58 protein-coding genes (1 of these 58 only partly in view) are annotated in these 55,346 nt (G+C 67.8%); 40 read left to right on the top strand and 18 right to left on the bottom strand.

The window, feature by feature from the left end; all coding sequences use genetic code 11:
• Window positions 1–143 precede the first annotated feature (143 nt).
• Together ABZ880_RS38925 and ABZ880_RS38920 are read right to left on the bottom strand one after the other, a co-directional pair.
• Complete coding sequence (locus ABZ880_RS38925) at window positions 144–1,112, bottom strand: TAXI family TRAP transporter solute-binding subunit (protein WP_361273358.1); 969 nt, start codon at window positions 1,110–1,112, stop codon at window positions 144–146.
• Window positions 1,113–1,523: 411 nt separating this feature from the next.
• Complete coding sequence (locus ABZ880_RS38920) at window positions 1,524–2,219, bottom strand: TetR/AcrR family transcriptional regulator (protein WP_361273355.1); 696 nt, start codon at window positions 2,217–2,219, stop codon at window positions 1,524–1,526.
• Window positions 2,220–2,327: 108 nt separating this feature from the next.
• On the opposite strand from ABZ880_RS38920, the gene ABZ880_RS38915 reads away from it, so the two are divergent.
• Window positions 2,328–3,815 carry an FAD-dependent monooxygenase gene (locus ABZ880_RS38915; RefSeq protein WP_361273353.1) on the top strand — a complete coding sequence of 496 codons (1,488 nt, stop codon included), beginning with the start codon at window positions 2,328–2,330 and terminating at the stop codon, window positions 3,813–3,815.
• On the opposite strand, the gene ABZ880_RS38910 is transcribed toward ABZ880_RS38915, so the two are convergent.
• Window positions 3,812–4,276: a MarR family transcriptional regulator gene (locus ABZ880_RS38910; RefSeq protein ID WP_361273352.1), complete on the bottom strand. Its 465-nt coding sequence runs from the start codon at window positions 4,274–4,276 to the stop codon at window positions 3,812–3,814. The two genes, ABZ880_RS38915 and ABZ880_RS38910, sit on opposite strands and share 4 nt — an antisense overlap.
• 99 nt (window positions 4,277–4,375) lie before the next feature.
• Between ABZ880_RS38910 and ABZ880_RS38905 the strand changes: the two genes are divergently transcribed.
• The 8 genes from ABZ880_RS38905 (at window position 4,376) to ABZ880_RS38870 (ending at window position 11,295) form a co-directional block, all read left to right on the top strand.
• The gene (locus ABZ880_RS38905) at window positions 4,376–5,353 is read left to right on the top strand and encodes a TAXI family TRAP transporter solute-binding subunit (protein ID WP_361273349.1); all 978 of its coding nucleotides are present in this window, start codon (window positions 4,376–4,378) and stop codon (window positions 5,351–5,353) included.
• A gap of 68 nt (window positions 5,354–5,421) precedes the next feature.
• Window positions 5,422–6,168: a dienelactone hydrolase family protein gene (locus ABZ880_RS38900; RefSeq protein ID WP_361273347.1), complete on the top strand. Its 747-nt coding sequence runs from the start codon at window positions 5,422–5,424 to the stop codon at window positions 6,166–6,168.
• Between the two features lie 30 nt (window positions 6,169–6,198).
• Window positions 6,199–7,191 (top strand): hypothetical protein, encoded by a 993-nt coding sequence (locus ABZ880_RS38895; RefSeq protein ID WP_361273345.1) that lies wholly within the window; start codon window positions 6,199–6,201, stop codon window positions 7,189–7,191.
• A 13-nt stretch (window positions 7,192–7,204) separates the two neighbouring features.
• Complete coding sequence (locus ABZ880_RS38890; RefSeq protein WP_361273342.1) at window positions 7,205–7,819, top strand: alcohol dehydrogenase catalytic domain-containing protein; 615 nt, start codon at window positions 7,205–7,207, stop codon at window positions 7,817–7,819.
• On the top strand, window positions 7,807–8,304 hold the full coding sequence (locus ABZ880_RS38885) for a zinc-binding dehydrogenase (protein ID WP_361273340.1): 498 nt from the start codon (window positions 7,807–7,809) through the stop codon (window positions 8,302–8,304). Before ABZ880_RS38890 ends, ABZ880_RS38885 begins: the two co-directional genes overlap by 13 nt.
• Entirely contained in the window at window positions 8,301–9,878 is a 1,578-nt protein-coding gene (locus tag ABZ880_RS38880; protein WP_361273337.1) for a bifunctional 3-(3-hydroxy-phenyl)propionate/3-hydroxycinnamic acid hydroxylase, read from the top strand. The genes ABZ880_RS38885 and ABZ880_RS38880 overlap by 4 nt, the downstream gene beginning before the upstream one ends.
• A 98-nt stretch (window positions 9,879–9,976) precedes the next feature.
• The gene (locus ABZ880_RS38875; RefSeq protein ID WP_361273334.1) at window positions 9,977–10,471 is read left to right on the top strand and encodes a VOC family protein; all 495 of its coding nucleotides are present in this window, start codon (window positions 9,977–9,979) and stop codon (window positions 10,469–10,471) included.
• Between the two features lie 20 nt (window positions 10,472–10,491).
• A complete protein-coding gene (locus ABZ880_RS38870; RefSeq protein ID WP_361273332.1) occupies window positions 10,492–11,295 on the top strand; it encodes an IclR family transcriptional regulator in 804 nt (267 codons plus the stop codon).
• Window positions 11,296–11,465: 170 nt separating this feature from the next.
• Here the strand turns inward: ABZ880_RS38870 and ABZ880_RS38865 are convergent, their stop codons facing one another.
• The gene (locus ABZ880_RS38865; RefSeq protein ID WP_361273330.1) at window positions 11,466–12,212 is read right to left on the bottom strand and encodes an FCD domain-containing protein; all 747 of its coding nucleotides are present in this window, start codon (window positions 12,210–12,212) and stop codon (window positions 11,466–11,468) included.
• Between the two features lie 145 nt (window positions 12,213–12,357).
• Between ABZ880_RS38865 and ABZ880_RS38860 the strand changes: the two genes are divergently transcribed.
• From ABZ880_RS38860 to ABZ880_RS38810, 11 genes are all read left to right on the top strand, one after another.
• Window positions 12,358–12,906, top strand: coding sequence for a flavin reductase family protein (locus ABZ880_RS38860; RefSeq protein ID WP_361273327.1), 549 nt, complete (start codon window positions 12,358–12,360; stop codon window positions 12,904–12,906).
• A gap of 60 nt (window positions 12,907–12,966) precedes the next feature.
• On the top strand, window positions 12,967–14,139 hold the full coding sequence (locus ABZ880_RS38855) for an acyl-CoA dehydrogenase family protein (protein WP_361273324.1): 1,173 nt from the start codon (window positions 12,967–12,969) through the stop codon (window positions 14,137–14,139).
• Window positions 14,140–14,180: 41 nt separating this feature from the next.
• The gene (locus tag ABZ880_RS38850) at window positions 14,181–15,026 is read left to right on the top strand and encodes a fumarylacetoacetate hydrolase family protein (RefSeq protein ID WP_361273321.1); all 846 of its coding nucleotides are present in this window, start codon (window positions 14,181–14,183) and stop codon (window positions 15,024–15,026) included.
• Window positions 15,027–15,068: 42 nt separating this feature from the next.
• Entirely contained in the window at window positions 15,069–15,989 is a 921-nt protein-coding gene (locus tag ABZ880_RS38845; RefSeq protein WP_360923635.1) for a VOC family protein, read from the top strand.
• Between the two features lie 76 nt (window positions 15,990–16,065).
• Entirely contained in the window at window positions 16,066–16,440 is a 375-nt protein-coding gene (locus tag ABZ880_RS38840; RefSeq protein ID WP_360923638.1) for an antibiotic biosynthesis monooxygenase family protein, read from the top strand.
• A complete protein-coding gene (locus tag ABZ880_RS38835; protein ID WP_361273319.1) occupies window positions 16,437–16,832 on the top strand; it encodes an antibiotic biosynthesis monooxygenase family protein in 396 nt (131 codons plus the stop codon). The genes ABZ880_RS38840 and ABZ880_RS38835 overlap by 4 nt, the downstream gene beginning before the upstream one ends.
• Before the next feature lie 75 nt (window positions 16,833–16,907).
• A complete protein-coding gene (locus ABZ880_RS38830; protein WP_361273316.1) occupies window positions 16,908–17,105 on the top strand; it encodes a hypothetical protein in 198 nt (65 codons plus the stop codon).
• Window positions 17,106–17,159: 54 nt separating this feature from the next.
• Complete coding sequence (locus ABZ880_RS38825; RefSeq protein WP_361273314.1) at window positions 17,160–17,906, top strand: hypothetical protein; 747 nt, start codon at window positions 17,160–17,162, stop codon at window positions 17,904–17,906.
• The gene (locus tag ABZ880_RS38820; protein ID WP_361273312.1) at window positions 17,903–18,445 is read left to right on the top strand and encodes a hypothetical protein; all 543 of its coding nucleotides are present in this window, start codon (window positions 17,903–17,905) and stop codon (window positions 18,443–18,445) included. The genes ABZ880_RS38825 and ABZ880_RS38820 overlap by 4 nt, the downstream gene beginning before the upstream one ends.
• Window positions 18,446–18,534: 89 nt before the next feature.
• On the top strand, window positions 18,535–19,629 hold the full coding sequence (locus tag ABZ880_RS38815; RefSeq protein ID WP_361273310.1) for a cupin domain-containing protein: 1,095 nt from the start codon (window positions 18,535–18,537) through the stop codon (window positions 19,627–19,629).
• A gap of 22 nt (window positions 19,630–19,651) precedes the next feature.
• Window positions 19,652–20,557 carry a fumarylacetoacetate hydrolase family protein gene (locus ABZ880_RS38810; protein WP_361273307.1) on the top strand — a complete coding sequence of 302 codons (906 nt, stop codon included), beginning with the start codon at window positions 19,652–19,654 and terminating at the stop codon, window positions 20,555–20,557.
• A 218-nt stretch (window positions 20,558–20,775) separates the two neighbouring features.
• Here the strand turns inward: ABZ880_RS38810 and ABZ880_RS38805 are convergent, their stop codons facing one another.
• A complete protein-coding gene (locus tag ABZ880_RS38805) occupies window positions 20,776–21,918 on the bottom strand; it encodes an NAD(P)/FAD-dependent oxidoreductase (protein WP_361273305.1) in 1,143 nt (380 codons plus the stop codon).
• A 144-nt stretch (window positions 21,919–22,062) separates the two neighbouring features.
• On the opposite strand from ABZ880_RS38805, the gene ABZ880_RS38800 reads away from it, so the two are divergent.
• Both ABZ880_RS38800 and ABZ880_RS38795 read left to right on the top strand, forming a co-directional pair.
• Window positions 22,063–22,218, top strand: a complete 156-nt coding sequence (locus tag ABZ880_RS38800) for a hypothetical protein (protein WP_361273302.1) — start codon at window positions 22,063–22,065, stop codon at window positions 22,216–22,218.
• Between the two features lie 198 nt (window positions 22,219–22,416).
• Entirely contained in the window at window positions 22,417–22,770 is a 354-nt protein-coding gene (locus ABZ880_RS38795) for a DoxX family protein (RefSeq protein WP_360923661.1), read from the top strand.
• 82 nt (window positions 22,771–22,852) lie between these two features.
• Here the strand turns inward: ABZ880_RS38795 and ABZ880_RS38790 are convergent, their stop codons facing one another.
• Genes ABZ880_RS38790 through ABZ880_RS38780 form a run of 3 tightly spaced genes read right to left on the bottom strand, consistent with a single transcriptional unit; the run spans window position 22,853 to window position 23,876 of the window.
• Complete coding sequence (locus ABZ880_RS38790) at window positions 22,853–23,269, bottom strand: hypothetical protein (protein WP_361273300.1); 417 nt, start codon at window positions 23,267–23,269, stop codon at window positions 22,853–22,855.
• A gap of 36 nt (window positions 23,270–23,305) precedes the next feature.
• The gene (locus ABZ880_RS38785; RefSeq protein WP_361273297.1) at window positions 23,306–23,629 is read right to left on the bottom strand and encodes an LD-carboxypeptidase; all 324 of its coding nucleotides are present in this window, start codon (window positions 23,627–23,629) and stop codon (window positions 23,306–23,308) included.
• Window positions 23,595–23,876 (bottom strand): LD-carboxypeptidase, encoded by a 282-nt coding sequence (locus tag ABZ880_RS38780; protein ID WP_361273295.1) that lies wholly within the window; start codon window positions 23,874–23,876, stop codon window positions 23,595–23,597. Before ABZ880_RS38780 ends, ABZ880_RS38785 begins: the two co-directional genes overlap by 35 nt.
• A 249-nt stretch (window positions 23,877–24,125) precedes the next feature.
• Here ABZ880_RS38780 and ABZ880_RS38775 point away from each other — a divergent pair, with 249 nt between their 5' ends.
• Genes ABZ880_RS38775 through ABZ880_RS38735 form a run of 9 tightly spaced genes read left to right on the top strand, consistent with a single transcriptional unit; the run spans window position 24,126 to window position 31,592 of the window.
• Entirely contained in the window at window positions 24,126–24,995 is an 870-nt protein-coding gene (locus tag ABZ880_RS38775) for a hypothetical protein (RefSeq protein WP_361273292.1), read from the top strand.
• Window positions 24,995–26,020, top strand: a complete 1,026-nt coding sequence (locus tag ABZ880_RS38770; RefSeq protein WP_361273290.1) for an NAD(P)/FAD-dependent oxidoreductase — start codon at window positions 24,995–24,997, stop codon at window positions 26,018–26,020. The genes ABZ880_RS38775 and ABZ880_RS38770 overlap by 1 nt, the downstream gene beginning before the upstream one ends.
• Window positions 26,021–26,037: 17 nt before the next feature.
• The gene (locus ABZ880_RS38765) at window positions 26,038–26,367 is read left to right on the top strand and encodes a ferredoxin family protein (protein WP_360923673.1); all 330 of its coding nucleotides are present in this window, start codon (window positions 26,038–26,040) and stop codon (window positions 26,365–26,367) included.
• Window positions 26,368–26,369: 2 nt separating this feature from the next.
• On the top strand, window positions 26,370–27,551 hold the full coding sequence (locus tag ABZ880_RS38760; RefSeq protein WP_361273288.1) for an FAD-dependent monooxygenase: 1,182 nt from the start codon (window positions 26,370–26,372) through the stop codon (window positions 27,549–27,551).
• A gap of 20 nt (window positions 27,552–27,571) precedes the next feature.
• Entirely contained in the window at window positions 27,572–28,267 is a 696-nt protein-coding gene (locus ABZ880_RS38755) for a class II aldolase/adducin family protein (protein ID WP_361273286.1), read from the top strand.
• The gene (locus ABZ880_RS38750; protein ID WP_361273284.1) at window positions 28,264–29,349 is read left to right on the top strand and encodes a cupin domain-containing protein; all 1,086 of its coding nucleotides are present in this window, start codon (window positions 28,264–28,266) and stop codon (window positions 29,347–29,349) included. The genes ABZ880_RS38755 and ABZ880_RS38750 overlap by 4 nt, the downstream gene beginning before the upstream one ends.
• Window positions 29,346–30,182: a fumarylacetoacetate hydrolase family protein gene (locus ABZ880_RS38745; protein WP_361273281.1), complete on the top strand. Its 837-nt coding sequence runs from the start codon at window positions 29,346–29,348 to the stop codon at window positions 30,180–30,182. Before ABZ880_RS38750 ends, ABZ880_RS38745 begins: the two co-directional genes overlap by 4 nt.
• Window positions 30,172–30,909: a maleylpyruvate isomerase family mycothiol-dependent enzyme gene (locus ABZ880_RS38740; protein ID WP_361273278.1), complete on the top strand. Its 738-nt coding sequence runs from the start codon at window positions 30,172–30,174 to the stop codon at window positions 30,907–30,909. The genes ABZ880_RS38745 and ABZ880_RS38740 overlap by 11 nt, the downstream gene beginning before the upstream one ends.
• A 32-nt stretch (window positions 30,910–30,941) precedes the next feature.
• Complete coding sequence (locus tag ABZ880_RS38735) at window positions 30,942–31,592, top strand: MBL fold metallo-hydrolase (RefSeq protein ID WP_361273276.1); 651 nt, start codon at window positions 30,942–30,944, stop codon at window positions 31,590–31,592.
• 797 nt (window positions 31,593–32,389) lie between these two features.
• Here ABZ880_RS38735 and ABZ880_RS38730 read toward each other — a convergent pair.
• Complete coding sequence (locus ABZ880_RS38730) at window positions 32,390–33,178, bottom strand: IclR family transcriptional regulator (RefSeq protein WP_361273274.1); 789 nt, start codon at window positions 33,176–33,178, stop codon at window positions 32,390–32,392.
• Between the two features lie 128 nt (window positions 33,179–33,306).
• Between ABZ880_RS38730 and ABZ880_RS38725 the strand changes: the two genes are divergently transcribed.
• The 3 genes from ABZ880_RS38725 (at window position 33,307) to ABZ880_RS38715 (ending at window position 36,181) form a co-directional block, all read left to right on the top strand.
• Window positions 33,307–33,579, top strand: a complete 273-nt coding sequence (locus ABZ880_RS38725) for a nickel-binding protein (protein WP_361273272.1) — start codon at window positions 33,307–33,309, stop codon at window positions 33,577–33,579.
• Between the two features lie 648 nt (window positions 33,580–34,227).
• Window positions 34,228–34,836, top strand: coding sequence for a TetR family transcriptional regulator (locus tag ABZ880_RS38720; protein WP_361273270.1), 609 nt, complete (start codon window positions 34,228–34,230; stop codon window positions 34,834–34,836).
• 82 nt (window positions 34,837–34,918) lie between these two features.
• Complete coding sequence (locus ABZ880_RS38715; protein WP_361273269.1) at window positions 34,919–36,181, top strand: amidohydrolase family protein; 1,263 nt, start codon at window positions 34,919–34,921, stop codon at window positions 36,179–36,181.
• Window positions 36,182–36,253: 72 nt separating this feature from the next.
• Here the strand turns inward: ABZ880_RS38715 and ABZ880_RS38710 are convergent, their stop codons facing one another.
• The gene (locus ABZ880_RS38710) at window positions 36,254–37,873 is read right to left on the bottom strand and encodes an MFS transporter (protein WP_361273267.1); all 1,620 of its coding nucleotides are present in this window, start codon (window positions 37,871–37,873) and stop codon (window positions 36,254–36,256) included.
• Window positions 37,874–37,947: 74 nt separating this feature from the next.
• On the opposite strand from ABZ880_RS38710, the gene ABZ880_RS38705 reads away from it, so the two are divergent.
• Window positions 37,948–38,418: a MarR family transcriptional regulator gene (locus tag ABZ880_RS38705; RefSeq protein ID WP_361273264.1), complete on the top strand. Its 471-nt coding sequence runs from the start codon at window positions 37,948–37,950 to the stop codon at window positions 38,416–38,418.
• Window positions 38,419–38,713: 295 nt separating this feature from the next.
• Here the strand turns inward: ABZ880_RS38705 and ABZ880_RS38700 are convergent, their stop codons facing one another.
• Both ABZ880_RS38700 and ABZ880_RS38695 read right to left on the bottom strand, forming a co-directional pair.
• Entirely contained in the window at window positions 38,714–39,667 is a 954-nt protein-coding gene (locus ABZ880_RS38700) for an amidohydrolase family protein (RefSeq protein WP_361273262.1), read from the bottom strand.
• A 309-nt stretch (window positions 39,668–39,976) separates the two neighbouring features.
• Window positions 39,977–41,575 carry a bifunctional 3-(3-hydroxy-phenyl)propionate/3-hydroxycinnamic acid hydroxylase gene (locus tag ABZ880_RS38695; protein ID WP_361273260.1) on the bottom strand — a complete coding sequence of 533 codons (1,599 nt, stop codon included), beginning with the start codon at window positions 41,573–41,575 and terminating at the stop codon, window positions 39,977–39,979.
• On the opposite strand from ABZ880_RS38695, the gene ABZ880_RS38690 reads away from it, so the two are divergent.
• From ABZ880_RS38690 to ABZ880_RS38680, 3 genes are all read left to right on the top strand, one after another.
• Window positions 41,574–43,271 carry an amidohydrolase family protein gene (locus ABZ880_RS38690; RefSeq protein WP_361273257.1) on the top strand — a complete coding sequence of 566 codons (1,698 nt, stop codon included), beginning with the start codon at window positions 41,574–41,576 and terminating at the stop codon, window positions 43,269–43,271. The two genes, ABZ880_RS38695 and ABZ880_RS38690, sit on opposite strands and share 2 nt — an antisense overlap.
• Window positions 43,272–43,362: 91 nt before the next feature.
• Window positions 43,363–44,229, top strand: coding sequence for an enoyl-CoA hydratase/isomerase family protein (locus tag ABZ880_RS38685; RefSeq protein ID WP_361273255.1), 867 nt, complete (start codon window positions 43,363–43,365; stop codon window positions 44,227–44,229).
• Window positions 44,226–44,642 carry a VOC family protein gene (locus ABZ880_RS38680; RefSeq protein WP_361273252.1) on the top strand — a complete coding sequence of 139 codons (417 nt, stop codon included), beginning with the start codon at window positions 44,226–44,228 and terminating at the stop codon, window positions 44,640–44,642. Before ABZ880_RS38685 ends, ABZ880_RS38680 begins: the two co-directional genes overlap by 4 nt.
• A 624-nt stretch (window positions 44,643–45,266) precedes the next feature.
• Here ABZ880_RS38680 and ABZ880_RS38675 read toward each other — a convergent pair.
• The 3 genes from ABZ880_RS38675 to ABZ880_RS38665 all read right to left on the bottom strand — a co-directional run bounded on the left by ABZ880_RS38675 (window position 45,267) and on the right by ABZ880_RS38665 (window position 50,326).
• Window positions 45,267–48,848 carry an ATP-binding cassette domain-containing protein gene (locus tag ABZ880_RS38675; RefSeq protein WP_361273249.1) on the bottom strand — a complete coding sequence of 1,194 codons (3,582 nt, stop codon included), beginning with the start codon at window positions 48,846–48,848 and terminating at the stop codon, window positions 45,267–45,269.
• 116 nt (window positions 48,849–48,964) lie between these two features.
• The gene (locus ABZ880_RS38670; RefSeq protein ID WP_361273246.1) at window positions 48,965–50,182 is read right to left on the bottom strand and encodes an ABC transporter substrate-binding protein; all 1,218 of its coding nucleotides are present in this window, start codon (window positions 50,180–50,182) and stop codon (window positions 48,965–48,967) included.
• Between the two features lie 12 nt (window positions 50,183–50,194).
• Window positions 50,195–50,326, bottom strand: a complete 132-nt coding sequence (locus tag ABZ880_RS38665; RefSeq protein WP_361273244.1) for a hypothetical protein — start codon at window positions 50,324–50,326, stop codon at window positions 50,195–50,197.
• 1,288 nt (window positions 50,327–51,614) lie between these two features.
• On the opposite strand from ABZ880_RS38665, the gene ABZ880_RS38660 reads away from it, so the two are divergent.
• Window positions 51,615–52,013: a transposase gene (locus tag ABZ880_RS38660; RefSeq protein ID WP_361273242.1), complete on the top strand. Its 399-nt coding sequence runs from the start codon at window positions 51,615–51,617 to the stop codon at window positions 52,011–52,013.
• A 39-nt stretch (window positions 52,014–52,052) separates the two neighbouring features.
• Here the strand turns inward: ABZ880_RS38660 and ABZ880_RS38655 are convergent, their stop codons facing one another.
• From ABZ880_RS38655 to ABZ880_RS38645, 3 genes are all read right to left on the bottom strand, one after another.
• Window positions 52,053–53,141: an LLM class flavin-dependent oxidoreductase gene (locus ABZ880_RS38655; protein ID WP_361273240.1), complete on the bottom strand. Its 1,089-nt coding sequence runs from the start codon at window positions 53,139–53,141 to the stop codon at window positions 52,053–52,055.
• A 181-nt stretch (window positions 53,142–53,322) separates the two neighbouring features.
• Window positions 53,323–53,775, bottom strand: a complete 453-nt coding sequence (locus ABZ880_RS38650; RefSeq protein WP_361273237.1) for a Dabb family protein — start codon at window positions 53,773–53,775, stop codon at window positions 53,323–53,325.
• Window positions 53,776–54,058: 283 nt separating this feature from the next.
• Window positions 54,059–54,622 (bottom strand): NAD(P)H-dependent oxidoreductase, encoded by a 564-nt coding sequence (locus tag ABZ880_RS38645; protein WP_361273235.1) that lies wholly within the window; start codon window positions 54,620–54,622, stop codon window positions 54,059–54,061.
• 449 nt (window positions 54,623–55,071) lie between these two features.
• Between ABZ880_RS38645 and ABZ880_RS38640 the strand changes: the two genes are divergently transcribed.
• Window positions 55,072–55,346 carry the start of a TetR/AcrR family transcriptional regulator gene (locus ABZ880_RS38640; protein ID WP_361273232.1) on the top strand. The gene runs 334 nt beyond the window's last position, so only the first 275 of its 609 coding nucleotides appear in the window; the start codon lies at window positions 55,072–55,074; its stop codon lies off the right edge, out of view.

The following is a 55,346-nucleotide window of genomic DNA, read 5'->3' as shown; positions in this document are numbered from 1 at the left end:
AGCGTCTAGTACCGCGGTACGAGAAGTCTGGCCTGAGAAACAGGACTCGAAGCCTTTGGGCCTCGGTGGCCGACACGGCATCCGTGCCGGCCCATACCTGCGGGGACGATCTGTCGGCCGGACCTTCCCGGCCGATCACCGCGTCACTTCCAGATGACCGACCCGTCGTCCTCGGGGAGTTCGCCGTCGCCCAGGTCCGCATAGGCGCGTGCGGCTGCGGGGTGCAGCGGGAGCGGGGTGCGGGCCATGTCGGCCGGGACCAGCGGGTAGCCGACGGGGGAGCGGTCGGCCGGAATGTGCTTGTACTGCCCCTCCAGCGCTGCCCGGGTGCGGACCATGCACCAGGCGACCAGATAGGCGAGGTCGTCGTCCATGTCCTCGCGGCACAGCAGCCCGAAGTCGGCGAAGTCCAGCGTGACGAGGTCCTTCTCCAGGCCCGGAAGGTAGCCGGCGGGTACGGTGGCCCGGCCCCATCCCTCGGCCTCGAACGCGTCCAGTACAGCGTCGCCCCAGGGCAGGTACTTCACCGGCCGGACCCGGTCGATGCTCTGCCAGTGGGGGGTCATGATGGCCTCGTGGATCAGGACGTCGGCCTTGCCGGCCGCGAACCGGGCGATCGGCGGGAACGGACGTTCGTCGTAGAAGAACGAGAACCGGTCGGGGTCGAGTCCGGCCAGGCGGAGTCCTTTGTGAGCGGCGAAGCCGATCAGGTTCACCCCGTCGTCCTGGGAGGTCGCGATCGTCAGAGGGCGGTCGACGGACGCCAGGTCGGCCACGGTGGACACGGGGAGTTCGGCGTCCACCGCGACCACGAGCCTGTCACGCTGTGGGAGGACACCCAGAGCGGCCAGGCCCTTGAGCTCGCCGGCCTGCTGCATCATGCTCAACGCCGCAGTCGGCGTGACGATCGTGATGTCACACTCCTTGGCGCGCAACGCCGCGATCTGGTCGGACCCGCCCCGGCCGTTCCAAATGCCGAATCGCGAGCCTTCCGGTGATCGGTCGCCCAGTTCCTGGGAAAGCCAGCCGCAGATCCGGTGGAAGTTCGCCTGCCCCCAATCCGCGCGGAACTGGACGGTGACCGGACGGTTCAGGCGCGGACTGTCACTCATGCTGCTACTCCCTTGCGGACTATGATGTGTCGTAATACGGAACACTGTCCCGCAGTCTGCTACTCGCGGAGGTTCGTTGGCAAGACTGGACACATTGGTCGGCGCACCGTATCCGTACAGGGGACCGGCGAGATCAAGGCGTGTCCGTGCTGCCCGGCTCGGGTTCACCGGGGCGGGCGACTTCTACTGAGATTCCACGCGTGATGGCGCCGTCGGCATCCGCTGGACCTGCGACTCTCGCCGGCCGGGGTGCGACATCACGCAAAGATCATCAGTAGTTTGGTAACCGCCGAGAACCGCATCTGGTGATGGATCGATGCTCCGGGCACCTGGACCGACGACGGCTCGAGCTGTAACCCGCCCAACTCCGGGGATGGATCGCAAGGCGCGCCCGGTGCAGCCGTTGAGTCGCTAGGCGAGCCGGGCGGCGATGCCGTCCAGGAGTATTTCCAGGCCTGCGTCGAAGATGGTCGCCGGGTCGGGATATGTCGTTTCGGCCATGATCTTCGCCAGTGCCGGGTACTGACCGGTCTCCACCATCCGCGCCAGGTACGGGCCGCGTGTCCGCCGCCACTCGTCCTCGGTCATCCCGGTCGCGCGCTCGGCGCTCAGTTCGGCCAACGCCGTGCGCAGCGCGCCGATCACGTAGGAGTTCAGCGCGCCAAACGCGACCATGATGGTGTCGACGTCGCGGTCACCGAACGCACCGAACGCGACCTCCAGATACCGCAACGCATTCGGGCCGAGGTGGGGTCGCCCGCCGAGGAGTTCGCCGAACCACTCGTGCTGCAGCGCGCAGCGCCAGGTCTCGTGCGCGATCTCGCGCAGGTCGGAACGCCAGTCGCTGGTCGGCTCAGGGAGCCGGACCTCACCGTAGACGGCGTCGACCATGAGGTCGAACAGGTCCTCCTTGGTGTCGATGTAGCCGTACAGCCGCATCGGCCCGGCGCCGAGCACGGCCGCCACTTTCCGCAGCGAGACCGCCGCAAGGCCGTCCGCGTCCGCCAGTTCGATGGCTGCTGCGACGATCCGTTCCCGGCTCAGCGGTACGGGCGCCGGGCGGCTGGCTGGTTCGGGCCGGTCCCACACCGGTTGTGGCTCATTCATCGGCAGTCACGCTACCCCACTCCAATCGGTATGCCGTATCGTTCAATACGGCGTATCGAATAATACGGTGTATCGAAGGAGGAAGGAATGACCGAGGAATCGACCGGCGTGCTGGTGGTCGGCGGGGGCCTCGTCGGGTTGTCCACGGCGCTGTTCCTGGCGTGGCATGACGTGCCGGTGACGCTCGTGGAGCGACATCCGGGCAGCTCCCCGCATCCCCGGGCGCTCGGGTACACGATGCGGACGGCCGAGCTGTACCGGTCCGTGGGGGTGCGATGGCCGGAGATCCCGGCCTTTCGCGACGGCTTCCGCCGGGTCCGCGTGACCAGCCTGGCCGGTGAACGGCTGGAGGAGCTGCCGTGGGAGTCCGGCAATGCACCGGAGGCCGAGTACTCGCCAGCCGACAAGATCGGCCTGCCGCAGGACAAGCTGGAGCCGCTTCTGCGTGCGCGGGCCGAAGAACTCGGCGCGGACATCCGGTTCGGCACCAACTTGGTGTCCTTCGAACAGGACGAGACCGGGGTGACGGGTCTGATCCGCGACGTCGTCGATGGCGGCGAACGGTCGGTCCGAGCGAAGTACCTCGTGGCCGCGGACGGTCACCGCAGCCCGATCCGGGAAAGTTTCGGGATCACCCGCAGCGGCCGCGGTTATCTGGGCACCACACGCAGCGTTCTGTTCGACGCCCGGCTGGAGCATCTGCGGGACGGGTACGTCCAGTTCGTCATCGACCAGCCGGATCTCCAGGCTTTTCTGCTGTCCTACGGGGACGACCGCTGGGTACTGATGCTCCAGTCCGAGGATGAGCCGACGGAGCCCGAGTGGCGGCGGTTGATCACCAGCGCGATCGGAGTCTCCGATGTGGACTACGAGCTGATCACCACCGGGCGGTGGGAGTTGCGGGCGGCGATCGCCGAATCGTACTCGCGCGGCCGGGTCTTCCTCGCCGGGGACGCCGCCCATACCCTGCCGCCAAGCCGCGGTGGTTACGGCGCGAACACCGGCATCCAGGATGCGCACAATCTGGCGTGGAAGCTCGCTGCGGTGCTCGCCGGCCAGGCCGGTGAGGAATTGCTCAACTCCTACGACGCGGAGCGGCGGCCCGTCGCCTGGCTGTGTCATCAACAACTCTTCGCCCGACAGGACCAGCAGCTGGTCGACATGGGGCCGCGCGAGGCCATTGAGATCATCGACGACATTGCGCTGTGCTTCGGCTATCTCTACCGATCTTCCGCCGTGCTGGGCGCCGGGCCCGACCTGCCACCCGCACGTCGCCCCGACGAATGGGCGGGCCGTCCGGGCACCCGCGCACCGCATGTCTGGCTCGACCGCGACGGCGACCGGGTGTCGACGATAGATCTCTCGGCGCGGAACTGGGTGCTGCTCACCGCAGGCGGTGACTGGCACGTCGATCCGATCCCCGGCCTCGCGCTGGATCAGGAGCGCGCGGACGAGGCCGCTCTCGCGTTCGACCTCAAACCTGGCGGGGGAGTGCTGATCCGACCCGACGGCTACGTAGCCTGGCGGTCACAGGAAGCCCCGGCCGACCCCAGGGCCGCCGTCAGCGATGCCCTCGCCGACCTGCTCAGCCGTTAAGTAGTCGGCGCGATGGTGCGCGCAAGTTCCCACAGATCGGGCAGCGCGGCGCTGATGCGCTGTCCGGCCTGGGGAGACAGGCGGAGCAAGGCATCTGCGATCGCCTTGTCGAGACTGTCGTCGATGTCGCTACCGGCCGCGATCGTCTTCTCCGTTGGGTGGAGTTCGGCGAAGCGTCGGTCACGCGTGCTGGGGCGTCGGTCGATGAACCCGTCCCGGATGAGCTGGGTGACGATCGTGCTCACGTTGTTGGGCTGCATGGCCAGTGTGTCGGCGACTTCGCGGACGCTGACGCCGGGTCGGCTCCCGACCAGCTGCAGCACTTCCTGGGCGAGGGGTCGGACCCTCTGGCCCGCCGGGGAGGTCTGGCGCTGTCGTAGCGCCCGGTGGAGTGTCCGGACCAGACGAACAAGGTCGCCGGGCAGCTGCTCGGATTCTCGCTCCGTCACGTCCTCAGTCACCGGTGCTCCCCGCACGTCTCTCCGCACTTGAATACCCACCCCAACCTAAGATTCCATTTAGCAGGATGGCAGTCCTAAATTATGGGACAGGAAGTCATTATGTGCCCGTTCAATGTGCCGCCCGCCCGGCTCGCGGAGCCGAAGATCGACCGCTCGCTGACCCTGCATCTGCGAGGCGACTGGGGCAGTGCGAACCTGCATCGGATCTGCGGCTGGATCACCCAGGAACTCGTGGGCCGTTGCGGCCCCCACACCCGGATCGCCACCTGGAACAGCAGGGGTCCCGTCGATGCCGTGCGGGCGGTGGGCCGTGGCGAGGTCCACGTGGCCCTGACGACGCCGGCCGCCTTCACGGTCGCCGCGCTCGAAGGGAGCGGCGTGTATGTGGACGAGTCGTACCCGGACCTTCGTGCCCTCGCCGTGATACCACGACGGGATCGCCTGGTCGTGGCGGTGCACAGGGATCTCGGCGTCACCACCTTTGCCGAGCTGCGCGAGCGGAAGCCTGCACTGCGGCTGGCCACCGCCGTCCAGGACGGTGTCAACCACGTCGGACTTGCCGCACACGAGGTCCTGACCCGGTCGGGCGTCGACATCACCGGTTGGGGCGGCGAACTGCTCGAGGACGAGCGCCCGTCAGAGTCCCTCAACCATGTGAAGGAAGGGCGCGCGAACGCCATCGTGCATGAGGTGATCATGCTGCCGGACTGGCAGGAGATCAGCCGTCACCTGAACTTCCTGGAGGTCGAGGAGGGCGTCCTCGAAGGGCTCTACGACGACTTCGCCTGGCCGACGGCGGTCGTCGAGGGCGACTATTTTCCCGGGCGGCCTGCTTTCAGGACCCTCGATTTCTCGGATGTCTTGGTGCTCGCTCGTGCCGACCTTCCCGACGACGTCGGCTATGCAATCGCCTGGGTGCTCGGGGAGACGAGGCACCTCCTCGAAGGGCAGTACCGTCACTTGGCTTCCGAGTTCAGCCCGGGGACCTGTCCCCTCGATCCCGCGGCCATGGGTGCGACACCCATCCCTCTGCACCGGGGGGCCGCCCGCTACTACAGCGCCCTGCCCGCTTCATGACTCACGGCGTACGCATGACCACCGCACCACCAGCCACCGCACAAAAACCCAGGGAAGGGCCCGGCACCATGAACCACCAGCACGACGTGACCACCGTGACCGACAACTGGATCACTGTCACCACGGCAGACGGCCCGATGCGCGTGTACGTAGCACGGCACGACCACACCACCGACCGGGCGGTGATCGTCCTGCAGGAGGCCTTCGGCGTCAATGACCACATCCAGGACATCGCCCGCCGATACGCCTCCCGCGGTTACCTCGCTCTCGCCCCCGACCTGTTCCACCGCAACGGAGTCGGCACACTGGCCTACGAACAGCATGCCGAGGCCATGCCGCTGATCGGCGCGATCGGGCCGGACGCGATCACCACCGATGTCGACGCAGTGCTCGAACACCTTGCCGAAAAGGAGGGCGTTCCCGCCTCCCGTACCGCGGTCAACGGCTTCTGCTTCGGCGGCCGGGCCGCCTTCACCGCGGCCGTCGGCATCAGCGGACTCGGCGCCACCGTCGTCTTCTACGGCCCTGGTATCGCGGCCGGCCCGCATGCGGTTGTGGACCGGGCCAAGGAACTCGACGCACCCATGCTGCTGCACGTCGGCGCCGAGGACCCCACCATCCCCGCTGAGCAGGTCGCGGCCATCGAAGGGGCTCTCACCGCCGCGGGAGTCGACTTCGAGAGTCACATCTACACGGGCGCCGGGCACGCCTTCGCCTGCGACGCCCGCCCCCACTTGTACGTCGAGGACAGCGCACGCCGGGCCTGGCGGCGTACCCACGCGTTTCTCGACAAGCACCTGCCCGTGGCTGTCTGACCACCGCCCTACGCCGAACGAGGAAGTTTCATGGGCACTGTCACCGAAGTCATCGCGGTCGCCTGCTCCGACGAGCCGTCCCGCCTGGTCGAGCGCGACGAGCACCTCCTGCTCTCCCCTCCCCACCCCAACCCGTTTTCGGTGAAGCTGTGGCGGGACCACGAGCCACTGAGCGTGGTCCACTTCCCGCAGGAGTACGAGGCCGTGCCGTTCGCCCCGCCCCGGGGCGTCTACGAGAGCGCCCAGATCCGAGTCGAGTGGCAGACGATGGACAACCGCCAGCCCTTCTATCACCGCAACTGCGACGTCGATGAAATCTCCTACCAGATTGCCGGCGAGCGCACGCTGATGACCGAGTTCGGCGTCGTCGAGCACCGACCGGGGGAGTTCTCCCGGCTGCCGCGTGGTGTTGCCCACGACAACTACGGGCGCCGCGAGAGCCACTTGCTCTTCTACACACCCGCTCCCGTTCGTGAGGAATGTGCCCCGCTACGGCGGTCGCAAGCGGTGTTCCCCGTTTTCCCCGGCTGGGAGCCGGGCAAGGTCAACGAGGCGGTCACCCAGTGCATGGGGGCCCCAGGACACGACATCACGGTCACGCCGGTCGACGAGTTGCGGCTGCTGGAACAGGCGTACGCCGAAGAGGAGCGCCTTCTGGTTCTCACCGGCACGGACCAAATCGGCATGACCTGGCTGTACCGTTCCGCCGGCTTCCGCATGGGCACGGTCCGCCTGGTACCCGGCACTCAGCGCGTGTACCGGCGCACCCTGGATGCCGATCAGGTCCAGTACCAGATCAGCGGCCGACGCACCCTGATCAGCCAGCGCGGCATCGTCGACCTCGGACCGGGCGACTTCGTGCGCATCCCGCTCGGTGTCTCGCACGCGAGCGTATGTGCTGAGGAGAGTCGGCACATCGGCCTGTACGCGGTCCACGAACTTCCCCAGGCCGCCGAGACCACCAGGACCGCCGAGCCGTACACCCCCGAACGTCTGGCCGCGCTGCAGCCGTCAGAGTGGTAAGGAGACGCACACCATGACTGTCATGCTGGCGGCGCGCGCCCAGGAGGGCTCAGACACGCTGCAAATCAACAAGATCGTCATCCCCGAACCCGGCCCCCACGACGTCCTGGTGAAAGTGGCCTCCGCCGGCCTTGCGCCCGCCATGATGACCCTGCTCGCCCGGGGCGCCTTCAGACACCTGCCCACCACGGTCGGGCACGAGGCCGCCGGCACGATCGCCGCCGTCGGCAGCGAGGTCGATTCGGTCACCCCGGGGACGCGGGTGCGCGTGCATCCCAACCTCAACTGCCGCACCTGCGGCTACTGCCTCTCCGACCGGGACATGATGTGCCCGCAGCAGGCGATGATCGGCCACGCCGCCTTCGGCGACGCACCCATGCCGCTGTACGACAGCTACCACGACGGCGGTCTGGCCGAGTACACCCGTGTGCCGCACTGGCTGGTCGACCCGCTCCCCGACCACGTTTCCTTCGACATCGGCGCGAAGATCCACGACCTGGCCAACGCCGTACGCGCCCTGAAGCGCGCCGACCTGCCGCTGGGGGCCACCCTCGTGGTCACCGCTGCCACGGGCACGATGGGCACCGCCGTCGTCAAACTCGCCCCCATTTCGGGGTGTCCCACCTGATCCTCGTCGGGCGCAGCGCCGCACGTCTGGCAGACGTACGTGACCTCGCCCGCGATGTCATCACCGATGTCGTGGCCCTCGAAGAGCTGCCCGCGCACTGGACCGAAGAAGGCGGGCTGACCCGAGCCCTGCGCGCCCTGGCTCCCCAAGGCGCGGACGCGGTGGTCGACTTCGTCCCGGACGGGCCGGCCACCTCACAGGCACTGGCCGCCCTGACGACCGGCGGCACCCTCGTTCACATGGGGGCCAATCGCACCCCGCTGACACTTCCCATGGCCGCGGTCATGGTCAACTGCTGGCGCATCTTCGGCACCCGCGGCTGCACTCGCACGGACGCTCAGGAAGTCCTCACCCTCCTCACCCGGAACGCCCTCGAAGCGGAGGAACTCATCACCCACCGCTTCCCTCTAACCGAGGCGAACGCGGCGATCACCACCCTGCAGAGCAGGGCCGAACCCATGTGGATGGCGGTGGTCAATCCGTGACCCGCGAGCAACCTCCGGTGCTCATCGTGGGCGGCGGACCCGTCGGCCTCACCGTCGCCAACCTCCTCGCGGCGCGCGGCATACCCCTCGTCCTGGTGGAGCGCAACGCCTCCACCAGTGACGAGGCCAAAGCCATCAGCCTGGACGACGAATCCCTGCGGACCCTGCAGACGGCCGGCCTCGCGGACCAGGTGCTGGAGATCGTCGTGCCCGGCACCGGTACCCGCTACTACGACCGCCACGGCCGCCCTCTCTTCCATGCCCGTGGCCCGCAGCCGTACCGCCTCGGTTTCCCGTTCAAGAACCAGTTCGCCCAGCCCGAACTGGAGAACGTTCTCCTGGACGAGCTGAAGTCCCGTTCCGAAGCGGACGTGCGCTTCTCCACGGAACTGGTCGGCCTGGAGGAGAACTCTGCCGGCACCGGCGTGACCGCCGAGATCCGGGCATCGGGTGACACACACACCGAACTGCTCCAGGTCAGCTGGGTCCTGGCCTGCGACGGCGGGCGCTCCACCGTCAGAGAACTGCGTGGCATCGGAATGACCGGCACGAGTCACCGGAAGGTCTGGCTGGTCGCCGACACCACCGGCGATCCCCACGACGAGCGCTACGGCATGCATCATGGCACCCCCGACCGGCCGACCGTGATCGTTCCCGGCCGCGACGGCCGATGCCGCTACGAGTTCCTCCTCCATCCCGGCGAGGGCGTGAAAGGACTCCGGCCCGACTTCGAGACCCTGCGCAGGCTCGTAGCGCCCTACCGGCCCCTCACCGAGGAGCAGGTGGAGCGCTGCACGGCATACACCTTCAACGCCGTGGTCGCCGACCGGTGGCGCGACGGGCAGGTGCTGCTCCTGGGCGACGCCGCGCACATGATGCCGCCCTTCGCGGGCCAGGGCCTCAACTCCGGGATCCGAGACGCCGCGAACCTCGCCTGGAAGATCGACGAGGTGTGGCACGGCCGGGCCGGAGAGAGCCTTCTCGACACCTACGAGGCGGAACGTCTTCCCCACGCCGCGGCGATGGTCCGCTTCTCCGAACGTCTCGGTGACGTCGTCATGACCACCGACCGGCGGCGAGCTCTCGTACGCGATGTCGTCGTCCGTACGCTGCTGCGCATACCGCCCGGACGGCGCTACCTCACCGAGATGCGGTTCCGGCCCCAGGCACGGCACGAGGCCGGGCTCGTGCAGGGCGACCACATCCTGACGGGCACGCAACTGCCCCAGCCACGGGTGCTGGTGCCGCCGGGCCCGCGCCCGCAACTCCTCGACGACATCCTCGGCGACTCGTTCGCTCTGCTCGGTGTCGAGGTCCCCGCGGCTGCCTGGCGACGTTTCGACACCGCAACCTGGACGGGTATCGAGCGGATCGACGTACTTCTCGGCGACCGCCTCCCGCCCGCCGCAGGAGCACGCCGGGCTGTCGCGGACGCGGACGGCCGGCTGGAGGAGGCGCTGGCTGCCGCCCGGAACCGATTCGTCCTGGTCAAACCCGACCGGTACATCGCCGCCGTCATGGGCCCGGAGGACATCTCCTCCGTAACCGCAGCTCTGCGCTGGATGACCAGGTGACCTCATGAAAGCTGGTCATTGACCGGCATGACAACCGATCGTACGCTGCTCGCGCAAAGCAGGACCTCTGTCCTACTTAATGAGACTGGAGCTGCGGTATGGCTATCACCGGACTCGGTCACACCGGGCTATGGGTATACGACCTGCCGACAATGCGGGATTTCTACGAACGCGTCATGGGGCTGACCGTCACTGACGGGGACGAGGACCTGCAGATCGTGTTCTTCAGTGCGCGACCGGACGAGGAGCATCACGAGTTCGTGCTCCAGGCCGGGCGCACCTCGCCTGTCGGCGACAAGCAACAGCACCAGATCTCGTGGCACGTGGAGTCCGTGGAAGACCTGCGCGCCTTCCATCGGCGGTTCGCGGAGGAAGGCGTCAAGGTCCAGCAGGAGGTCACCCACGGCAACGCGCTGGGCATCTACTTCTTCGATCCCGAGGGCAACCGCAACGAGGTCTACCTCCGCATCGACCGAGACGTGCGGCAGCCCTTCCGCAAGACCATCGACTTCAGCCTCCCTTCCGAGGAGATCTATGCGGAGGCTGAGCGGCTGCTCAGCGACGGTGGCGCCGCGTACCAACCGGTCCAGTAACGGCCCCTACGATGTCCTGCATGACAGGACGAAATTCAGCGGCGGCCGCATCGGCCGGGCACTACCGGGAACGCAACTCGACCGCCGACCGGGCCCTGGGCATCCTCGGGCTCTTCTCGGAGAGCAAGCTGTCCGTCTCGGCCCAGGAGGTCGCCACCTCCCTGGGAACGGCACGCTCGACGGCGTACCGGTACCTGCAGAGCCTCGTCGGGAGCGGCTTCCTGGAGGAGGACCCGAGCGGCGGTTTCCGCCTGGGGCTGCGCGTTCTGGAGCTGGCGCGCCTGGCTCGGCGGGGGTACGGCCTGTCGGAGATCGCCCTGCCCGTGATGAGGGACCTGTGCGCCGAGGTCGGCGAAACAGTGCTGCTCACTCGCCGCGCCGGGGGAGCGGTCATATGTGTGGAGCGCTGTGAATCGGGCCATCCGGTGCGGATCTCCTACGAGCGCGGCAGCGTCCTCCCCATCAATGCCGGAGCGGCAGCCCTGTCACTGCTCGCATGGCTGCCCGATGAGGAGTGCCGAGAGCTGCTGGAGGGCCAGCGGCTCCAGCGATTCACCGCACGGACCCTGACGGACGTCGACACCTTGATGGCCCGCCTCGCGGAAATCCGGGGCGACGGGCACTGTGTCAGCCGGGGCGAACTCGACCCGGACATCCTCGGGATCGCCGCCCCTGTCCGTGACGAAGCCGGGGCTGTCGTGGCCGCACTCAGCGTGGCCGCCCTTGAACACCGGGTCCCGGACCGCCGGCTGGGCGAGGTGGTCGGAGTCGTGCGCGATGCCGCCGAGCGCATCAGCGGCCGACTGGCGGTGACCGGAGACTGAAGCAGCTTTTTCGATCTCCTTTCCACACCCACGGCCGTGTGGGATGTGGCGTCTCTCGCAAAGTCAGGACCGGTCAAAGTCTCGCTACCTGACCGATTTACCAGGACAATAGCCCTTCTATGCGAGACATGTGCGGCCAGTCGCGGTGGTCGACCGTCGGCGGCCCGGAGTCACTCCGCGTCGGCGGTCGTAGTCGTGTCGTGCTCCGCGATCAGCCGCATCAGGGCCTCCTCGTCGCGTTTGTCGAGAGTGTCGATGAGCGCGGCATGCAGCCTGCAGCGGTCGTGGACGTGTTGCGCCAGGAGTACGCCCGGCTGTGGCCGTACCGCCAGGGCGTGGCGCTCGACCAAGTCCAGGAGCGCAACGTACAGCGAGCACAGCAGGGCGTTGGGGGTGAGGTCGGCGACCCCGGCGTGCAGCCGCCAGTTGGCCCTGGTGAACGCGTTGGCGTCGCCCGCCTCGGCAGCCGTTTCCATTCGCTCGAGGTGGCGGCGCAGTTCTCTGATGTCCGCGGGCGAGGCGTGCCACAGGGCGTCCTGCCACAGCAGAGGTTCGAGTGCACTGCGGATGCGCAGCGCCTGAACCACGTCCGCCTGGGAGGCGTCGAGAGCGAGGACGGAATGGGCGAGCCTCGCCATGGGGGTCTGCTCGGCGGCGAACAGGCCGCCTCCCGGCCCGCGCTGCACGGTGACGACTCCCCGCGTCTGGAGCAGTCGCAGTGTCTCGTTGAACGTTCCGACCGACACCCCGCAGCGGGCACGGAGTTCGTCCTTCGTCCCCAGGCGCGTCCCGGGAGGCACGCGCGACGCGAACCTGGTCACGAGATCCGCCGCCGCTTCGGCGCGCGAAAGGACTCCCGCCTGCCCCCAGTCGTCGCGTCGCAGCGCCGGCTCGTCGGTGTTCTTGTCCGCTGTCATCGCCTGCTCCTCACGCCGAGCGCTCTGGCTCTGTGCCCCCACGGTCTCCCCATCCTCGCGCCAGGTGATGCCAATTCATTATGACGAATATCGCCCTATCTCTTGACGTCCCGAGAAACAGGGATGCAACATCGTCATAATCATCATGACGAATCGAGGTTCCATGATCCCCGCCCTTGGTGAGCAGGAGTTCCGTGACCTCATGGCAGGTGTCTGTGCCCCGGTCACGATCGTCACAGCCACGGCCGAGGGCCTGCCCCACGGCACGACGGTCAGTGCCTTCGCGTCCCTGTCGCTGCGGCCCCCGATGGTCACCGTTGCGCTCGACCGTGGTTCCGGAGTTCTGTCTCGCATCACCGCGACCGGACGCTTCGGCGTCAACGTCCTCGCCCGGACCCAGGACGAGCTCGCGCTGAGTTTCGCCCGCCGTGACACCGACCGGTTCGCCGGCGTCGACTGGCACTTCGATCACGGCCTGCCCCGCCTGGGCTCCGCGCCGGGGTGGCTGGCGTGCGAGGTGAGCAACGTCGTGGAGGGCGGTGACCATCTGCTGCTGCTCGGCACCGTCGTCCATGCCCGGACGACACCCGCACCCCCGCTCGTCTACGGATACCGCACCTTCGGGACCCACTCCGCCTACGCGAGTCGGCCTCGCCACAGCATCCGCGAACACGTCGCCGCCTTCGCGCGCTGACCCTCTTCCCGCTCCGGCCTGGGATTTCCACACGCCGACCGACAGAAAGAGCGCACCACCATGACGACCCATGATGACCTCGTCGCCCGTGCCGTGGCCCTGCAGCCGCTGCTGCGCGAGCACGCGGCGGTCACCGAGACCGACCGTCGGGTACCCGATGCGGTGATCGACGCGATCAGCGAAGCCGGGCTTCTCAAACTGTCGATCCCGAAGCGGTACGGCGGTCACCAGACGTCCATGCGCACCATGCTCGACGTGTCGGCCGCGCTGGCCGAGGGCGACGGCTCCACCTCCTGGGTCGCCACTCTCGTCAACGTGTGCAACTGGCTCACCAGCCTCTTCCCGTCCAAAGCGCAGGACGACGTGTTCGGCGCCAATCCGGACGCCCGGGTCACCGGAGTTCTCACCCCCACCTCGACGAGCGTCAAGGTCGAGGGCGGCTGGCAGGTGTCGGGTCGCTGGTACTACAACTCCGGTTCGTCGCACTCCGACTGGGCCGTGCTCGGCGTACCCCTCACCAACGACGAAGGTGATGTGGTCGACCAGGGGCTGGTCCTCGTACCGGGGACGGACCTCTCCCTGGAGGACACCTGGTTCGTTGCCGGCATGAAGGGCACAGCGAGCAACTGCCTCATCGCCGAGGGCATCTTCGTACCGGAGCACCGGGTCATGTCCGTGCCCGCCGCGATCGAAGGCAACTACCCGACGGAGCACACGGACGAGGTCCTCTCCCGCTCGGGATTCGTGCCCGTCCTCGCCCTGGTCCTGGCCGGTCCGCAACTGGGACTGGGGCGCGCGGCGCTGAAGTATGTGACGGAGAAGGCCTCTCGCAAGCCGATCTCCTACACCTTCTACGAGACCCAGGCCGAGTCGGTCGCCGTGCAACTGCAGATCGCCGAGGCCGCGCAGCGGATCGACACCGCCACGTTGCACGCCCACCGCGCCGCCACCGACATCGACCAGGCCGCGCAGGAGGGCACCTACCTCGACTTCACCCAGCGTGCCCGCGTCCGCGCGGACACCGGCTGGGCCATCCAGAACGTACTCGCCGCGATCGACACGCTCGTCAGCGTCCACGGCGCCGCCTCCTTCGCCGAGGTCAACCCGCTGCAGCGGATCTGGCGCGACGCCAACACCGCCGGCCGCCACGCGGTCGCCGCGCCGACCATCGCCATGGAGGTCTACGGCAAGGCCCTGCTCGGCGTCGACGAGCAGATCACCCCCCTCGTGTGACCAGGTCACGCAGGCATCCCCGTCTCCCGAAGGAGCAGCACGTGCGTACCGCCAACCTGTCCGGGCGTCTTGTCATCATCAAGGACGACGAGACCGCCGTGGACGTCGAGAAGGCCAGCAACGGCCTGTTCGGCCCCGATCCTCAGGGCGTCTATGGGCGGTGGGCCGCCTTCCGCGCCTGGGCGGCCAGCGCTTATCTGTCCGGAGGACGATCCTTCGCCGCCACAGAACTGGGCTCGCCCGCCCCGGAGCCGCGTCAATGCTTCGCGGTGGGCCTCAACTACCGTGCGCATGCAGACGAGTCCGGCTTCGCCGTTCCCGACACGCTGCCGCCCGTGTTCACCAAGTACGTCTCCAGCATCACCGGGCCGGTCACCGAGGTGCGGCTGCCCGACGGCGGTCACACGGACTGGGAGGTCGAACTCGTCGTCGTCATCGGCGAGCACGCCTACCAGGTCGACGAGGACGACGCGTGGCTGTACGTCGCCGGTCTCACCGTGGGCCAGGACATCTCCGAGCGCATCACCCAACTCACGGGTCCCGCACCCCAGTTCGGCCTCGGCAAGTCCTATCCCGGCTTCACGCCGATGGGCCCCTACCTGGTCACCCCGGACGCGTTCGCCGACTCCGACGACCTGGAGCTGGGCTGCACGATCAACGGTGAAGAAGTCCAGAAGAGCCGCACCCGCGACCTCATCTTCCCCGTACCCGCGCTGGTGTCCCGGCTCTCGGCCATCCTGCCCCTGCATCCCGGCGACGTCATCTTCACCGGCACACCCGCCGGGGTCGGCCTGGGCCGCACCCCGCAGCGCTGGCTCACCGACGGCGACGTCCTCGTCAGCCACGTCGAGGGTATCGGCGAACTGCGTCAGACCTTCCGCGCCTGAGCGCGCGCTCCCTCGCAACCCTTCCGCGTCCAGGAGTTCCGTATGGCCCTGCACCGACTCTCTTCGATAGTCATGGGAGTCCCCAACACTGCCGAAACCGCCGACTACTACACCCAATTCGGCCTCACCTACGAACTGGATGGCTCGTTCAGCACCCTCGACGGAGGCCGTCAGCTGCACATCACCCACGCGCCGACGCGCCGTCTCATCGAGATCAGCGTCGGCGTCGACACCCCCGACGACCTCGCGGCGGCCGCCGCCAGGCTCGACCGGCTCGGCGTCCACGCCGAGCGGGGGGAGGACACCCTCACTGCGTACGACAAGATCACGGGTGTCCGTGCGGTACTGCGTGTCGAGCCCCGCGTCACCCAGCCGGAGACCCCGCCCACCCCGTACAACGGTCCCGGCCGCATCGAGCGGACCGGCATGCGCGCTCCGGGAATCATGCGTGGCGCTCCGGTCCGCCCCCGCAAGCTGGGCCACGTGGTCCTGGGCACCACCGACTTCGAGGCCACGAGCGGGTTCTTCCTCGACGGTCTCGGCTTCAAGCTGTCCGACCGGATGGGCGACGTCGGTGCCTTCATGCGCTGTTCCACCGACCACCACAACGTCCTTGTCCTCGCCGCGCCGGTGGCGTTCCTGCATCACACCTCCTGGCAGGTCGACGACATCGACGAGGTCGGTCGCGGCGCCGCGGCCATGCTGGAGGACCATCCCGAACGGCATGTATGGGGGCTGGGCCGGCACCACGTCGGCTCCAACTTCTTCTGGTACCTCAAGGACCCGGCGGGCAACTTCTCCGAGTACTACTCCGACCTGGACTGCATCGTCGACGACCAGCTCTGGAAGCCCGAGGTCTTCGAGGGAGCCAAGGGCCTGTTCAACTGGGGGCCGCCCCCGCCGCCCTCCTTCATCAAGCCCGATGACCTGGCCGGACTGATGACGGGTTCACACAGCGGCTGAACCGGTAGGCCCCGCACACGTCCTGATCGCCGACCGGCGGTAAGGACGTCCCTTCACCCCCTGTAGAGGAGTTCACATGATCGAGCTGAAAGACCTCGATGCCTCGGCCCCCTTCCTGGCACAGCTCCAGGAACCGGACGACGGACAGCCCATCACCCTCATCAACGTCTTCGTCGCCCCGGAAGGACAGGTCGACGAGGTCATCGACATCTGGCGCCAGGACGCCCTCGTCATGAAGGCGCAGCCCGGCTTCGTCGACGCCCAGCTGTACCGCGGCACCGGTGACAGCCGCATTCTCACGAATGTGGCTACCTGGGAGAACCTGGCATCCCTCCAGGGCGCCTTCAGGCGTGAGGAGTTCCAGAAGACGCTCACGCTCTACCCGGACGGCTCGATCGCCCACCCGATCGTGGTGCGCAAGGTCGCAGTGCCGGGGGTGTGTGTCGCATGACCACTCACGCAGCAGGCTCGGACGACCTCACGTTCTTCGAGCTCGATCCCGGACAGGACTTCTTCACCCAGGTGGGCCTCGACACCGGTCCCTGCACCCTCCTCGACATCGTGGTGGCCCCGAAGGGGGCGCTGGACGCGGCTTTCGAACAGTGGCGACGCCACGCGGACTACATGGTGACCCAACCCGGCTTCATCCGCGCCCAGTTGCACAGGACACCGGGCGACGGGAACACGATCATCAACCTGGCCGTCTGGGAGTCCCCCGCGGCACTCCGCGCGGCCGTCTCCACCCCCGAGTTCGCGGCCATCGCGACCGAATACCCGGCAGGCACCCTCTGCACGCGGCAGCTCCTGACCGAGGCGGCGGTCGAGGGCATCTGCGTGGCATGAGCCGTGGTGGCTGTGCGGCGCCCCTGACGCACAGCCACCACGCCAGGGCGCCACGACGATCTGCGGGAGTACACCGTGCCTTCGACGGTCGATCCCCCCATCGACGCTCCTGTGTTCGCCCCTCGCGGGCGTGAGGCACGTGGGCCGAACGAATGGCAGATCGACGACGTGATCAGCCAGATGCAGATCCGGGCGTCAACGATCTACGGGCTCATCGGAGAGCTGATCCGTGAGTGCCAGATCTATATCCGTCTTGCCATTCCTCGTATCTAGTTTCACAATAGGGGTCACTGTTCCGTATCGTGCGACAATTTTGCAGGTGGTGTGGTGAGCGAGGATGTGGCCGAGCAGGACGGCCTTCAAGAGACACGGCGGATCCCGCCGCCCGACCCTGACCGCGAACCGCTCAAGGCCAACGTCTACGAACGTATGGCCAGGGCGGCCGCGCAGTTGACGCCCTTGTTCCCGTACGACCACGCCGGCGCGATCGTCCCCTGCGGGAACGTCCTGGTCGGCGGCCCCGATAATGCGTACGGGCACTTCTTCCACTGGAACGAGGTGAACGAGGTGGCCGTCACGTACGGCTCCAACGAGGCGATGCTTGCCACCGGGCAGATCATGGCGACCCAGCATCTGCACGGAGTGAACTCCTTCCTACGGGACGAGAAGAATCCCGAGGCGTTCGCCGTCCTGGTCGTCACCCAGCACCAGTCGGAGGAGGGCGACCAGTCGGAGGCACTGATCGCCCGCTGCAAGAACTGCAAGGCGGAGCTCGTCCGTCATGACTACGACGCGACGCCGTACCCCCTCCCCGGTTACGACGCGGCTCGCCACGGTGAGCCCGACGCCCCGGTGCGCCAGTTCGCCACGACATTGGGCTCCATTGAGTTCGCCGGTCGACGCAACTCCGAACAAGGGCGCACCTGTCAGTCCTGCGGGCATGTGAACGACCTGTTCCCCGCGGACATCTGGGGCTGGGCGCGGATGGTGATCCAGACCGAGGCGGTGTCCAAGGCTCACCGCGCGATGCGCCAGGCCGCCTCCGCACAGGACGAGCAGGAGACGAAGTCATGAACCGCCGTCGCATGCTGCACGCCCTCAAGGTCGCCGCCGAGCTGGGGAACTACGAGGACGCCGCCGTCCTGCCCGCCGACACCGACCCCCAGCTCTATCTGTCACGCAACTGGCTGCCGCAGCCCTTCCACCTGATCTGTGAGAAGGACGCGGTGCTCAGCCAGTTGTCCGGCGCTGCGCAGGTGCACCTGAGGGACAGTTCCGTGAACCGGTTCCGCATGGACCCGGGGGACCATGTCTACGTCCCGGCTGGCACTCCGCACCGGATCGCGCCACTCCAGGAGGGTGTCACGATCCGCTACATGCCACTCAAGGCCGGCCTGCAGGGTGCCGCATGGTTCTGCCCGGAATGCCAGAACGAACTGTGCCGCTACGAGTGGGAACACGACAACGACAAGCCGGTCGTGCGGATGTACGCCGCCGCCTGCGCCCGCTTCACTGCTGATCTGGCCGCTCGCACCTGCGGTAAGTGCGCGGCGGTCCACTCTGAGATCAACCTGGGGTCCTACGGCTGGCCGACCCCCGTCCCCGCTGCCTGACCCGTCGATTTCGACGCACGGCGGTCTCCTCGGCCGTCGCCGCACAAGCGGCAGTCCGCTCCTGCCCGCATGACACTTACGGAGAAGAAATGGCGACGCGGCGCTTTCACGCGGCTGATGACTCAGCACTGAGCGACCTGTACGGGGACCTCGCGGAAAAGGACCTTCAGCCGCTGTGGGAACTGACCGGCCTGCTCACCCATACTCCGAAGCCCAAGGCCGTGCCCTACCGTTGGCTGGGCAAAGAGCTGCGTGAGCTGGGCGAGCGGGCCGGGGATCTCGTTCCTGTGGAGGGTGGCGGCGACCGCCGGGTGCTGGCACTGGCGAATCCCGGGCTCGGCGGTGCCCCGTATGCGACCGCCACCCTGTGGGGTGCGGTGCAGTACCTCGGTCCCGGGGAGACGGCGCCCGCCCACCGCCACACCCCCGCAGCCCTGCGCTTCGTTCTGGAGGGCGAGGGTGTGTGGACGCTGGTGGACGGCGATCCGCTGCACATGGCGGCCGGAGACCTCATCCTCACGCCGAGTTGGACCTGGCACGAGCACCACAACCCCGGTGCCGACCCCATGACATGGTTCGACGCACTCGACCTGCCCCTGGTGGAGGCGCTGGATGCGGTGTTCTTCGAACCCGGACGCGAATCCGCCGCGTCCAACGACACCGTCGTCCGGTCCGCTTCCGAGAGCCGCTACGGGGGTGGCCCCGGCCTGCTCCCCGGTGGTCAGCCTTCGGAGGCACCCGCTCACTCACCGCTGTTGCGTTACCAGTGGGCCGACACCGATCGTGCCCTGAGCGGTCAGTTCACCGACCAGAGCAGTGAGGCCGCCGACACGGGCCACGCGTACGTCCGTTTCGCCGACCCGACGAACGGCCGTGACGTGATGCCGACCATGCGGTGCGAGATGCACCGGTATCTGCCTGGCCACACGGCTCCGGGCGTGCGGCGTACGGGTTCCTCACTCATCGCGGTTTTCCGTGGTGCCGGCGCCGTCATCCTCGATGGAACCGCACACCACATCACCCCTGGTGACCTGATCGCGGTCCCCTCCTGGACGTGGGTGACCTACATAGCGGAGGAGCCGCTCGACCTGTTCACGGTCAGTGACGCCCCTGTTCTGGAAGCTCTGGGCCTGCGCCGGGAGGACGGGGCTGCCGATCCCTCCCAGATCACCCCGTCCGCCTGATGCCTCACTCTGGAGAGTCTTCATGCGCATCCTGCGCTTCGACGACGACCGCCTCGGTCTCGAACGGGACGGTCGTGTCCTGGACATCACCGACCTGCTCAACTCCCGCCTCGCCCCGGCTCCGTACAGTCTCGTTCGCCGTCTGATCACGGAGTTCGCCGTCGTCCGTCCGCTGCTGGAGGAACTCTCCGCCAAGGCCGGGCCGTCGGCGGGACTGCCGCTGGACGAGGTACGGCTGCGGTTGCCGGTACCGGATCCCACGAAGATCGTGGCCGCGCCGGTCAACTACCGTGACCATCAAGCGGAGATGAACGAGGACTACCACATCGACGCGCTCGGGTTCTTCCTCAAGTCCCCGTCCTCGCTCCTCGATCCAGGCGGCAGCGTCCGGCTTCCGTACTCCGACCGGCGCTTCGACCACGAGGCCGAGTTCGCTCTGGTCGTCGGCCGCCGTGCCAGTCATGTCACCCCAGAGCAGGCCCTGGACCACGTCTTCGGCTACACCGGCCTGATGGACATCACCATGCGTGGCGGCGAGGACCGGTCCACACGCAAGTCCTTCGACACCTTCACGCCGATGGGCCCCTGGCTCGTCACCCCGGACGAACTCGGCTCACCGGACGACGTCGGTCTGGAGCTGACCGTCAACGGCGCACTGCGGCAGAAGGCCAACACGCGTGACCTCATCTGGTCGGCCGCCAGCTTCCTCTCGTACGCCTCGACGGTCACGGTGCTCGAACCCGGCGACGTCGTCACCACTGGCACCCCTGCCGGTGTCGCCCCGATCCAGGACGGCGACACCGTGGAGCTGATCGTGGACCGCATCGGCCGACTTACCGTCGATGTCACGGCCGAGAGCGCCGTGCCCTGCCCGACCGGGGGAGCGAACCGAGGACCGGTGCCCCCGCCGGCTCCGACGAGGCACTGACTCGGCCTGAGCAGCCGCCCGTTCCGGCTCCGGCGCCGTATCCAGTGGTCGTGCCCGGTCGCCGGAGACCGGAGCCACTGTCTGGATGCGGCGATTGAGCAAGTGCTCGGCGGGCGGCGGGGGAGGAGCGAGGCTCACCGGTCCCAACTCACCCTGGACCCGGTCGAAAGCCGTCAGCTCCCAGCGCTCTCCGCGGGCGCGAAGGAGAGTCGGTCGAGTTACGAAGCCTGGGCGGCGAGCGCGAACTCGCGTATGTCAGAGGACAACAGGCGCTCGGCGACACCATCGACCGTGCCGGCAATCTCGATGGAGCGGGGCAGCATGGTCTTCTCGTACGTGCGGATGGCGTCGTCGATGGTGGCCGCGCCCGCGAGAGCGAGGGCGAGGTCGCTGGCATCGAGCATCGCGAGGTTGGCGCCGACGCCGACCGGGGGCATGAGGTGGGCGGCGTCGCCGAGCAGCGTCACGGTCGGGTTGTGTTCCCAGGTGTGAGGGACGGGGAGGCCCAAGAGGGGGCGGTCGAAGTAGCAGCCGTCGTTCTCGGTGAACAGTCGGCGCAGGCGGGGCGACCAGTGGGCGAACCTGTCGAGCAGCAGAGCGCGGATGCAGTCGGTGTCGTCGGCGGTCAGGCCGTTCCTGGCGATCCAGTCCACCGGCACACGCTGGGCGATGTAGACGCGGATGTGGTTCCCGCCGTTGCGCTGGGCGATCAGGCCGCGTTCGCCGTCTACCGCCGATGCCATGCCGGGGCCGACCATCTCGGCGATGGCGGGGTGCTGGTTCTCCACATCGAAGAACCATGCCTCCAGGAAGCTCACGCCGACGTACTCGGGGACAGCGGATGACGCGGCGGGACGTACCCGGGAGAAGGCGCCGTCGGCGCCGATGACCAGGTCGGTTTCGACGGTCATGCCGTTGGCGAAGTGCAGCCGGCGCGGCCCGTCGGCGGGCCCGCTGATCGTTTCGAGGGTGTTGCCCCAGTGCACGGTTCCCGGCTGCAGCGAGTCCAGCAGGAGATTTCGCAACTCACCGCGGTCGATTTCCGGCCTGTAGAGCTCGTCGCCCTCGGGGACCTTGTGGAGGATGGTCGCGCCGTTCGGGTCCATCCGGCGCACTTCCTGCCCTTCGGGACGGGCCAGCTTGAAGAAGTCGTCGAGCAGGCCGGCCTCGCGCAGGGCGATCTGGCCGTTGTCGGCGGCCAGATCGAGGGTGCCGCCCTGGTTGCGGGTCTCGGGACCCGAGTCGCGGTCGTAGACCGTGACCGCCAGGCCATGGCGCTGGAGGATGCGGGCGCAGGTGAGTCCGCCGGGGCCGGCGCCGATGATGCTGATTCGGGCGTGGGCGGGATCTGAGGACTTCATGATCGTTCCTTCGATCGACGAGGAGTGGGGGTGGGCGAGCCGGGGCTTGGCGGTCCTGGCCGCGCTTCCCAGAAAAGCAGAGCAGATTAAAAAGTACAACCGATACACTTAGCGTCCGAGACCACTTTCGGATACGCTCACCTCGTGAGTACATCTCCTGGCGGTCGCCGCGAAGGAAAGAAGGCCCTTCCGCTGTCGGCCGCGGCGCATGCGCGCATGTTCGCGTCGGTCGGCCCCATGGACTCCGCGTCCGGGTTACGGGCGTACGCCGAAGGTGTGTGGATCAGGCGCGCCGGCTGAGGTGGGGTCGGCCATGAGTGTGTGACTCGTGCTCGATTCGCCACCTGGATCCCGGGTTTTCGCCCACCATCGGCCCGTCGCCGCGGCTCGCAGCGCCCAGCTGGCGGCGGGCTCCGAATGCCAGCGGGAGGGGCCAGCTCCCTGCCGCATCGACGACATCCCGTCCCGTTTGGGCGAGCCCGCCCTTGGAGGAATCTCATGTTCACAGCCACGATCATCATCAGCTGCGCGCTCGCCATAGCCATGCTGGGCAGCGGCATCGCCAAGCTGGCCGGCAACGCGGGGCAGGCCGACCTGATGACGGAGGTCGGTTTCCCGGCTGACCGGATGTGGATGCTCGGCGCGTGCACCGTGGCCGGCGGCATCGGTCTCCTCGTCGGTCTGTTCTGGTGGCCGCTCGGCGCCGCGGCGGCTGTCGGCGGCATCGCCTACTTCGCCGGTGCGCTGGCCTTCCATCTCAAGTCACGACGCATGGATCAGTCGATGTTCGGAGTCGTTGCGCTTACGGTCCTCTCCGTCGCCGCATTGGTCCTTCGCATCGCTTCCTCCTGAGGGGCTCGGCGAAGGAAGGGACGATCAGTGAGCCGTCGGCCCTGGGTGCCGCGGCGGCCGGCGGCTCACTGATCCGCGGTTGTCAGCCGACCGGTCCTGTCGCCGCGTTCGCCCGCACCGCCGGTTCGAGCAGCAACAACGTCTGGTGCTGCGCATCGAGGCCGATGCGGATGACGACCGGCATCGGCAGGTTCGGGCCGGCATGCCCGAACTCGACATTGCCCACGACGGCGATGTCACGGTCGCCCAGGACGTCGAGGGCTATCCCGCGGAGCGTCGGGGACGCGTCGGGCGCCTCGAGTCCGCCGATCGCGTGCGGAACGCCCACGACCATGCCGGAGATCCGATCGAGGATGCCGCAGTGCCGCAGCACATGCAGGTAGCTCCACACATACGATGCCAGGCCGCCCATCTCCTCCCAGAACAGCACCGCACAGTCGAAAACCTCGAGTGGCAGCGCGTACGGGGTTGCCTGTGCCAGCGCGGTGCGATTGATCACTCCGCCGATGAGGCAGCCTTCGGTGCGACCCGGACGTCAGCACTCCCACGACGTGGTGGTGGGCAGCGCGCCGATCGCCTCCGTTCCGGTCAGCAGCGTCGAGTAGAGCCTCTCGAGTTCCCTTCGGCGCGCTGCGGGCGCAGTGTGCCACGCCCCGCTGAGACCGGGCGTGGTCAAGTCGGCCTGGAACCCCACTAGACCCGTTCGTGCGTAGAGCACCAGATGCAGCAGCGAGATGTCGCTGTAGCCGAGGATGGGCTTGGGGTCGGCGGTGATCGCCTCGACGTCGATCAGGTCGAGGTAGCCGAACGCCGTCTGGCCACCGTCATGCGCGATGGATCGCGCGCACCTCGGGATCACGCAGAAGAGCGTTGAGCTCCTCCGCGATCTCGACCGGCCGAGCCGCGCTCCACCAGTGGTGCCGCCCGGCTTCGAGGAGCGGCGCCCGGCGTACGCGGAATCCCATGCGCTCCAGCCCGGTCACCGCCTGCTGGAGGTCCGGCTCGTAGACGGCGTGGAGCGCCCCGGAGAGCGATGCGATGACGACGAGATCTCCGGGTCCCAGGGTGCGAGGTCGAAGCAGTTGAGGCGATGCGGAGCCGGTCACCGACGCGGTCTCCCCACGGGCGTACCAATGCGCCACTCATTTACCGATCGAAGCCTCCGAGAGTTCACATCGTCTCGCTCTTGCCTCAGCCCTAAAATAGGGCCACACTACGGAACAGTGTTCCGTATGATGCGTCATAGATAGTCCGGCAGGAGCCGCCATGTCCCAGCTGTTCGGCTTGCCCACCACCCCATCTCTGCCACTTCCGGGTGGTCTGGGGGTGCCGACGCCTGTTAGCGAGGCAACCCCATGACCGGCGCATTCGAGCGACCGGACGGCGAGCGCCACGGCGACCTGCATCGGATCAGCCATCGCCTACAGCAGGGGCTGCGTCGGCTCGGACCGAAGGGTGCCCGGGTCAGGATGCGGGTGGGACGTGGCGGTCTGGACGAGACCGGCCGGCTCTTCGCCGGGGAGACGGACATCGCCGTGGTCACGCCGACTGCCGCGCTGAGCCTGCTGTACGGGTTCGGTGACCTCCAGGGCTTGCTCGCGCTGGGGGTGGTCCCGCGGAGTGGCGGTCTCGTCGCCGCCGCCGATGCCCGACTGGGGGAGGACACGGTTGCCGGTCTGGTCGCCCGCGCCGGCCGCGTCACCATCGCGACGGCCGCTGACGACGGAGTGAGCCTCCTCGGTTTCGCCGTGCGCAGGGCACTGCGCGTGGCCGGAGTCGACGCCAGCGTGGACTTCGTGTACGACGAGCAGCCGGCCGTCTGCTGCGCGCGCTACGTGGCGGGCGAGGCAGACGTCGTGATTCATGACCTGATGTCCTCCCCCGAGTGGCCGAAGGTCGCGGCCGCGCGGCCGGTGAAGTACCTGTCTTGGGGGCCACGCGTCCTGCACACCTTCGCCGGGCAAGGCTGGCCCACCCGCGTGTTGCCTGCAGGTCGGCTCCCCAACCTCGACGCGGACCTCCCCACGCTGGACTGCTCCGACGTCGCCGTGCTGTGCCGCGAGGACCTCGACGACGAACTCGCCGGCCTGACAGCCCGGATGCTGGCCCGGGGGCGCCACCCCGCAGAAGCGTCCGAGGTGACACGCGCTCCGCTCCCGCTACACCCCGGAGCCAGTCGTGCCTACGCCGATCTCTTCGCCGCCGTACCTCTGAGGAGCCGATGATGTCCGCATCCGTCCCGCTGTCCGCGACGCCCGCCGCGAGCGACACCGAACTCCTCATCGTCGGTGCCGGTCCCGCCGGTCTCTTCGCCTGCTACTACGCGGGCATGCGCGGGCTGGACGTGACCCTCCTCGACAGCCTGCCCCACCTCGGCGGCCAGGTGGCGGCGCTCTATCCGGACAAGGAGATCTTCGACGTCGCCGGGTTCCCGGCCGTCCGCGGACGCGAACTGGTCGAGCGGCTCACCCAGCAGGCCGAAAGCGCCTCACCGTCCGTCCTGCTCGGCGAGAGCGCCATGGAGCTGCGCAGGGACGAGTCGGGCGAGGTCCTCGTCACCACCGATGCCGGCCGGGTCATCCGGGCGGGCGCCGTACTGATCACCGGCGGCATCGGGCGCTTCACGCCGAGACCACTGCCCGCCCTGGCGGGGTTCGCCGGGGACGGCGTGCATCACCTGGTCGAGCCGCCGCACGCCTACACCGACCGCCAAGTGGTGATCGTGGGCGGCGGCGACAGCGCCGTTGACTGGGCCAACACGCTTGTCCCGCACGCGCGTCAGGTGACGATCGTGCACCGGCGCACCCGCTTCCGGGCCCATCAGTTCTCCGTGGACCGGCTCATGGGCTCCCCGGTACGGGTGCTGACCAACAGCGAGATCGCCGAAGTGCACGGAACTGAGTCCCTCAAAGCCGTGACCGTACGCGACTGCGGGACCCAGGTTCTGGAGACGGTCGACGCCGACGTCCTGATCCCGGCCCTGGGCCACATCGCCTCACTGGGACCCCTCACCACCTGGGGGCTCGCGCTCGACAGGCAGCAGATCCAGGTGGACACCTCGATGTCCACCGGCCTGGACCGCGTTTATGCCGCGGGTGACATCACCACGTACCCCGGCAAGGTCCGGCTGATGGCGGTCGGGTTCGGTGAGGCGGCCACCGCCGTGAACAACATCGCTGTGCTCCTGCGGCCCGACGAGGACCTCTTCCCGGGCCACTCCAGCGAACGCCCGCCGATACCGACCACCTGAACGGAGGAGGACGCCGCATGGCTTACGTGATCAACGAGAAATGCATCAACGAACTCGACGGCTCCTGCGTGGACGTGTGCCCTGTGGACTGCATCTACGAGGGGCTCACCAAGCGTTACATCAATCCCACGGAATGCATCGACTGCGGGGCCTGCCTGCCCGAGTGCCCCGTGGACGCCATCGCCGCCCCCAATAAAGCGGACCCCACCTGGGCACAGGACAACGCCGCGTTCTTCTCGACGGTGCTGCCCGGCAGGACCGCGCCGCTGGAGAGCCCGGGCGGCGCCGGCGGCACCGACCCCACAGGAGTGGACACCCCACTCGTATCCGACTGGACCAAGGAGTGACTGTGCGACACATCCCGCTGCTCATCATCGGAGGCGGCATCGGTGGCATGGCCACCGGCCTGGCCCTTGCCCAGGCGGGCTTCGAGACCCACATCATCGAGCAGGCCCAGGAGTTCACCGAGATCGGTGCGGGCATCCAGATCGCACCGAACGCCATGCGGGTGCTCGACTCCCTCGGAGTTCTCGACGCCGTCAGCGAGGTGGCGGTGCGCCCGCGCAACGTCGTGTTCATGCACTCCGAGACCGGACGGCACCTGACGACGATCGACTTCGGCGCCGCCTTCCGCGAGCGCTACGGCCATCCGTACAGCGTGCTGCACCGCAGCGACCTCCTCGACGTCCTGCTCACCGCCTGCCGTGAGCACCCCAAGGTCACTCTGGAGAACAACCGCCAGGTCGTCGACGTCGAGGACCACACCACGACCGCCGTCGTCCGCTTCGCCGACGGCGACAGCTACCGGACCGACGCCCTGATCGGCGCCGACGGCCTGCGGTCGCCCACCCGTCGGCTCTTCTCCGACGACCAGCCCTTCACCGAGGCGTTCGTCGCCTACCGCGGCGCGCTGCCCATGAGCGAGATCAACGTGCCCGTGGAACCGGACGACGAGATCATCTGGCTCGGCCCGCACAAGCACCTGGTCCAGTACCCGATCCGACGCGGTGAGCTCTACAACCAGGTTGCCGTCTTCCGCAGCTTCCGCTACACCCCGGACATCGAACACACCGACCAGTGGGGAGGACCCGAGGAACTCGACCAGGCCTTCTCCACGTCGTGCGAACAGGTACGTGACTACATCAAGCTGTTCAACAGGTCCAGGCGCTGGCCGCTGTACGACCGCGAGCCGTTGGACAACTGGACCCGCGGACGTATCACCCTGCTCGGCGACGCCGCACACCCCGTGTTCCCGTACCTTGCCCAGGGGGCCTGCCAGGCCATCGAGGACGCCGAGTGCCTGGCCCGCCAGATGGCCAAGGCAGGCGGCGACATCGGCGACGCCTTCGCCGCCTACCAGGCGGAACGGATCCCCCGCACGACAATGGTGCAGCGCGTCGTACGCGGCTGGGGTCATGTCTGGCATGCCGACGGCGACGTGGTCCCGGCGCTGCGCGACCGGGTCTTCGGGCTGCGCACCGCCGACGACTACACCGACCTGGACTGGCTGTACCAGCCGTTCGCCGCCTGAATCCCCGTACAAGGACTGTGATGAAAGCAGAGATCGACGAGACCGTCCGTGCCAGTCGTGCCCTGGCCGCGGCCGGCCTGACCGACATGGTGTGGGGACACGCGGCCATCCGCGACCCCGGCACCGACGGCGTGTGGATGAAGGGCTCCGGCTGGGGGTTCGAGGAGATCGACGCCGAGCGGGTGGTGCTGGTCAGCCGCGCCGGCGAGGTCCTCCACGGCGACGGCAGACGGCACATCGAGTTCCCGATCCACACCGAGATCATGGCGCGGCGCCCGGACGTCGGCTGCGTCGTCCACACCCACGCACCCGCGCTGAGCGCCTTCGCCTCCCTCGACGTGCCCCTGCGGCCCATCTCTCACGACGGCGTGGTGTTCTGCGATCCGCAGTTGCCGCGCTTCACCGACACGGGAGCGCTGATCGCGACCGCCGAACTCGGTGCCGGGCTCGCGGAGACGCTCGGCGACGCTCCCGCGGTTCTCATGCCGCAGCACGGCGCCGTCACCGCTGGGCCCGACGCGCCGACCGCGGTGATGTACGCCGTCCTGCTGGAGCGGGCGTGCCGCACGCAACTCATGGCGATGGCCGCCGGCGGACCGAAGGTGTGGTCCGACAGCGAGGAAGCCGCCTTCAAGCGGGACCAGGTGTGGAACCCCACGCAGCGGGAGGCCGGCTGGAACTACCTGCAACGGCTCGCGGAGAGGTCCACGCCATGAAACAGGCACAGGCGACGCCTGTGGCCTCGGCCGAGGCCACAGGTGACGAGAAGCAGCTGTACGAGGACTTCAGCCGGTTCGGGCTGATCCCGCTGTGGACCGCACGCGAAGACCTCATGCCGATGACGCCCGCGCCCCAGGCGGTTCCGCACATCTGGCACTGGGGCGACCTGTACCCGCTGGCCGCCCGAGCGGGCGACCTCATCCCCGTCGGACGCGGGGGCGAGCGGCGCGCCATCGCCGTGTCCAACCCGGGTCTGCCCGGGCTGCCGTACGCGACGCCCACCCTGTGGGCGGCCATCCAGTACCTCGGCCCGAACGAGGTCGCCCCGGCCCACCGGCACAGCCAGAACGCCTTCCGGTTCGTCCTTGAGGGCGAAGGCGTGTGGACCGTCGTCGACGGAGATCCCGTGGCCATGCGCCGGGGTGATCTCCTGCTCACGCCGGGCTGGCAGTTCCACGGGCACCACAACCCGAACCCCCGGCCCATGGCCTGGCTCGACGGCCTGGACATCCCGTTCGTCTCCGCCACCGACACCGGCTTCTTCGAGTTCGGCGAGGACGGCGTGAGCGACCACTCCACCCCGCGCCGCTCCCGTTCCGAGCGGGTGTGGGGCCACCCGGGTCTGCGGCCGGTCTCCGCGACAGAGCAGGACCTGCCCAACTCCCCCCTGGCCGCCTACCGTTGGGAACACACCGACGCGGCCCTGACCGCCCAGCTCGAAGTCGCAGCCGAGGGACACGCCGGGGTTGTGGAACCCGGTCACGCCGCCGTGCGCTTCACCAACCCCACCACGGGGTCAGACGCCCTCACCACGCTGCGCACCGAGATGCACCGGATCGCGGCCGGCCAACGCACCGCGGCCGTCCGTGAGACCGGTTCGAGCGTGTGGCAGGTCTTCGACGGGGCCGGTGCGATCAGCCTCGACCGCAAACGCACCGCCGTCGTACGCGGCGACGTCATCGCCGTGCCGTCGTGGTGCGAGGTCGCCATCGAGGCCCACACCGACCTGGACCTCTTCCGGTTCAGCGACGCCCCCGTCTTCGAACGCCTGAACCTCGCGCGCAAGGAGTACTCGTGAAGCTCGCCACCATCCGCACCGGCTCCGTTACGGCCGCCGTTCGCATCGACCAGACGGAGGCGGTGGAGACCGGTCACCCGGATGTCGGCGCGCTGCTGGCCGAAGACGGTTGGCAGGAGCTCGCAGCCGGCGCCGACGGCACCCGGCACGCCCTGGACGCACTCGACTACGCGCCGGTCGTTCCCTGTCCGCAGAAGATCTTCTGCGTGGGACTCAACTACCGTTCCCACATCCTTGAGATGGGGCGAGAGCTCCCCGAATTCCCAACCGTCTTCGCCAAGTTCCCCGCCGTCCTGATCGGCGCCTACGACGACATCGTTCTGCCGGCGGCCTCGCAGGCCGTGGACTGGGAGGGCGAGATGGCGGTCATTGTGGGGGCGCGGGCCCGCAAGGTCTCCGTGGAGGAAGCCGCCGGGCTCATCGCGGGCTACTCGGTCCTCAACGACGTCACGGCCCGGGACTGGCAGTACCGCACCAAGGAATGGCTGCAGGGCAAGAACTTCGAGGCCACCACCCCGTTCGGGCCGGTCCTGGTGACCGCGGACGAGGCGCATGCCACCTCGCGTCGGCTGGTGACCCGGGTCGACGGCGAGACCAAGCAGCAGGCCGACACCGGCGACCTCGTCTTCGACGCGGCGACCCTGGTGTCGTACCTCTCCACGATCATCACTCTGGAGCCCGGGGACGTCATCGCCACCGGCACCCCGGGCGGCGTTGGCCACGCCCGCACCCCGCAGGAATACCTCGGTGACGGCACCGTACTCACCACCCGGATCGAGGGACTGGGCGAATGCCGCAACCACTGCGTCCAGGAGAAGTCCGATGACGCGTGAGCCCGCACCTCGCCCGCTGCTGCTTGAGTGGCTGGCAGCGGGTACGAGCCTGCTGAACACCGAACTCGACCAGGCCGATGAGACATGGGTGAGCGGCCCGTCCACTCTTCCCGGCTGGACGACGGCCCACCTGCTCACCCATCTGGCGCGCAACGCGGACGCCCTGGACAACCTGGTCACCTGGGCTGCCACGGGTGTGGAAACCCCGATGTATCCGCATGGTGCCTCCGGGCGGCTGCGTGACATCGAGGAAGGTGCCGACCGACCCGCGCAAGTGATCCTCAAAGACGTCCAGGACAGCGCCGCCCGCCTCCAACAGTCCCTGGACGAGATGCCGGACGCAGCCTGGACGCGTACCGTCCGCACCGCCCAGGGCCGCCTGGTGCCGGCGTCCCTCATCCCGTGGCTGCGGATCCGGGAAGTGTGGATCCACCTCGTCGACCTGAGCACGGGGGTAACGTTCGCCGCACTGCCTGCCGGTCTGGCCACGGCGCTCCTCCCCGACGTCGTCACCACCCTGGCCGGCCGCGACGGCTGTCCGGCCCTCCTTCTACGCACCCAGCCGGGCGGTGCACCGCTGATGACCCGGCCGAGCGAGCCGCTCGCCGCCATGACAGAGGTGAAGGGCACCACTGCGGAGCTCTTGGGCTGGCTCACCGGCCGTGCCTCCGGCGCCGGCCTCAGTTGCTCGCCTCGTGGTCTGCCCTTGCTGCCCGCCTGGCTGTGACGCCCACGATTCCTCTCCCACCGGAGTTCAGAATGAAGATCACCCACTTCGGACACGCATGCGTACTGGCCGAGATCGAGCGGGACGGCGGCACCGTCCGACTGCTCTTCGATCCGGGCGCTTATTCGACGGACTTCGAAGGCGTCCGCGATATCGATGCCGTACTGATCACCCACGAGCACCCCGACCATGTCGACGCGGCCCGTCTCCTCCCACTGCTCGCCGAGAACCCCGCAGCCCGCCTGATCGTGGACCCGGGCACGAGCAAGAATCCGCAGATCGCCGGGGTGCGACACGAGACCGTCGACACGGGGGACACGGTCACCGTCGCCGGCGTTCCTATCCAGGTGCTCGCCGGCGACCACGCGGTCATCCACCCGGACCTGCCCTGCACTCACAACAACGGCTACCTGGTCGACGACCGGCTCCTCCACCCCGGCGACGCCTTCGTCCTCCCGCCGCAACAAGTGGACATCCTCCTGCTGCCGACCGGAGGACCGTGGATGAAGGCGAGCGAGGCGATCGACTACCTGAGGACCGTGGCCCCCCGTACCGCGATCCCCATCCACCAGGCGGGACTCGCCGCCGTCCACCAGCAACTGCACCAGCAGCTGTTCCGGAATCTGGCCCCCGAGCAGTCCAGCATCCAGGTTCTCGAACACGCGACGGCGACGGCCGTCTGACTGGCAGAGGCACGTACGCAGGGCGGCCTGCTGCGCGGTCGATCGTGCTCGGGGTGCAGGCTGCTCGCATGCCTGCACCCGGCGGAGGTTCCGACCGAAGCTGGTCGTCGTCCACAGTGCCGCCCAGGAAGGCGCCAGCAGCATGGGGACGCGAACGAGTCGGCTACGGCGGCGCACAGAGGCGCTCTCCCGAGAGCACATCGTCGAGGTGGCCCTCGATCTGCTCGACGCGGCCGGTGAGGGTGGACTGACGTCAGGGCGCTGACCGAGCGCCTCGCCACCGGGTCCGGCGCCATCTACTGGCATGTGGCGAACAAGGTCGAGCTGCTCGACGCCGCGACCGACACCGTCGTCGCTGCGGCGCTGGCTGTCGAGCCCTTCGAGTCCTCCGACAGGCTGCCGCGGCACGGGACTCCGCGCCGTCGCGCTGAACCTGTCCGACGCGATCGACGAGCACCCGTGGCGCGCGGCGCAGGTCTTTGCCGGCGCCTACCAGTCGACGACACCGCGTATGCGGATGTTCGAGAGCATCGGACGGCAGGTCCGCTTGCTGGGCGTGCCCGAGGGCAGCTGGTTCACGGCGACCTCGGTGCTGGTGGAATACATCCTGGGTGCCGCATGCCGGAATGTGGGGAACGCCCGCGCTCCCCAAAGCCACAGGGACCGCTCCGAGTGCCTCGACGGGGTGGATCTTGTTCTCGCCGGCGTCACTTCTTTCCACCTGCCCGGTGGAGAGCTTGCGCCTCACACGCCATCTAGCGGTGAGGCCTTTGGCTCCGACTCCCAGTCGCAGAGCGTCAGTCGAGTAGCTGGCTGAGCTCGCGGGCGATCCGGACGGTGGCCGCCCCGGCGGAAGCGATCCAGGTTTCGTCCACTCGCGAGGCGGGAGCCGTAGTGGCTATGGCTGCCCGGGGACGGCCCTGTTTGTCGCGGACGACTGCCGCGACCGCACTGACGTCCGATTCGCTCTCGGCGTTGTTGACCCCATAACCGCGGAGCCGCACCTCGCTCAGCTGCTCGCGCAGTTCATCGCGTGTCTGGGGCGCCCGCGACGTGGGGGCTTGCAGGTCCTCAGAGGGGTAGCGGGCCAGGAACTCATCGTCGCTGAGCTCGGCGAGCAGTGCCTTGCCGGCCGCCGTAGCATGAGCGGGGAGCGTCAAGCCGGTCCGATTGCCGGTGCGTACGATCTGCTGGCTCTCCACGCTGTCGATGTACAGCACCTCCGTCCCACGGAGAGTCGCGAGGTGAACGGTCTCGTCGGTCTCGTCACGCAGGCGTTCCAGGGCATCGTGGGCGATGACCCGGATGTCCATGTTCGCGACGACCGCGAGGCCGATGTCGACGAGCGCGGGGCCAGGCTTGTACGCGCGGGAGAACTCGTCCTGCGCCACGAAGCCGTGGTGGCTGAGCGTGGCCAGCATGCGGTGAACGGTCGACCGCGACAGACCCATGTCGCGGGCCACTTGATTGACCCGGATCATCTCGTGGGCCTCGAACATGCGCAGTAGCCGCAGCACGTTGTCGACGGCGCCGATCAGGCCCGCCGGACGGCTTGAGGCGTTGGTCCCGTCGATGTTGGTCCCCACTTTTCGATCCACGCAGAGCACAGTAGCGCAGGGATGTCCAGCCCCCATGGCTCTTGCCATTACGTTCCAATGAACGGGACAGTGTTCTGTATCGTGATACATAACAGCACGGATGAAGGAGTTCTGTCATGCCTCTGTACCTGAGCCTTCACCAGGCCCCGGGCCTTTCGGAAGAGGAGATTGCGGGGAACGCGCCGGAGGTCGCCCAGCAGGTGCACGCGACCTTCAAGCAGCTGTTCGTGAACACCGGCACGGGGTTCATCGTCTCGGTCTACGAGGCCGACAGCGCGAAGGCCGTTGAGGAGGAGTTCGAACGGATCGGCTTCCCCTTCGATGCCATCCACGAGATCGACTTCACTCAGAACGCGGCAGAGCTCGCGGAGATGGTGGGACAGGCGTAACGCGCCTGAGGCCGGCACCCGGGGGCGGGAGACCGGGTGGCACTGCGCGGCCGTGAGGCCGACGTCATGCCGACGGCGGCCGAGTGGTCGCCGCGCGACGCGCCCCCGGGTCCCAGGCCTGACGTGCCGGGCCTGGGATGGAGAGTCATGCATGCGGGAGCAGGCCGCAGCTCACCTGCCGCACCGCGACGACGATGACGAACTGGTCGTCGACGCGGCCGTGGTTCCGGCCCCGTAGCGGTCGCTCGACGAGGTAGTGGTCCGCCCCTGTCCGATGCCGTCCCGAACGTCGATCAGGTGATGTCCGAAGGCGTCGCGCTCGCCGAGTGCCTCGTCCAGCAGGTCGTGGCTCGCGCCGCTGCGCAAGCGACCGTCGCCGCGCCATGCATGCTGGAACTGATCGGCGCCGGGAAGGCCGAGCGTTGGCGTTTCGCTCCGCTCTGCGGTCCATCCAGGAGAGGCACTGCGGACGGAACCGGTGAGGAGCGCGCCCGGCTCGCACTCAGGCTCCTCTGCGGTCAGGGCAGTGGTATGTGGACTGACGGGTGCTGCCCGATCCGCGCCGCCGGCGGCCAGGCGCGGCGGTCTGCGCGGCTCTCTGACGCCGTCGCTTGAGCCGCTCCAGCCTTCGGCTACCGTCGACGGGTGATGGAGTACGGGATCGGGCGACGTGAGCGCAAGAAGGCGGCCACACGCAAGGCGCTCGCGGATGCGGCCCTGCAGCTCTTCTCGGAGCGCGGCTTCGACGAGGTCGGAGTCAAGGAAGTTGCCGAAGCCGCCGGGGTGTCGCTGACGACACTGTTCAAGTACTTCCCCAGCAAGGAGTCACTGGTCTTCGACCAGGCGGAGGAATCCGAGGCCGCACTGGTCGCGGCGGTGTGCCAGAGAGCCCCGGGGCAATCCGTCCTGGACGGGCTGCACATGCGGCTGCGCAGCATGCTGGTCGCGATGCCGTCCTCGGAGCCGGAGTTGAGCTCCTACCTTGAACTGGTCGATTCCACCCCCGCCCTGCGTGCGTATTCCAGGCGGCTGTGGCTGGACCAGGAGGATGCGCTGACCGCGGCGATCAGCAAGGAGCTGGACCGCGATCCGGCGGACGTCGAGGTGCGAGCGCTGGCGCGCTTCGCCCTGGAAATCCGCCTGCTTGCCCGGGACACCCCGGACCCCCTGGCGGCCGTGGACACGCTTTTCGGCCTGCTGACCCATGGCTGGGGCCGCCTGGCCAGCGCCACGGACGACAGCCCCTCGAACGCGTAATCCTTCACATGAACCCCTTGAACCTCGGAGGCACTGCCATGCCAGAATAAAAGTGAAGTCACTACACCTTTGGAGGTCGGCAGTGATCATTCGCAATGTGACCGTCGTGGACGGGACTGGCGGCGAACCGCTCACCGGTGCTGAGGTCGAGGTCGCGGACGGGCGTTTCGTGGCCGTCCGGCCCGCCACAGGGCAGGAGCCCGCCATCGACGGCAGGGGCGGCTGGCTGGTCCCTGGACTGTGGGAGAGCCACACCCACCTCAGCGGGCTCGCTTTCTTCCAGCCGGCGGAAAAGCGCGTCGGCCACGTCTCCGAAGCCCTGGCCGGCTTCGTGCGCGCAGGCATCACCAGCGTCGTGAACCTGGGCGGCCCCCTCGACCTGGAACTGGCCGTGCGCGAACATCGGCGCACGGCCAAGGACCCTGCCGCGGAACTGTACTTCGCGGGCCCGGTGTTCACCGGGATCGGCGGATGGCCGGTCCTGGACAACGCCGAAATGGCCGCGGCCGGTCACCAGATCGACGACCCCGACGTCGCGTACCGCCTGGCCCTGGAGCTGGCCGAACAGACCGACGTCATCAAGTGCATCTACGACGGCGAACCGGGCTCGCCCACCAAACTGCCGCGCGCCGCACTGCGTGCCGTGGCGGCCGCCGCGCATGAGAAGGGCCGCAAGGTCCTTGTCCATGTCTGCCGGCGCGTCGACCTCGAAGAGGCCGTGGAAGCCGGCGCGGACTGCATCGAGCACGCCTTCCTCCCCGAACATCCCGGCAGCGACGAGGAAGCCGCCGACATGGCGAAACTCCTCGCCCAGAACGGCACCCTGTACTGCCCCACGCTGGTCACCTGGGAGCAGTTGGGACGCAACGGCGAGGCCGCCTACCTGGAGGAACTCGTCGCCGACGGCGTCATCACCGCGGACGACATCCCGCGGATCACCGGCAGTCCCTTCTACGGACGCCCCTTCCCGCACCACCCGGCGGACGAGTGCCGCGTCCGTTTCGACTACGCCATGCGGACGCTGCGCATGATGCACGACGCGGGTGTGGAGATCGTCGCCGGCAGCGACGTCTCGATGATGATGCCGTCGCCTCCGGTGGCTCTACTGCGCGAGCTTCAACTGTTGGCGAAGGCGGGCCTTCCCCTGCCCGCAGTCCTGGCGGCCGGCACCCGCCACGCGGCCGGGAAGATCGGCCTCGGCGACGAGGCGGGAACCATCACTCGGGGCGCTGTCGCCGACGCCCTGCTGCTCGACGCGGACCCCCTCACCGACGTCGCGCACCTGGTCAACCCCGCCCACCACATCGGGGTCCTGCGCAAGGGCCGCTTCCTCACCAGTGATTGACGCGAACACCGCGTGCCGTGAGGGGCCGGCAGGTCCCTCACGGCACGTTCGAAGATGGCGAAGGCCCGCCGGTCAAACCCGGGCCTGCTCCTGGCGGCGGTGGCGACCGGTGGTGTCAGGGTCCACCAGCGTCGGTGCTTGGTCCTTGTGCCTGCGCACACCGATCAGAACACTGGAAACGACGGCAGCGACGAACATGCCGATCGCGCCGATCGTGGTGCACATGTGCAGAGCGCTGCTGAAGCTCTCCCCGAAGGCGCCGAGGGCCTGACCGGTCGCGGGCGCGGGCAGGCCCAGGTGTCCGGCGGCACTCAGGCCCTCGCGAGCGACCGCGGCGGTCACCTGGTGCTGATCAGCAGTGCTCAGTCCGGACTGGGCCAAAGTGCTCGGCAGAGAAGAGACCGTGTGGTTGGTGAGGATCACACCGAAAACCGCGGGCCCCATTGCTCCGCCTACCTGACGCAGTGTGTTGCTGCCCGCGCTGGCCATGCCGGCCAGATGGTGCGGGACACTTCCGACGGCCACCGCGGTGATGGGGGCCATGACGAAGGACAGACCGGTCCCGATCACAAGCAGGATGGGGGTGACGGTTCCACCGGAGCTGTGGGCGTCGAGGGTGTTCAGCCACAGGGTCCCCAGTCCGGTGACGACCAGCCCGATGGTGAGCAGCAGGCCCGGGGCGACCCGGCCCATGAGCTTGCCGGCCACCGGGCCGAGCAGCACCGTGATCCCGTTCAGGGCCAGGAACCGCCAGCCGATCTGCAGCGCGGACAGGTGCTGGACGGTGCCGAAGAACAGGCTGAGGGAGAAGACCAGGCCGACCTGTGCGAACAGGGTGAGCGCGATGACCACCCCTGCTCCGGTGAACGCGCGTGAACGGAACAGACTCATGGACAGCATCGGTGAGGCGACCTTCTGCTCCGTGACGACGAAGCCGACCAGTCCCACAGCTGCTACAACGAAGGCGATGACCGCGCGGGTCGAACTCCAGCCGGACTCGCCGCCTTCGATGACGCCGTACACCAGCGCCGTGATCGTGACGACGGCGATGACCTGACCGGGGATGTCAATGGCCCGACCGTGCGCGGAGCGGGAGTCCTCCAGGAGGAGTGCACCGATAGCAGCGGCGAGCACGGCCACCACCAGGCCGGGCAGGAAGATCCAGCGCCAGCTCGCGTGTTCCAGCACCAGACCCGAGACCAGCGGTCCCAGCGACATGCCCAGGCCCAGAGCGGCGGCCCAGGCGGAGATCGCCTTGGCCCTCGCGCGGAAATCCGGGTAGACGTGGCTGATCAAGGCCAGGGTCGAGGTCAGCAGTGCGGCCGCGCCCGCTCCAGAGAGGGCCTGACCGACCCAGATCTGTTGGGGCGACGAAGCCGTGAGGCTGGTCAGGGAGCCGGCGGCGAAGAGAAGCAGGCCGACCAGGTACGCCTTCTTGCGACCGTAGAGGTCACCGATGAGGCCGAAGGTGAGAATCAGGGCGGCCATCGGCAGGATGAAGGCATCACTGATCCACTGGAGGTCCGACGTGGATGCGCTCAGTCCCTGCTGGATCGTGGGCAGGGAGACGGCGACACCGCCGATGGGCAGGTAGGAGGCGAAGACGCCGATGCAGGCGAGAAGGGCCGTGAGCGCCGCGCGGCGAGGCTCGTGTGCGGGAGGACTGTGAGCGACAGTGGCAGTCGCGGGCATGAGTTTCTCCAGAAGGCTAAGTTATCAGACAGCTGTTATGTTAACAGATGACTGACAACATGCCGGGAGGGCGCATGTCGACGCCGGAGTCGCAACCGTGGAACCGCACGCTCAATCACGCTCTGTGGCGTGCCACGCAGGCCATTTCTCGCAACCTCAACGGCGCGCTGGAGCAACTGGGCGTCACCATTACCCAGTTGGGCATGATGGTGACCTTGGAGCAGCGGGGCCCGTGCTCGGCCGCTGATCTGGCCCGGGGGCACCACATCACTCCACAGAGCGTCAACACAGCCCTGAATCACCTGGATCAGCTGGCGTGGATCACGCGCAGCCCCCACCCGGTCAACAAGCGCATCGTGCTCATCGATGTGACCGATCGGGGTCGCGACGGCATCGCCGAGGGGAAGCGCCTGGTTGCCTCGGTGACCGCTCCGGCGACCGAGGCGCTCGGGGGAGCGGAGGCCGTTGATCGCCTTACGTGGAGCCTCGACCAGATCACCGAGGCGCTCAACCTCGAGTGGGATCGCAGTGTGCCGCGTACTTAAGCTGCTTGACGATCCGGCAGCTTCGTAGGTCGTAGTGCCCTTCGGGGCCACTTCGCTTCAGCGGGATCACCGAAGCCCTCGTCGCCTTGAGTCACGGCGCGGGCGGCATGGGCACCTTGTCCGGCTCGAGTGCGGCGCGGTGATCGCTGTACTCGACCCGCAACGGGATGCCGGCGAGGTTGGGCGTGATCCACTCGAGTGCTCGTCGGCGTGGGCCGGGCCGATCGTCGCCGAGGCGATCGCCGGCACACTCGCCACGAGCGCACGGATATGGGTCACGAGCATGGCGACGTCTTCAGGTGAGCAGACCAAGTAGCTTCTCGGCGGTCTGGTGGGCGATCTGGTGGCGGGTTTCGGGTTTCAGGTCGAGTTGGGCGAACCACTCGCCGGCCTCGCGGTTGTCGGCGAAGGGATAGTCGACGGAGAAGATCAGGCGGTCGTCTCCGATGACCTGGCGTGCCAGCTCGAAGGGACCGTCGTGGAAGTATCCGCTGGTGGTGAACCAGAAATTGCTGCGGATGTAGCTGCTGATGGGTTTGTCGGGATGGTCGGTCAGGGGTGTCAGCACCTCGTCGAGGCGGGACATATGGAAGGGAAGCCCCTCGCCGAGATGGCCGAGGATGAGTTTGAGGTTGGGCCAGCGGTCGAGCACACCCGCGACGATCAGGCGTACGGCGTGCAAGGCGGTCTCGTAGTGCCAGCCGTAGCCGCCGTTGGCCAGCATCAAGTTGACCGGCTTGCGGAAACCGCTGTAGTAGCTGTCCATGACGGGCATGGGTGGCGGTCCGGGATGCACGTAGAGGGGTACGTCGAGCCGGGCGGCCGTCTCCCAGATCGGGATGAAGTCGGGGTGGTCGAGAAAGCGCCCGGTGACGGTGCCGCTGATCATGGCGCCGACGAAGCCGAGGTCGATGACGGCACGTTCCAGTTCGGCGGCGGCATCGTTCGCTTCGGTGGCCGGGAGCGCGGCGAAGGCGGCGAACCGGTCCGGGTGGCCCGTGACGACGGTGTGCAGGTCGTTGTTGAAGCCCTGGTACATCGGTACGACGATCTCGGCCGGGAGAGCGCTGGGCTGGGCCGCCGGTACCGACAGGACCTGTAGGTCGATGCCGGCGGCGTCCATGTCGGCGAGTCGCTGGTCGACGGTGGCGTCTATCTGTCGGCGGTGCTTGTCCGGCAGCCAGGAGGCGTCGAGGTGCTGCCGCTGCTGCGGCAGAACGTAGTGCTCTTCGATGGCGATGATGCGCATGATCGTGTGCCTTCGGGTCGGTGGTGACTGTCTGCCGACGGGTGGGATCCGGGCCGGGGGGAAGGACCCGGATCCCACCTAGGCGCGCGCCCGTCCCCACGGATGGCGCCTCGCACCGGATCGGGCTGCCGTCGGCCGGGTGGCAGCGGCGGGCCCGGTACGTGTACGAGCGGTCGGGCGGACCGCTGTTTCAGGTGTCGGGGCGAGCCGGATCCAAGTGGACATCGTCCGGACCCCGGCCGTCCCGGGTCGTCGTCGCGGCGACGAGCGGGTACCGCGTAGCGTCGCTCGCCGAGGTTGCCAGCGCACTCATCGGTCGGCCGCCGCCGGTCTCCCCAGAGCCGCGTGCAGATGGCCGAGCAACCCGGTGACATCCGCCGGGTCGGTAGCAGCGCCGTACAGGTACAGGTCCGGACGGATCAGGACGGCGACGGCATCGAGCCCGGCGAGCCAGGCGGCGTAGGCGCCGGTGATGTCGACGATCTGGCCGGCTGCCGGCTCGGCCGCCAGCGCGACGACCTGCCAGCCGAGGTCGTCCAGCAACGCGGTGTCCTCCGGCCGGAGTTGGTCGCGCAACCCCGGGTCGGCCAGGAGCAGGACACCGCCCGGGCCGACGACGTCGTCGAACAAGGCCGTCCATTGGCCGTTGGTGACTTCGGCCTGGATGGACAGCAGACCGCCGCCCGTGTCGTCGCGATGGAACCCTGGTCCCAGGCGCGGCAGCGGACGGGGCGGAGGCTCGACTCCGGCGGCCAGGTCGGCTTGCATCGCGCGGTCGCGTTCGGCGGCGGCGGCCGGGTTGGAGAGGCAGATGACCTCGCCCAGAGCCATCGACGCCTCGATGAAGTGCCGTACGTGCTCGGCGCGTTCAGACCCGTAGCTGTCGAGAACGGTGTCGTCGGCGCGCCCGTCGAGTATCAGATCCAGCCGCCAGGCGAGCGCCACGGCATCGCGCATGCCCGAGCACATGCCCTGGCCGGCAAAAGGCGGCATCAAATGGGCGGAATCGCCGGCCAGCAGCAGGCGGCCCTTGCGCCAGGTGTCGCACCAGCGAGCCTGGAAGGTGTAGACGGCGTGGCGCTCCAGCTTGGCCTGTTCCGGACCGATGCCCCACGGCCCAAGGAGCCGCCACGCGACCGCTTCGTCGTTGAGTTCCTCGGCGGTCTCGGTCGGCAGACGCATGAACTCGAAACGACGGCGTCCCGGGCCGCCTGGGACCAGCGTGGTGGGGCGGGCGGGATCGCACAACTGCCAGGCCGGCGGAGAGAAGACAGACTCGTTCAGGGGCCCGTGCATCAGCAGGTCGATGACCAGCCAGTCGTGGAAGTAGCCGAGGTCGGTGACTTCCGATCCGATCCAGGAACGGACCACGCTGTTGGCGCCGTCGCAGCCGACGACGTAGCGGGCGGCGACCGAACGCCACTCGTTGGTGGCAGACCGCAGTTCCAGACTGACGGTGTCCGGGCCATCGGTGTGGGCCACCGCCGTCCAGCCGCGCAGCACGTCCACGTTGTCGAGTGCCTGGACCTGCGCGTCCAGGATGCCTTCGAGGCTCGGCTGGTGGAAGAAGTGGCTGACGTGCCACCCGGACGGGCCCAAGCCGCGCCAGTCCAGCCGCAGAAGTGGCTGCCGGTCGGCGGCCCGCCACTCGTACAGGTCGTCATAGGCCGCGACCACGTCCGGTATCGAGTCGGGGGGGACTTCGACAGACTGCAGGATCCGGCCGATCTCGTCGTCGAAGTGCGCGGCCCGCGGTAGGGGATACGCCTGCGGTTGGCGCTCGACGACCACGACCCGCTTGCCGGAACGGCCGAGCAGCAGCGCCAGGAGCCGCCCCACGGGGCCGTAGCCCACCACAGCCACATCCGCGGTCAGTGGCGTCGGGTCCTTCACTCGCTCGTCAGGCATGAGATTCCGTCCCGGGGCTCCAGTGGCATCTGGCGTGCGAGTTCGGCGGCTCGCGCATGCTTCTTCCTCCACTGTGGGCGGCGCACGCAAAGGGCGGCGAAACCGCCTGCTCGCGAGGAGGAGTCGGGTGGGATGCGACCACACGTCCATCGACGCGACGAGAGTTTCGACCAGGTTTCGGCATCACGCATACGTTTCTCGACACGCCCATGTCGCCAACCGACTGGGCAGGCAACATCGCAGACGGGAGTCAATGATGCGTCGAGGCCACGACGACACCTACGACCGATTGACCGGACCAGCCGCCAGCCGCGCGGTACTGCTCCGAGGGGCCACGGTCCTGACCATGGACCCCGCGATCGGCGACTTCGGCCGGGCGGATGTCCTGATCCGCGGGTCGCATATCGTCGATGTCGGACCTGATCTTTCGTACGCCCTCGCGGACCCTAGCGTCATCGCCGTCGATCTCTCTGGCCACGTGCTCGTCCCCGGTTTCCAGGACACACATCGGCACTGCTGGCAGAACCAGTTGCGGCGCCTCATCCCCGACTGCGACCACAACAGCGCCTACCTCGAGGTGATGAACAATTGGCTCGGGCCGCTGTACACGCCCGAGGACGTCTATGTCGGGAACCTCGTCTCCGCGCTCGGATGTCTGGACGCCGGCATCACGACCGTCCTGGACTTCTCACACAACCCGCGGACGCCGGACCACTCCGACCAGGCCATCGTGGCACTCCGGGACGCGGGAATCCGCGCCGTGCACACCACGTGCGGGGTCATGGGAGGCGAGTTCAGCACGACGTGGCCGGCCGACGCCGAGCGCCTTCGTGACACCTACTTCTCCTCCGACGACCAGCTTTTGACGCTCAGGATGGGCGCGATCGCCGGCGACTTCGCACGGCCCGAGATCGCCCTGGGCCCGCAGAGCGTGGAGTTCGCACGGAACCTGGGGATCGGTTTCGCGTCCGACGGAGTGCTCGGTCCTGCGGCGTCCGACCGCGTCGAAGCACTGGGCCGAGCCGGGCTCCTGGGCCCCGACGTGCTGCTCATCCACTGCCTTGACCTGTCCGACGACGCATGGCGCATGATCGCCGACAACGGTGTAGGGGTCTCCATCCCCACGACCTCGGACGCCACGATCGGCATCGCCGAATCCGTACCGTCGATCCAGCGTGCCCTCGACTTCGGGATCCGCCCCAGCCTCAGCGTCGACGTCGAAGTGTGCCTGACCGGCGACATGTTCACCCAGATGCGCACCCTGATGAACATCCAGCGCATGACCGCGTTCGAACGGCGATACCGGGGTGACGTCGGCTTCCCGGAACCTCTGACGACCCGGAACGTGCTTGAACTCGCGACGATCCGAGGCGCCCAGGCCATCGGCCTGGACCGGACGACAGGATCCATCACCCCCGGCAAGAGGGCCGACCTGGTGGCCGTCGACGCACTCGACTGGAACACCCTCCCCCTGAACCACGCCTTCGGCACCGTCGTGACGGCGGCCGAGACCCGCAACGTCGACTTCGTCGTCGTCGACGGCGAGCTCAAGAAGTGGGGAGACGAACTCGTCGGGTGGGACCTCGCCTCGGTGCGAACCATGGTGGAGTCCAGCCGCGACGGCATCCTCGCGCGAGCCGATGTGGATCTCGACGTCCTCACCCAGCGTTTCGGCCTGGTCGAGCACTACAAGTAGGCCCACGCCGACTGCGCATCTCACGGGTGATTTCGCCTCGCTTTCCGCCCGCTTGCGCACCCTGGCCCAAAACCCACTGAGAGGGCCTGACATGACGAACAAGGGCGCGTTCAGCCGCCATGCCATGTACCGCACCCACCTCGACGACTACGCGGAGAGGTGGTCCGAGTACTTCCGCTTCAAACGGGAGAACGGCGTCCTCGAAGTCGCGATGCACAGCGACGGCGGGGAGGCGAAGTGGGACCTGGAGCTCCACCGCGCGTTCATCCCGGCCTTCGCCGACATCCACCACGACCCGGACAACGAGGTGGTCATCCTCACCGGAACCGGTGACGGGTTCCTGTCGACGTTCGACGAGGCCTCGTGGGACCGCAACGGATTCCGCGACCCGTTCGAGCACCGTCACGGTTACGACGTCTTCTACTTCGACCAGACGAAGGAGCCGTTCTCGCTCCTGAACCTGGAGATCCCGGTGATCGCGGCGATCAACGGCCCCCTGCTGATCCACGCCGAACTGGCGCTGCTCAACGACATCGTCATCGCGTCGGACCGCACGACGATCCGCGACACGCACTACACCGGGATGGGGATCGTCCCGGGCGACGGCGTCCACACCCTGTTCCGCGAACTCCTCGGCCACAACCGCGGCAAGTACTTTCTGCTGACCGGTGAGACGCTCGACGCCAAGCAGTGCCTCGACCTCGGACTCGTGAGCGAGGTCGTCCCCCATGAGCAACTGCTCGACCGCGCCTGGGAGATCGCCGAGACGGTCTTCATGGCGCGCAACCGGATCCAGCGCCGCGTCACCCGCTCGCTGCTCGTGCAGCCGTGGCGTGAACTCTTCACGAAGGAGCTGACGTTCGGTCAGGGACTGGAGTCCTGGGCGTGCCACGACTACTGGCCGATGGCCAAGGAAGCGGACTTCGACATCGCCAACGTGAAGCAGGCGGACGCATGACAAGGATCCACCACGCCAACATCCGAGTCGCCGACCCGCAGGCGAGCCTGGACTTCTACCGTGCGCTCGGGCTCGATGTCGTCGGCTGCATGCGGATGGAGGGTCTCTACACCCTGTACCTCGGGACACCGGAAGGAGACGCGATCCTCGAGTTCTCCGTGAACGAGTCGAAGGATCCGAGCTGGATGATCCAGACAGGCAGCGGTCACCTCGCTCTCGCCGTCGACGACCTCGACTCCGAGATCGCCAGGCTCGCGACGTTGGGGATAGAGCCCGAGGCACCGGCCTACCATCCCGGAGGCCGCCCCGACGTTTGGGTGGCGTTCTTCCGTGACCCCGATGGCAACCGGGTCGAACTACTCAACGGCACCTTTCCGCCGCCGCAGGACGAACTCCCGGGAGGCCTGACTTGACGCCGGACGCCGCGACAGGAGACCTTTTCTATCTGCTGAGCAGCGCTCCAACAACTGCTCGGTAGCTGTTGTCGTACCGGTCTTGGCCCGTGGGGTTACTGCGTGGCCGGACAGAGACTCACGGCCGGCGGGCAGGGCCGCTCACGGGTACGCCGCAGCGGCATGGCCTTGCCCGCCGGTGTCCTCTCGCCTGGCCACCTCTGCAGACGCTTCCTTCCGCGACCCGCTCACCTTGGTCACCGCTTATCCAGGGAGGCGATGCTCCCGGTGCACCTGATACAGGGATCGCGATGATCGCCGTTCACGGAATGCGCGCCACGACCCTGCTGGGCCCCGGCAAGATGAGCTGGAACGCCGACAACGGGCACGGTGGCGCGCCAACGCGACTCCGGTGAGCGCCGCCGAATCCGCGTCCTGCTCCTACCCCGGAGGGGGCGGCGACTCTCTTCGCGCTCGTTCCGCTGCCGCAGGCAGGCTGCACCACGGTACTTGCGCCGATCTCGGCCGTGGAGCGCCCTGAGCTGCACAGCGTGTTGACGCGAACAGCGGTGAGCCACGGCCGTGCGAATCGGCTGCCAGGCCTGGGACATTCTGACCACGGGGGACGGGTCCGCGACCCGTCCTCTACAGATACGCCTTGGCGACCTCCTCGGCACGGCCCCTGAACTCGTGAGCCGGTCCGGAGAGCACGACTTGACCGCGCCGTAGGAAGTAGGCGCGATCGGCGACGCTGAGGGCCGCCTGTGTGTGCTGCTCCACCAGGAGCACGCCGGCACCGGCGTCGGCGGCGGCCCTGATCGCCTGCAGCAGACGGGTGACCACGATCGGCGCGAGGCCAAGGGAAAGCTCGTCCGCCATCAGCACCGATGGGCGGCTCGCGAGCGCGCGCCCGAGAGCGAGCATCTGCTGCTGGCCACCGGAGAGCAGACCGGCCTTGCTGCCGAGCTTCTCGATCAGCTCCGGGAACAGCTCCAGGACGAAGTCCGTGTCACCGCTTCCCACACGAAGGTTCTCGGCGACCGTCAGGTCCATGAAGACGGAGCGCTCTTCCGGGACCAGCATCAGGCCGTTACGTGCGCGCCAGTCCATCGGCTGTCGCGACAGCGGGTTGTCCTTCCAACTGATCTCGCCACCGAGCGCCTTCAGGGCTCCGGACATCGCCAACAGCGAGGTCGTTTTGCCGGCGCCGTTGAGACCGAGCAAGGTCACGACCTCCCCGGGATGGACCTCGATGTCCAGGTCGCGCACCGCCGCCACCGGGCCGTAGCCCGCGGTGAGCGAGCGGACGTGCAGGAGCGGCTTCGACGTCGACGGGCGCGCGGATGGCGTGGGACGCCCGTCCATCAACGCGGTTCCCGCATACGCGGCGACGGGCTCGCCCGCCTCGCCGGCATCCAGGGTCTCCGCGTCTGTCTCCCCGACGTACGCGGTGATGACCTCCGCGGAAGAACGAACCTCGTCCGGAGTTCCTTCCGCGATCTTCTTGCCGAAGTTCAAGACTGCGATCCGGTCGGACACGGAGAGCACCAGCTCGAGGTCGTGTTCGACGAGCAGCACGGCGATGCCCCATGTGCGCGCGAGTCTGCCGAGCAGCCGGCCGAGCTCTTGGCTTTCCGCGTCGTCCAAGCCGGCCGCGGGCTCGTCGAGCAGCAGCACCGACGGGCGCGCGGCGGCCGCGCGGGCGATTGCGAGCAGGCGACGCCGCCCGTGTGACAGCTCCTCCGGAACGTGATCGATGTCGTCCAGCAAGCCGAGTTCCTCCAGCGCGGTCATGGCCGCGGGCGACAGCGGGCGCTTGGGCGCCCACACCAGATCGCGAAGCCCGGTGAGCCACGTGTACGGCTCCGTCGCCAGGCGGAGATGGTCGGCGACCGTCAGCGTCTCGAACAGCTCCAGCGATTGGAAGGAGCGCGTCAAGCCGGCCTTCGCGCGACGATGCGGGCTCCAGTCGTCGATCGTCTCCCCGTCCAGCGCGATCGTGCCGGCGCCGCAGGCCGTGAACCCGGAAGCCGCGTCCAGCAGCGTGGTCTTCCCGGCGCCGTTCGGACCGATCAGCCCGACGATCTCGCCTGGCGCGACCGTCAGTGAGACGTCGTCGACCGCATGCACGCCGCCGAAGCTCACGCGCATCCCCTCGATCCGCAAGGTCCTTGGCTCCACCCGCTCGGTCATGCGCTCGGCGGGAAGCGCCGTGGGGCGCCCGCGTTTCTCCAGGAGCGCTCGCGCAGGGGCGAGCAACGCCGCTCGCACGGGTGCGAGCCGGGCGGTCAGCCAATCGAACAGCTTGCCCCATCGCCGCGAGACGTCGAGCATCAGGCCGTCGGGATTGAACATGACCGTCAGGACGAGCGCGACGCCGCTGGCGATGGGGACGATGTAGTTCGTGCCGAAAATGGGCTCGAGCAGCTGTGGCCCCACTCCGCCCGGCATGAAAATTCCCGTGACCATCGCTCCACCGATGAAGGCGACTCCGCCCAGGATCATGAACACCGCGAGGGAGATCGATGTCACGTGGCTGTAGCCCGTCATCAGGACGTTCGGCTGGCGGAAGGCGAGCAGGATCCCACCGATCGCGGCGATCGCGGCCGCGACGCCGAAGCCGTAGAACTTGACCGAAGCGACGTTGATTCCCAGTGACGCCGCGGCACGCTCGTTGCTTCGCACAGCCAGCAATCGGCGCCCTGCGGTGCTGCGACGCAGATTCGTGACGGCCAGGCCGACGAGCGTGAGCACGATCAGGCACAGCAACATGTAGCGCCGGGGGTAGAAGACCGGGTCGAAGTCGATGCCCAGGAGGTGTGGCGAGGGCACCGGCGTCCCCTCCGGGCCACCGGTGTAGTCGGGGTTGGTGAACACCAGCTGCTGCACGATCACGGCGAACCCGAGGGTGGCGACCGCCAGGTTGAAGCCGCGTGTTCGCAGGGCCGGTATCGCGACGAGCATGCCGACACCGACGCTGATCGCGACCGCCAGCAGCACGGCCAGGAAGAACGGCATGCCGCCCCCGACGCTGACTCCGAAGATCGGAGAGCCGCTGTAGAGCCGCGCACAGGCGAACGCTCCAAGGCCCGCGATCGTGAATTGCGCCAGCGAAAGCTGGCCTCCGTACCCGGTCACCACGATCATCGACATGGCGATCACGCCGATCGCGATGCTGTAGGAGATCGCGATGACCCACTCGTCCTGGACGCCGCCGTAGCCCACGAGTCCCAGACCGGAACCGAGAACCGAAATCGCGAAGAACGCGAACACGAGGACCGTGGGCCTCACGCGGCCGGTGCCGGCGTGCGGCGGGCGCTTGGTGATGAAACCGCGAATCGGCAGGCTGCGGCCCCTCACGAGGAGAATGCCGATGATCAGGAAGAACGGGATCGCGTCCGGCCATCCCGGCTGCTTGAACAGGCCCGGAAGCCAGGACGCCTGGCTTGAGATGATCGTCGTGACGACGCCGGTGGTCAGAGCCGCGAGCCAGGTGACCTGGAACGACGTGAAGCCGCCGACCAGCGCGGCCGCCAGCGCCGGTACGAGCAGCAGGTTGTACTGCCCCACCGTGAGGCCGGTGATGTTCGTGAACAGAATCCCGGCGAAGCCGGCGAGCGCCGCTCCGGCAGCCCAGTTGGCGGTGGCGATCAGGTGAGGGGAACGCCCCAGAGCCGCGGCAGCGACCGGCTTCTCAGCAACGGCGCGCGTCGTCAGCCCGAACCGGGTGAACTTGTATATGGCCCAGCACGTCGCGCTGATGACTGCGCCGATGGCGAAGAGATAGAGGCGATCGACGCTGACGACGACGTTGGCACCGAAGACATGCGAAATCCAGCCCACCGTGTCCTGAGGCAGCGGAGGGGTGACGGAAACCTGATCGTCCTCGTAGATCGCGAGCAACACGCTGTTGAGCACCGTGAAGACGCCGAGAATTGCGCCCAGGCGCGCGAGTGGTGTGGCGTCGAGCATGAACCGCATGACGAGCTGGTAAGTAAGCGCGCCGATCACAGCCGATACCGCGACGCCCGCCACGATCCCGACGACAACCGGCAAGCCGAGATCGACCGTTTCGTAGTAGGCGTAAGCGCCCGCGACGGCCATCGGGCCCAACGCGAAGTTGGGTACTCCGGAGCCGCGGTAGACGAGGACGATGCTCTGCGCCACAAGGGCGTAGATCGCTCCTACACCGAGCCCCAATATTGCGAACTGCCAGAATTCAGCCACTGGTTTTTCTCTCCGTCTGGTCATACCGCCGGGATGCGGATCGCTCGCATCCCGGCGGATACGCGTCGGTACTCCAGTACGACTAGGCGAGCCTGGTGGTGGCTGCCATCCGGCGATTACTTCTCCTCGCCGACCGGGTCATGGAACAACTTGCCCTTGGTCAGCGCGGAGTACTTCCCGTCATTGACGACCGAGTAGGTCAGGAACGGGTTGAACGCACGGGTGATCTTCGGGTTGTTCACGGACTTGCCGGGCTTGGTCGTGGTCAGAGGCGGTGTTATGCCGCCCTGGTCGAAGTCGGTCAAGTTGCTCATCGCCTTCAGAACAGACTTGTTGTCGACCGTGTTGAGCTTTTCCGCGACCCGCTCGAACGTCCACATCGCCAGCCAGGCGCCGAGCGAGAACTCGTCGCGTGGATACTTCTGGGCGTATTTCGCGATGTCCTGCCGGAACATCTTCATCGCAGGCAGGTCGGCAGTGATCGGCGCGTACTGGCCGACGAAGATCATGCCATTGGCCAGGTCGCCAAGTGCCTTGATGGACTTGTCCTGCATGAACAGCGTCGCGGCGCCTATCTTGCCCTTGAAGCCCTGGGCGCGAAGCGCCCGGACGATGCTGGGGTTGGTCTGCGGGAACGCGACGACGGCGACGCCGTCCGCTCCGTTGGCGATCGCCTTGGCCGCGTAGGGCGTGTAGTCGACGGTGTTGCCCGGTACGTAGACGATCTGCCCGGGCTGCGCACCCGCTGCCTTGATCGCGGCGATGGCACCTGCCGTGCCCTCCGGGCTCTTGGTCTCTGCGGAGCCGACGACCGAAATCTTCTTCGCGCCAGCGGCGGACAGGGCGTTCGGCACGTAGGCGAATGCCTCCTCATTGGCGAGCGGGACCGCCACTGGGCTCGAGCCACCGACAGAGGTGCTGACGTTGGCGCCGATGACCGGGATCTTCGCCTTGTTGAGGATGGCGTAGAGGCCGGCCTCGTCGGTCGGGGCGATGTTCGTGCGCACGATCGCCGCGACCTTCTCGGAAACGGCCTTCCGCCCGCAGATGGCGGCCTTGTTGGGGTCGGCGGCCGAGTTGCACTCGATCACCTCGACCTTGCGGCCATTGATCCCGCCGTTCGCGTTGATGGTCTTCGCGCGTGCCTCGATCGCTGCAGGGACGTTGGCCACGTTCCAGCCGATCACCGGAGCGTCGAAGGTGCCCAGCGTCATCACCTTGATCGGGCCTGTGCTCGCACCGCCGGTCGAATTGTTGGAATCGCCGCAACCGGCCATTCCGACTCCGACGGCAACGGCGCAGATCATCAACAACAGGGGTGATCGTCTCGTCATCCCGAACTCTCCTTAGTGCGAGCGGCTTCTCGAAGCGGCCCTGAACGCCATCTCGCCGCCGAGCATCTCGTTTTGCGTCTTGATGAAGTCGTTCTCGGCCCTTTCGGCGCCGTCCTCGCGCAAGTTGCGGAAGGCCGCGACCATCGCGCCGGAATCACCGTGGGAAGTAGCGCAATAGCGTCGTAGCGCTCAAGGCTCGCAAGGGTGTCCTTGCTCATCGTCCTGCTGCCCTGGTCCGTATTGCTGGCACGCCCGGGGGCTTCGCCCCGGGACCCATCAGGTCGAAGTCCTTACCGAAGGCTGAGGTTGAAAGCAACTGCCGCTGACGCGAGTCATCTGGAATGTCTTGATCGCCTCGCCGAGCGTTGCAGTGCACACCCCGGTTCACACGTACGGTGAGCTCTCCCAGGCTTCGAGGCTATGAGGGCCTGCTCGACAGCTACTTGGATGCAGGTGTCGGCGCTCATGTTGGAACTCACGCACCTTGCCTGGTCGGCGGCAGTCACGATCGAGTGGACCACTTCCTCGCCGGCCTGGGCAGTGCGCCCGGTGACGACGACCAATGACAAGGGCGATCTGTCCCTCGGGTCTCATGTTTCGAGCACAACTCCCATCAGAGTTCTTCGTACCTCACAGGCACTAGGCGTTTGCGCCGCACCCCTGCCTGCGCGGCACGGATTCACCGTGATCGCGCTGTGCATGTGGCGGGCTCAGGTCACCATGGCGGGGCTTCGAAGTCAGTGGGGGTGCTGCTCTCTCGTCGGGCTCGTCGGTTCGTAGCGCAGCATGACCGTGGGTGCTGGCTCTCGCGGTTGCGGAAGCCGAAGGCGTTGCGGGATTCGGGCTGGATAAGGGGGTGCCCTCGCTTGCGGCGTTCGTGATCCAGGTCGTGATGTACGTCGATTCCGTCCCACCAGGTGTCGACACCTCGGCGAGAGTGACGAGTTCGGGCAGGAGGGCGTGGTCGGCTATGCAGGCTCGTTGGCCTGGCAGCCGGCGTAGATCTGCCGCCTGTAGGTACCCATGTGATGCAACTCAACGAAAAGCAAAGCGAGTTGACCGAGGCCGAGGTCTTCTTTGTTGCGGCGTAGAAGTTTGCGGACGATGTAGATCGCGTCGCCCTTGCGGGCTCTGCGGCTTGACCACGGTGGACTAATTTCGAAGATCCACGATGGCCGCTCCTGTCTCCTGCTGCTTCAGGCCGTCAGGCTGGTTCCCGCCAGGTTGGCCAACGTGATGTGGAAGGAAGTGGGCCTTAGGTCAGGAGGGCTAAATGTGTCACATAGCGGAACACTATCCCTTATTGTGCGACGGCGATGGGGAGGTTTTCAAGAGGCGCGTACGGTCCACTCTGCTTCTTCGGTGCCGACGTGATTGCGTTGTGACAGAGCTGCGGTGATCGGTGGTGGGGGCCAGTCGAGGGAGTTGAGGAGTGGGCGAATTTCTTCGGCGCTGTAGCGGATCAGCCGCTCGACGAGTTGACCGGATCCCCCATTTCGGACTGGTCGGGCTGCTCGGGTTTCGGGGCGGGTTACTGACCGCAGTGGTCGGCCAGTTCGACGCCCGCATCACCGCGCTCCTAGCCCACCTGAGCATGGATCAGGGCGTGGACCCTCGGGACACCATCCCCGGCATAGGCCGCGCAGCCGCCGACGTCATCATCGCCGAGACTGGCGGCGGCATGACCCGATTCGCCACCGCCGGACACTCCGCCTCCCGGATCGGGGCCTGTCCCGGCATGAACGCATCCGCCGGCGTCAGCACACCCGGTCGGACCCGATCCCCCGACCTGGGAGCCGACTACTTCATACGACCCATCAAGGCTTTCTGACCTGCACGAACTGTCCCCAAATTCGTGTCAGGGTCAAGCTCAGCCTGAGACCTCGGCGGTCAGGGAATGCTGGGCCTGCACCTCGGGCGGATCCGGGTACGTATCGAGGTCGAGCAGTGGCACCACCTCGTCCATGAGCAGCCGGAACGACTTCTTCGCCTGCTCATGGGTGATCGGCGGTCCGCCGGGGCCCGGCAACATGGCGCAGCGGAAGCCCGGCACGACCTCGCTGTATGCCTTGATCTGCTCGGCGACGCTCTCGGGAGTGCCGAAGACGTGGGCGCGCTTGATGCCGCCTTCGCCCCAGAGCTGGCGCGGAGCGCCGATCGACTCGGCGGCGTCGTGGAACGGGCGCAGTTGCTCGTAGTAGGCCTCCGCCTCCGCCTCGGTCTCAACGACGTAGACTGCCTTGCTCGTGGCGAGGAAGCGCTCGCACTCCGCGATCCTCTCCGGGCTGTGACCGCTGGACCTGAGCGTGTCCCGGTAGAGCTGGACCTGCTTGCGGCTGTCATCGTCGAGGCCGACGAAGATGCCGAACATGACGGGAAGCCCGAGCTCGGCATTCCGGACGACCGTCGCATCTGTCGTCGTGCCACGCCCGAACAGCGGATGCGGCTTGCGGAACGGCGCCGGGGAGACGCGGTTGGTGAGTATGCCCTGGTCCCAGTCGGTGGAGACGTCGAGGGGCGGGTCGGTCTCCTCGCGGGCCCAGACCTTCAGCATCACCTCCATGCGCTGGTCCGTCATGCCGCTGGCCTGGTCGCGCGTCATGCCGAACGGCTCGAGATCGCCGGGGCGGGAAAAGCCTGGCCCCATGCCGATGATGCACCGCCCACGCGTCAGGACATCGAGGATGTTGCAGTACTCGACCATCCGCAACGCATTGTGGAAGGGGGCGCACATGACCGCGATGCCGATGTACGCCTGCGTGAGCTGAGGCGCCAGGTAGGAGCCGAACATGAAGGGGTCGGTGTAGGTGTTGTGCCCGCTGAAGTGATGCTCGGTGAGAAAGATCGCGGCCAAGCCGGCTTTGTCGGCCTCCAACGCGTGTGCAATCGTCGTCTCGAACACCTCGAGATCGTTGTCAGGCCCAGGGCTGCCGGGGTTCAAGAACAGCGACAGATACATCTGCGTTCTCCTTTCGGTGGGGTGCGGTGCAGCGAGCGGGCGAGCGTGTGTCGGGGTGGGGCAGAGTCGCCCAGGACCGCTTGGTCGTGCTCCGGGGGTAGAGGTGACAGAGGCGCGAGCGCCGTGCGTGATGGTGCGCACTTGCTGTCAGGCGGCGCAGACCCCTGGAAACCGGTCCGACTCACTGCCCTTCGACGGGGTCACCGAAGCCTTCGTCGCCCTTGAACCACGGGGCAGGCGGCATAGGAACTTTGTCCGTCTCGGGGGCGGTGCGGTCATCGCTGAATTCGACTCGCAGCGGCGTCCCGGCGAGGTTGGGCACGACCCACTTCTGAAACACGATCCTGCAGTTGTCGTGGAAGTAGAAGGTGTTGCGATCTTCCTCGGTCTCAAAGGTCAGGTGCATGGCGATGTCGACGGAGTGCTCCTCGGCATGCGCGGGGTGGGCCGGGCCTATCGTCGACGAGGCGATCGCGGGCACGCCCGCCACCAGCTCACGGACGTTGGCCACGATCGCGGCGAAGGCTTCCGGCGAGGTGCCGGGCTTCAAGGTCAGCCCTTCGAAAAGGTGGTACATAATGGCTCCAATTGCCGTCTCAATGTGATCAGTTGGGTTCTTGTCCCGCAGGGGCATCGGCCCCTTGGAACGGCCAGAGGTCGTTGACGCCACTGCCGTGTCCGCCGCTGCCTTCGCCTGGCTCCAGCCCGAAGCCGGACGGGGCTAGCCGAATGGTGTCGCCGGCCTCGGTCGGGCTTACTCCGGCGGGCGTGCCCGAACCGGTATCCGCCGCGTGAGCAGCTGACCTGAAAGCCGATCAATTGGGCTTTCTCCGCCGGGCATTGGGGTCTTCGCGGGCCGATGACCTGGTCCTAGGGGCGCATGGCGGGTCACCCCGCCGTCCCCGAAAAACGGTGGCTCAGGAGGCGGTGCGCAGCGGGGCCAGCGCGGCGGACCAGGCGATGAGCTGGTCGAGGGTTTCGGCCAGTTCGGCGGTCTGGTGCTCGGCTGGGGTGAAGTCGGTGTAGTTGGTGAAGTCGGTGTGCATGCTGAGGGCAACCTGGGCGCCGACGTCGGCGACCTCCAGGTGGCTCAGGACGGGGCGCAGAGCGTCTACGGCGCAGACGCCGCCGTAGACGCCGTAGGAGACGAAGCCGGCTGCCTTGTTGTTCCACTCGGCGTAGAGACGGTCCAGGGCGTTCTTCAGGCTGGCCGGGGCGGAGTGGTTGTACTCGGGGGTGACGAAGAGGAAGCCGTCGTAGCCGGCGATGGTCTGGGCCCAGGCTCGCGTGTGCTCGTGGGTGTACTGGCCGCTGCGCGGCCCCAGCGGCTCGTCCAGCGGAGGCAGGCCGACTTCGGCGAGGTCGATCAGCCCGAAGTGGGCGTCGTCTCGCTGGCTGGCGTGCTTCATCACCCACTGGGCCACGGCCTCGCCGCGCCGGCCGGGGCGGGTGCTGGCCAGTATGACAGCAATGTTGATCATGCTGTGAACCTCTCTTGGATACTGGGGTGAGCAGGCTCCGCCCGGCTGTGCCGGGGCCGCGAGGGCCAGTGCCCCGCCTCAGAAGGAGGGGGCGAGTTGGCGGATCAGGAACAGAGCCCACAGGTGTCGATGCCCTGGATCTCCCGCGCGGCGATCTGCGTGCTCATGGAAAGGGCGACGCGATCGTTGGCATCGTCGTGTCGGCGGCCATGGTGCCGAGCGTCGGCAGCGGCAAGGCGAGCAGTACCCGGCGGACGTTTCTGGTGATGGCGGGAGATGCCGACGTGGATGGTGGGGTGGACACACGTACTCCTTGCAGTGGCGCGACGCTGGGCCATGCTTGGGTTTCCGGCGGGTGTCGGAGTGGTTGCAGGACCAGCCTAGCCATTTTTTTTGTCACGCAAAGCTTTGTGTCAATAAAGTTTTTGTTTGGCCCTACGATCGTTGGCATGGGACTTCGCGAGACCAAGAAGCAGCAGACCCGGCAGGCGATCGCGGACGCCGCGCTCCCGCTCTTCCTGGAGTGCGGGTTCGATCAGGTGAGCGTTGCCGAGGTGGCTCGTATCGTCGGCGTCTCCGGGCAGACGGTCTTCAACTACTTCCCGGCCAAGGAAGACCTGTTCTTCGACCGCCAGGCCGAGGCTGAGGACCAGCTCGCCATGATCGTCCGTGACCGCGAGGAAGGCAGTTGCCCGGTCGAAGCCGTTCGTGACTATGTCCTGGA

Origin of the sequence: Streptomyces sp. NPDC047043 (assembly GCF_040644055.1) — a bacterium.
Classification (GTDB): Bacteria; Actinomycetota; Actinomycetes; order Streptomycetales; family Streptomycetaceae; genus Streptomyces.
Note: the sequence above shows the minus strand (reverse complement) of the source record. Positions and strands in the feature narration are given on the sequence as shown.

What these genes read in the sequence shown, in the direction of transcription:
- ABZ880_RS38925 (WP_361273358.1), bottom strand. Translation starts at nt 1,112, where the DNA reads ATGAGTGACAGTCCGCGCCTGAACCGTCCGGTCACCGTCCAGTTCCGC.
- ABZ880_RS38920 (WP_361273355.1), bottom strand. Translation starts at nt 2,219, where the DNA reads ATGAATGAGCCACAACCGGTGTGGGACCGGCCCGAACCAGCCAGCCGC.
- ABZ880_RS38905 (WP_361273349.1), top strand. Translation starts at nt 4,376, where the DNA reads ATGTGCCCGTTCAATGTGCCGCCCGCCCGGCTCGCGGAGCCGAAGATC.
- ABZ880_RS38900 (WP_361273347.1), top strand. Translation starts at nt 5,422, where the DNA reads ATGAACCACCAGCACGACGTGACCACCGTGACCGACAACTGGATCACT.
- ABZ880_RS38895 (WP_361273345.1), top strand. Translation starts at nt 6,199, where the DNA reads ATGGGCACTGTCACCGAAGTCATCGCGGTCGCCTGCTCCGACGAGCCG.
- ABZ880_RS38890 (WP_361273342.1), top strand. Translation starts at nt 7,205, where the DNA reads ATGACTGTCATGCTGGCGGCGCGCGCCCAGGAGGGCTCAGACACGCTG.
- ABZ880_RS38875 (WP_361273334.1), top strand. Translation starts at nt 9,977, where the DNA reads ATGGCTATCACCGGACTCGGTCACACCGGGCTATGGGTATACGACCTG.
- ABZ880_RS38870 (WP_361273332.1), top strand. Translation starts at nt 10,492, where the DNA reads ATGACAGGACGAAATTCAGCGGCGGCCGCATCGGCCGGGCACTACCGG.
- ABZ880_RS38865 (WP_361273330.1), bottom strand. Translation starts at nt 12,212, where the DNA reads ATGACAGCGGACAAGAACACCGACGAGCCGGCGCTGCGACGCGACGAC.
- ABZ880_RS38860 (WP_361273327.1), top strand. Translation starts at nt 12,358, where the DNA reads ATGACGAATCGAGGTTCCATGATCCCCGCCCTTGGTGAGCAGGAGTTC.
- ABZ880_RS38855 (WP_361273324.1), top strand. Translation starts at nt 12,967, where the DNA reads ATGACGACCCATGATGACCTCGTCGCCCGTGCCGTGGCCCTGCAGCCG.
- ABZ880_RS38845 (WP_360923635.1), top strand. Translation starts at nt 15,069, where the DNA reads ATGGCCCTGCACCGACTCTCTTCGATAGTCATGGGAGTCCCCAACACT.
- ABZ880_RS38840 (WP_360923638.1), top strand. Translation starts at nt 16,066, where the DNA reads ATGATCGAGCTGAAAGACCTCGATGCCTCGGCCCCCTTCCTGGCACAG.
- ABZ880_RS38835 (WP_361273319.1), top strand. Translation starts at nt 16,437, where the DNA reads ATGACCACTCACGCAGCAGGCTCGGACGACCTCACGTTCTTCGAGCTC.
- ABZ880_RS38820 (WP_361273312.1), top strand. Translation starts at nt 17,903, where the DNA reads ATGAACCGCCGTCGCATGCTGCACGCCCTCAAGGTCGCCGCCGAGCTG.
- ABZ880_RS38815 (WP_361273310.1), top strand. Translation starts at nt 18,535, where the DNA reads ATGGCGACGCGGCGCTTTCACGCGGCTGATGACTCAGCACTGAGCGAC.
- ABZ880_RS38810 (WP_361273307.1), top strand. Translation starts at nt 19,652, where the DNA reads ATGCGCATCCTGCGCTTCGACGACGACCGCCTCGGTCTCGAACGGGAC.
- ABZ880_RS38805 (WP_361273305.1), bottom strand. Translation starts at nt 21,918, where the DNA reads ATGAAGTCCTCAGATCCCGCCCACGCCCGAATCAGCATCATCGGCGCC.
- ABZ880_RS38795 (WP_360923661.1), top strand. Translation starts at nt 22,417, where the DNA reads ATGTTCACAGCCACGATCATCATCAGCTGCGCGCTCGCCATAGCCATG.
- ABZ880_RS38775 (WP_361273292.1), top strand. Translation starts at nt 24,126, where the DNA reads ATGACCGGCGCATTCGAGCGACCGGACGGCGAGCGCCACGGCGACCTG.
- ABZ880_RS38770 (WP_361273290.1), top strand. Translation starts at nt 24,995, where the DNA reads ATGTCCGCATCCGTCCCGCTGTCCGCGACGCCCGCCGCGAGCGACACC.
- ABZ880_RS38765 (WP_360923673.1), top strand. Translation starts at nt 26,038, where the DNA reads ATGGCTTACGTGATCAACGAGAAATGCATCAACGAACTCGACGGCTCC.
- ABZ880_RS38755 (WP_361273286.1), top strand. Translation starts at nt 27,572, where the DNA reads ATGAAAGCAGAGATCGACGAGACCGTCCGTGCCAGTCGTGCCCTGGCC.
- ABZ880_RS38750 (WP_361273284.1), top strand. Translation starts at nt 28,264, where the DNA reads ATGAAACAGGCACAGGCGACGCCTGTGGCCTCGGCCGAGGCCACAGGT.
- ABZ880_RS38740 (WP_361273278.1), top strand. Translation starts at nt 30,172, where the DNA reads ATGACGCGTGAGCCCGCACCTCGCCCGCTGCTGCTTGAGTGGCTGGCA.
- ABZ880_RS38735 (WP_361273276.1), top strand. Translation starts at nt 30,942, where the DNA reads ATGAAGATCACCCACTTCGGACACGCATGCGTACTGGCCGAGATCGAG.
- ABZ880_RS38725 (WP_361273272.1), top strand. Translation starts at nt 33,307, where the DNA reads ATGCCTCTGTACCTGAGCCTTCACCAGGCCCCGGGCCTTTCGGAAGAG.
- ABZ880_RS38720 (WP_361273270.1), top strand. Translation starts at nt 34,228, where the DNA reads ATGGAGTACGGGATCGGGCGACGTGAGCGCAAGAAGGCGGCCACACGC.
- ABZ880_RS38710 (WP_361273267.1), bottom strand. Translation starts at nt 37,873, where the DNA reads ATGCCCGCGACTGCCACTGTCGCTCACAGTCCTCCCGCACACGAGCCT.
- ABZ880_RS38705 (WP_361273264.1), top strand. Translation starts at nt 37,948, where the DNA reads ATGTCGACGCCGGAGTCGCAACCGTGGAACCGCACGCTCAATCACGCT.
- ABZ880_RS38700 (WP_361273262.1), bottom strand. Translation starts at nt 39,667, where the DNA reads ATGCGCATCATCGCCATCGAAGAGCACTACGTTCTGCCGCAGCAGCGG.
- ABZ880_RS38690 (WP_361273257.1), top strand. Translation starts at nt 41,574, where the DNA reads ATGAGATTCCGTCCCGGGGCTCCAGTGGCATCTGGCGTGCGAGTTCGG.
- ABZ880_RS38695 (WP_361273260.1), bottom strand. Translation starts at nt 41,575, where the DNA reads ATGCCTGACGAGCGAGTGAAGGACCCGACGCCACTGACCGCGGATGTG.
- ABZ880_RS38685 (WP_361273255.1), top strand. Translation starts at nt 43,363, where the DNA reads ATGACGAACAAGGGCGCGTTCAGCCGCCATGCCATGTACCGCACCCAC.
- ABZ880_RS38680 (WP_361273252.1), top strand. Translation starts at nt 44,226, where the DNA reads ATGACAAGGATCCACCACGCCAACATCCGAGTCGCCGACCCGCAGGCG.
- ABZ880_RS38670 (WP_361273246.1), bottom strand. Translation starts at nt 50,182, where the DNA reads ATGACGAGACGATCACCCCTGTTGTTGATGATCTGCGCCGTTGCCGTC.
- ABZ880_RS38665 (WP_361273244.1), bottom strand. Translation starts at nt 50,326, where the DNA reads ATGGTCGCGGCCTTCCGCAACTTGCGCGAGGACGGCGCCGAAAGGGCC.
- ABZ880_RS38655 (WP_361273240.1), bottom strand. Translation starts at nt 53,141, where the DNA reads ATGTATCTGTCGCTGTTCTTGAACCCCGGCAGCCCTGGGCCTGACAAC.
- ABZ880_RS38650 (WP_361273237.1), bottom strand. Translation starts at nt 53,775, where the DNA reads ATGCCCCTGCGGGACAAGAACCCAACTGATCACATTGAGACGGCAATT.
- ABZ880_RS38645 (WP_361273235.1), bottom strand. Translation starts at nt 54,622, where the DNA reads ATGATCAACATTGCTGTCATACTGGCCAGCACCCGCCCCGGCCGGCGC.